The organism is Labrys sp. Lb11 (assembly GCF_057554225.1).
Genome location: NZ_BAAJOT010000002.1, coordinates 347,501 through 402,493, shown reverse-complemented (window position 1 = coordinate 402,493; position 54,993 = coordinate 347,501). Strand labels below are relative to the sequence as shown.

Below are 54,993 nucleotides of genomic sequence, written 5' to 3'. Positions count from 1 at the left end.
CGCTGCGGAGCCTGGCCGCTGCGAGCCCGAGGCCTGTGCGCGGCGTCGTGCTCGGCAGCGGCTTCGAGCGCCGGCCGCGGCTGATGGCCGCCATCGCCGAGCGCTTCGCACTGATCGGCGCCTCGCCGGACTGCGTGCGGCGGCTGAAGGACCCGCTCGACTTCGCCGCCACGCTGGCGCGGCTCGGCATCCCGCACCCCGCGGTCAGCCTCGAGCCGCCGCCGGCCGGGGCCGGAGCGTGGCTGCGCAAGCGCCGCGGCGGCGCCGGCGGCGGCCATATCCGGCCGGCGCGGCCGGGCATGCCGGGGCGCGGCGCCTATTTCCAGCAGCAGGTGACGGGCGAGGCCTGCGCCGTCGCCTTCCTCGCCGACGGCAGCCGGGCGCGGATCCTCGCCGCGACCCGGCAATGGACCGCTCCCGGCCGCCACGCCCCCTGGCGCTATGGCGGCGCGATCGAGCCGGGCAGCCTGCCCGACGGGCTGCAGGCCGAGGTCGAGGCGGCGATCCAGCGCCTCGTGCCGGCCTTCGGGCTGCGGGGCCTCGCAAGCGCCGACCTGCTGGCCGGGCCGCAGGGCTGGTGGCTCCTGGAGGTCAATCCGCGTCCCGGCGCCACGCTCGACTGCCTCGACCGGCGGCCGACGCCGCTGCTGCGCCAGCATATCGCGGCGTCGGCCGGACAGTTGGGGACGGCTGAGGAACAACCGCCGGGTGCGGCGGGCGCGATGATCCTCTATGCTCGACGGACCATCGCCTCGGTGCCTGCCGTCGACTGGCCCGATTTCATCTCCGATCGGCCGGAACCGGCGAGCCGCATCGCCGCCGGCGCGCCGATCTGTACCGTCATGGCGACGGCCGGGGACGCAGTTGCGGTGCGGTCGCTGCTGGAAGAGCGCGGCCGGGCCATTCGGGATCTGCTAGAAGACGGGAAACACGCCGGTGAGGGAAGCGCCCAAGCAGCCGAGCGTCAACGCGCTCGCCATGCCGCTCGTTGAGAGGTTCGTCGCCGACGCGGCGATGCTGCGCGTCGCAGTGTCGTCCGGTCCGGGCGGCGCGCGGTTCGTCGATGCCGGCTCGCGCGTGCCCGGCTCCATCGAGGCCGGGCGCCGGCTGGCGGAGATCTGCCTGGGCGGGCTCGGCACGGTGGCGCTGGCGGCGACCGGCCCGCTGGCGCGCTGGCCGTCCTCGCTGGTGGTGCATGCCGCCAACCCGGTGCTCGCCTGCCTCGCCAGCCAGTATGCCGGCTGGCGGCTGGCGACCGGCGAGGGCAAGGGCGCCTATTTCGCCCTGGGCTCGGGGCCGGGCCGGGCCGCGGCCAGGGTCGAGCCGCTGTTCGAGGAACTGGGCTACCACGACGAGGCCGAGGCCGCCGTGCTGGTGCTGGAGACCGGCGAGCCGCCCCCGAAGGCGGTGATCGACAAGGTGGCGAAGGCGACCGGGCTCCGCGCCGACCGCCTCACCTTCATCTATGCGCCGACCCAGAGCCTCGCCGGCTCGACCCAGGTGGTGGCGCGGGTGCTCGAGGTCGGGCTGCACAAGACGCACACGCTCGGCTTTCCGCTGGAGCGGGTGGTCGACGGCATCGGCAGCGCCCCGCTCGCTCCGCCGGCGCCGGACTTCGTCAAGGCGATGGGACGCACCAACGACGCCATCATCTATGGCGGGCGCATCCATCTGTTCGTGTCCGGCGCCGACGGCGAGGCCCGGGATCTGGCCGAGGCGCTGCCGAGTTCGACCTCGCGCGACCATGGCGCGCCCTTCGCCGAGGTGTTCGGCCGCTTCAAGGGCGATTTCTACGCCATCGACCCGCATCTGTTCAGCCCAGCCGAGGTGATCGTCACGGCGGTCGACAGCGGCCGCTCCTATCGGGCCGGGCGGTTGGCGCCGGATCTGGTGGACGCCTCCTTCGCATGATCTCGCATTCCGACGCCCGGCCGGGCCTCACCGTCGGCCTCGCCGCCGACAACGGCGAGTGGCATCGCGCCCGCCTGATCGACGCCTTCCGGGCCCGGGGCGTCGAGCCGCTGCTGTTCTCGCTCGCCGAGGTTTCGATCGTCACCGGCAACGGCGAGCCGCTGCGCATCCCCGGCCTGGACGGCGCGCTGCCCGACGGCGTGCTGCTGCGCACCATCTCCGGCGGCACCTTCGAGGCGACGACGCTGCGGCTCGGGGTGCTGCATGCGCTGGTCGCCGCCGGGGTGGTGGTCTGGAACAGCCCGGCGGCGATCGAGCGCAGCGTCGACAAGTCGATGACCAGCCTCCTGGTCCAGCGCGCCGGCCTGCCCACCCCGGACACGTTCGTCGTCTCCAGCCGCGAGGCGGCGGCGGCGATCGTCGAGCGCGAGGCCGGGCCGGAGGCGCCGCTGGTGCTCAAGCCCCTGTTCGGCTCGCAGGGGGAGGGTCTCCAGCTCATCCGCCGGGCCGGGGATCTGCCGGAGCCGGAGGCGGTCGCCCGCGTCTACTATCTCCAGCGCTTCATGCCGCGCCGGGACGGTCTGTGGCGCGACTATCGCGTCTTCGTCTGCGACGACCGGGTGGTCGCCGGCATGGTCCGCGAGGGCGACGGCTGGATCACCAATGTCCACCAGGGCGGGCGGCCGCATCCCTGGGTCGTGCCGGCCGCAGCCGCCGAACTGGCGCTGGCCGCGGCGCGGGCGGTGGGCGTCGCCTATACCGGCGTCGACCTGATCGACGACGGGCAAGGCGGCTATCTCCTGCTCGAGGTCAACAGCATGCCGGCCTGGAACGGTCTGCAGACGGTGACGGAGGCCGATATCGCCGGTGCCATCGTCGAGGGCTTCCTCGGGGCGGTGCGGGCGGCTTGTCCGCCGCGGCTGGCGGCGGCGTCGTGACCGGGGCCGAGGACATCGCAGAGGCCTATCGCGCCGCCTGCCGGCTGGAGCTCCAGGCCCTGAAGCCGGGAAACGTGCATGTCTTCGCCGCCGGGCACGGCTTCGAGGTCGGCGATTTCGAGGCGAGCGCCGAGGTCTCGGCCGGACCGCTGACGCGGCGCGGCGCCGGCGTCGGGACGCGCATCCTCGGGGCGATCGAGGCGACGATCGCCCGGGTGCATTGGAACACGAACCTCGGCATCGTCCTGCTCTGCGCGCCCCTGGCGGTGGCGGCCGAGCGGCCCGGCCCGTTGTGGCCGGCACTGGAGGCGGTGCTGGACGGCCTCACCGTGGCCGACACGGCCGCGGCCTATGCGGCCATCCGCCGTGCCGCGCCGAGCGGCCTCGGCCGGTCGCAGGAGCACGACGTCGCCGAGGCGCCGGCCGTCGACCTCGGCGCGGCCATGGCGGCGGCGGCCGGGCGGGACCGCATCGCCCGGGCCTATGGCGACGGCTTCGCCGATGTGCGCGACGTCGGCCTGCCGGCGCTCGCCGCGGCGCGCGGCAAGCGCCTGGCCGAGGACTGGTGCGTGACGGCGGTGCACCTCGCCTTCCTGTCGCGGTTTCCCGACACCCATATCGCCCGCAAGAACGGCGTCGCTCTGGCGGAGCGGGTGCGCGAGCAGGCGCAGGCGCTGGCCGGTTCGATCGAACTCGGCCCCGGTGCGCTGGCGCCGCTGCTGGATTTCGATGCCGCGCTGAAGCGCGAGGGCCTCAATCCCGGCACGTCGGCCGACTTCACCGTCGCCACCCTGTTCGCCGACGGACTTTCCCTGCCGGAGAACGGAAAATGATGCTCGCAATACTTGCTGGCACCCCGACGACCGGGTTAGGCTCCGAACGCTATCCGGCCAACCGGTTCGGCCAGGAGCCGAACGCTGACAACAAGGGTAGGCGGCCTGGCCGCCGTCCTGTGATGGCGGTCTTCATCGTCTTTGGATAGGGAGGACTTTCAGATGGCTAAGATCAACAAGGTGATGGTCGGAGAGTCGCTTGTCGGCGACGGCAACGAAGTGGCTCATATCGACCTGGTCCTCGGGCCGAGGGGCAGCGCCGCGGAAACGGCGTTCGTCAACGCCCTGGCCAACAACAAGGACGGGTTCACCACCCTCCTCGCCGTGATTGCGCCGAATCTGGCCTGCAAGCCCAACACCATCCTGTTCAACAAGGTGACCATCAAGGGCGCCAAGCAGGCGGTGCAGATGTTCGGCCCGGCCCAGCACGGCGTTGCCAAGGCGGTGCAGGATTCGGTGGCCGAGGGCATCATCCCGGCTGACGAAGCCGACGACCTCTACATCCTGGTCGGCGTTTTCATCCATTGGGAAGCCTCGGACGACGCCAAGATCCAAGAGTACAACTACCGCGCCACGAAGGAAGCGATCGAACGCGCCGTGAAGGGCCTGCCGACCGCCGCCGAAGCCACCGCCAAGCGCGACCAGGTCAAGCACCCCTTCGCCGCTTAGACACGAAGCCACCCTGGACAGAACGAACCTCCGCCGATGCCGAGAGGCCTGCTCCAGCGGTTGGCCACGATCTTTCTGGGCCGGTGATACCGGGCGGGGACGCCCGAGCAGTTTCTCGTGGTCTTCGCCACATGCGACTTTGCATCTCCGACGCAAAGTCGTTCCCGCCCGGGCTTGCAGGCGCAAGCAGGGGCGGGAGAACCTGCCTGGCTTTCCCGCTTGCTTCGAGGTGCGAAGCCTCCCTACGCCTTGCAAGCGCCATCCGCGATCCATCGCGGATGGCGTTTCGCGTCTGACAATCGCGTCAGCCGCCCGTCCCGGCGCGGCCGAGACGTCCGTCATGGATCGCCGAAGCCACCAGCACGCCGGTGACGCCGAGCGCCGCCAGCGGCGCGAGATCGTCCGGCCCGCGCAGCCCGCCGGCCGCAAAGAGGTTGGCCTGCGGCGCCTGCCGCCGGATCTCAGCCAGCCGGTCGAGGTCCGGCCCCGTGCCGGTGCCGACGCGCCCCAGTGTCATGACGATGATTTCGGGCGGCCAGAGCGTGGCGTCCTCCAGCAGGATGGGCGGACCGAGGAAGGCGTCGCCGCGGAAATCCAGGGACAGCACGGCCTCGGCGGCCAGGGTCTGCACGAGGGCGGCGTCGGCCTGGCTTTCCGAGCCGAGCACGATGCGCCCCAGCCGGGCCTGCCGCAGGGACTCGGCGCCGGAGCGTGTGGCGATTCCGGCGTCGATCCACAGCTCGACCCCCGGTGCCGCCGTGGCGATGCGGCGGATCGCGGCGATGTCGGGCGCCGCGCCGGCGATGGCGTCGAGATCGGCGATGTAGAGGCGCCGGGCGGGCAGGGCTGCGATGAGGCCGCGCGTCACGTCGACGGGATCGGCGGTCGGGCTCAGCGGCGTGACGATCGGCGCATAGCTCGCGCGGTCGCCGGCACGAGCCCGGACCACCAGGCCTTGCTTGAGGTCGATGACCGGAACGATCTCGACGATGGCATTCGAGGTCTGGCCCATGGTGGAGTCTCGATAATGCGGAACGGAGCGCCATTGTGAAGGAATATGCGCCCATGGCTACAGGCAAGGCTTCCGCCGACGAGGGCATGGCCGTCGTCGGCTGGGATCTCGGCGGGGTCCATGTCAAGGCTGCCCTGGTGACGGGCGGCCGGCTGGTCGCGGCGGCCCAGGCACCCTACCAGTTGCGGCAGGGCCTCGGCGTGCTGGACGGCGCGCTCGACAGGCTGCCGGACTGGGCGCGGCTGCCGGCCCGCCATGCCGTGACCATGACCGGCGAGCTCTGCGCCCTGTTCGACGATCGCGCCAGCGGTGTGGCGCAGCTGACGGACTGGGCGGTGCGCCATTGCCGCGGCCCCGTCAGCGTCTATGGCGGCCGCGCCGGCTTCCTGGCGCCGGAAGCGGCCCCGGCTCATGCCGGCGACATCGCCTCGGCCAACTGGCATGCCACGGCGGCTTTCGTCGGCGCCCGGCTGGCCGAGGCGCTGCTGGTCGACATCGGCTCGACCACGGCCGACCTGATCCCGGTCTCCGGCGGCAGGGTGGCGGCCGCGGGCTACACCGACGGCGAGCGCATGGCCACGGGCGAGCTGGTCTATACCGGCGCGGTGCGTACGCCGGCGATGGCGCTCGCCGAGCGCGTGCCTTTCGCCGGCCGCGAGGTGACGCTGATGGCCGAGCCTTTCGCCACCATCGCCGACGCCCATCGCCTGCTCGGCACCCTGCCGGCGCAGGCCGACCAGCATGCCAGCGCCGACGGGCGCGGCAAGGGGCTCGCCGAGACGCGCAGCCGCCTCGCCCACATGGTCGGGCTGGACGGCGCCGACGCGCCAGACCAGGCCTGGCAGGATCTCGCCGCCTACTTCGCCGAGATGCAGCTGCGGCGCCTGCACGACGCGGCAGCGAAGGTGGTCTCGCGCGGCGTCCTGCCGCCGGACGCGCCGGTGGTCGGTTGTGGCGTCGGCCGCTTCATTGCCGAGGCGCTGGCCGCGCGGCTCGGGCGGCCCTACCACGACCTGTCGGCGCTGGTGCCGGCGACGGCGGGCGAGGCGGATTACTGGATGGCCGCCTGCGCTCCCGCCGTGGCCGTGGCCTGCCTGGCGGCGGAGATCTGAGGCGTCGGCGTCGCGGTCGCGGCATTCGGAGCCGCGACGACGGCCGAGCCCGTTCGAAAGCGCGCTCACCCCTCCAGGTCGCTCTTCAGCCTGTCGAGGATGCCGAGGGCGTGGGTGGCGTACTCGCTGATCCAGCGGTCGGAGATTCGCTTGATCGGCAGGGCGTTGAGGTGGTTCCAGCGCTCGCGCCCCTCGCGGCGGACGATGACCAGGTCGGCCTCCTCCAGCACCTTCAGATGCTGCATCACGGTGCAGCGGTCCATGTCCGCAAACTGCTCGCACAGTTGGCCGGTGGTCTGCGGGCCCTGCTTCAAGCTGTCGAGCATGCTGCGCCGGCGGTGATGGGCGAGGGCCTTGAAGACGCCGTCATCGGTTGGTTCGCTTGACATGTTATAAATATATAACATATTTTGCCGCCGATCAACACGAGGAGGATACGGTGTCCCTGGGCTTCAGAGTGTCCGCGCGCATCGCCAGGCCGCCGGCCGAAGTGTTCGACGCGGTGGTCAATCCCAAGACGCTGAGCGGCTATTTCACCACCATCGGCGGTGCCAGCGCGCCGCTGGTGCCCGGCACCACCGTGACCTGGTGGGGCGAGGTGCCGGTCGAGGTCGACACGGTCGAGCCCGACAGGCGCATCGTGCTGCGCTGGGATGCGAGCACCGCCGCCGGGCAGGCGCCCTACAAGACCCGCATCGAGATGGGCTTTGCGCCGCTCGATGGCGGCGCCACCCTGGTCACGATCGCGGAGGCCGGATGGCGCGAGGGCGAGGACGGGTTGAAGAAGTCGTACCTGAACTGCGAGGGCTGGACGCAGATGCTGTGCTGCATGAAGGCCTTCCTCGAGCACGGCATCAACCTGCGTGCCGGCTACTACGAGAGCGAACTCAAGGGCGAGCCCGCCCGCGAGCCGAAGGACTGATCCGCGACATCGCGAACTCGAAGCCTGGTGAACGGACGGGCGCCTCCGGCCCGTCCCGCCGCCTACCGGATGAACTGGCCGAAGGCGCGCGGCCCGTCGCCGACCTCGACCGTCTTCACCACCTCGAGCGTCGTCGTGTCGATCATGCTCAGCGTGTTGGCGAACCAACTGGCGACGAAGATGCGGGCGCCGTCGCGGCTGGCGGCGATGCCTTCGGGATAGTCGCCGACCTCGACGGTCTTCAGCACCTTCAGTGTGGCGGTGTCGAACACCGTGACGCTGTCGCCGTACTGGTTGGTGACGAAGGCCTTGCCGCGCGCCAGCGCCACCGCATAGGGGCGCAGGCCGACCTTGACGGTGCCGACGGTCCGGCGCCCGGCGAGGTCGATGACCGAGACGTTGTTCGAGCCGACATTGGCGGTGTAGGCCCGCCGCCCCTCCGCATCGACCGTGACGCCGAACGGGCGCGTGCCGACCGGGATCACCGCCAGGCGTCGCAGCGTCGCGGTGTCGATCACCGAGACCGTGTCGTCGTCGCGGTCGGCGGTGAGGACGAGGGCGCCGTCGGGCGTCACGGCGACGCCGGAGGGCGAGATGCCGACCTCGGCGGTCCGGGGCGGCGTCTCCGCCTCCGGGTCGATCGCCAGCAGGCGCCTGGAATACCAGTCGGCGACGTAGACCGGCCGGCCGGAGGGATGCACGGCGACGCCGAGCGGCCCGCCTTCGACCTTGATCCGGCGCAGGATCCGGCGCTCGGCCGTGTCGATCACGCTCAGCGCCTTGCCCTCCGGGCTGGTGACATAGGCGCGCGCGCCGTCGGCCGAGACGGCGATGCCGGCCGGATCGTCGCCGACCGGGATGGTCGCGAGCTTCTCCATATGCTCGAGGTCGACGACGGCGACCTCGCCGGCCGGCTGGTCGGTGACGAAGGCTTCGCCCGCCCGGGCGGGGACGGCGGCGAGGACGAGCAGGGCGAGGGCGACGCGCCACAGCGTCGCCGCACCCGGCGCGCCGGTCACTGCGAGGCTTCGAGCTTGGCCTTCAGCCCGTCGAGGCCGGCACGATAGAGCGCCGTCACCGCCTTGACGGCGGCCTCGTCGTTCAGCTCCGGCGGCGGGTCGTTGTTGGGATAGCCGCGATAGAAGGCGCCGCGCCATTCCACCTTCGACTTGCCGCCGTCGGCCGGCAGGACGGCGATGGTCGAGGAATAGTTGGTCACCGGCAGGACCTTCACGTCCACCGCGGTGATGCGGTAGGAATAGCTCATCTTGTCGGGCTGGTACTTGTAGAGGACCTCATCCACGGTCGCCCCGTCCTTCAGGGTCAGGCGGCGCGTCGGGTTCTTGGCGTCGTCGTCGGGATCGACCACCGTGGTGCCGCCCTTGGCCTCGGTCTTGGCCACCGGCGGCAGCCAGCTCATGTCGCCGAAATTGCCGACGACGGCCCAGACCTTGTCCGGGGGCAGGTTGATCTCGACGGATTCGGTGATCTTCTTGCGGGTCGGGCCGTGCGCCTCGGCGGCGAGCGGCGCCAGGGCGACCAGGCCGGCGAGGGCTGCGAACAGGACTGTCTTCATCAAGGCTTTTCCTCCACCTGCGGCCCCGGGGGCGAGGGGGGCCTGTCCTCCGTCGGCCGGTTCGGGGGCGCGGGGCCCAGTCCGGCAACGATCTTCTCCTCGATCCAGCGCCAGGCCTCCTGCTCGGCCGGGCCGGCCGTCTTGGCGATGGCAATGGCGAGATAGGCCATCTCGGCATCGATCTTCTCGCGCGGCAGCAGGTGCAGGCGTGTCGACAGGATCGCCGCCTCGATCACGGCATTGCGGGCCCGGACATAGCCGAGGAACGGGCGGTGCATGGCCTGGTGGACGACGCGGCAGCGAAAGCGCGGCCGCTGGGCATCGTCCGTCATCGCCTCAACCGCGAGCTCCATATGCGCGTGGGCGTCGGCGAGGCGCACGCCCTCGATCCGGTCGCACGGCACCGTCGGCCAGTCGCGCCGGCCGGTGACGCAGCCGGCGATGACGCGCACATCCGCGGGGCTCGCCGCGGCGAGGAAGGGATGGCGCTCCAGATTGGCGATGGTCGGCGAGGGACGGAACGGCGCCACGACATAGGCGTCGCCCTCGGCGATCAGACCGAACGGCACCAGGTGCGGCGTGCCATCCGGGTTGAGCGTGGTGACGACGGTCTCCAGGATCAGCGGCATCGCTCACTCCGCCCCGGACTGGCGCCGCCGGGCGCGCAGGGTGTGGCCCGCCTCCTTGAAGGCGGTGGCGTCCTCGGCCGGCCGGTCGGCGGCACAGCCGAAATCGAGCGGCTCGTCCTGGGCGTAGCGCTTGCGCAGCCGCCAGGCGACCTCGGCCTTGGCCAGCTCCGCGCCGAGGTAGAAGGCATGGGCCGCGTCGGCCTCGACGCCGAGCTCGGGGTAGAAGGCGAGCGCCTCGGTGCCGACGGCGTGCCGGTCGCGGTTGTAGACATGGATGCCGTCGGCCGCGACCTCGATGCGGAAATTGGCGTCGCGTACCGCCGCCGCCGCCGCCGCGACCTCCTCCGGCGTCGAGGCGAAGGGGCGTTTGTCGTGCAGGGCGAGCAGGGCATTGCCATAGCCCTTGGGCAGGGCCGTATCGGCCTTGGCCGCATGCATCACCCGCCGCGCGGCATCGTGTTCCTCGATGGTGCGCCAGGTGTGCGGGCTGACCTGGACCACCAGCACGTTGCGGATGGCAAGTTCCGAGCACATGCCCAGCAGCAGGGTGGTCAGGCCGAGGCTGTCGGTCTCGGTGAGCTCGGTGAGGTTGCCGGTGCCCATCAGCATCTCGGCCTCCGGCAGCAGCCGGCGGACCTCGGCATAGCGCTCCAGCGAGGCGACGAGGCCGAAATGGATCGGCTCCAGCACGGGATCGGCGAGGAAGGGCCGGCCCGCGGCCATGAGGCGGCCGGCGGCCCGCACCAGCGAGGCGACGTCGCCGGGCCTCGCCGGCACCAGCACCGGCACGGCGTCGGTCTCGAAGGCGAGGTCGAGCGTGTCCTCGCTGAGGCTGAGCAGGAAGTCGGCTCCGGCCGCGGCGCCGCGCCTGAGCTCGTCGACGGCAAAGCTGTCGACGCTGACCCTGAGGCCCGCCTGCTTGAGCAGGCGTACGCTATCCTCCAGGTGCGGGAACGGCGTGTCCGGCAGGCCGCCGAGGTCGATGACGTCGGCGCCCGAGGCCGCCAGGGCACGCGCACGGGTGAGGATCGCCTCGGGCTCGAGGTTCGGCGCGTCGACGATCTCGGCGAAGATCGCGAGGTCGTGGCGCGAGAGATCCGGCGGGCGGACGCCGCGGCCGAAGAAGCCGGGCAGGTCGACGATCTCGTCCGGCCCGCGCACCACCGGCACGCCGAAATGCCGGGTGAGCGCTTCGAGATCGGCGCGGCAGCGGCCGGGCAGCACGATGCGCGTCGTCCCCTCCGGCGGGACGACGCGGCGGCGGATGATCTCGCCGGTCATCAGCGCGGCGACCTTCACCCCGGCGTCGACGATCACCCAGTCGAAGGCATCGCTGCCGATCTGGCTCATGGCCCGCTCCAGGCGGGCGCGGGCGAGATGGCCGGTGACCAGGACGAGGCGCTCACGCATGCGGGAGGCCGTCCAGGGCCGCCACCGCCGCCAGCCTTTGCCGCAGCGCCGCCTCCAGCTCCGTCAGCGTCTCGACCACGGTCGTCGCCTCGAAGGCCTTGAGCTTCTCGGTGTTCTCCAGGTCGATCCGGCGCGGATAGACCTTGACCATGCCCGAGGGCGCCATGGTGTCCATCTCCGGCGCCGTGTCGCAGGCGAAGACGATGGAGGGCACCCGGCACTTGCCGGCCTGGGCGTAGACATTGGTCGCCAGCGTATCGGAGATGCCGTAGACGCATTTGGCGATGGTGTTGGAGGTGGCGGGGGCCACCACCAGCGTGTGGTAGACACCGTGGTAGAACCGGCCCACCGGGCCGGCGCTGGCGGTGGTATCGCGGAAGACGTGCACGCCCTTGTGCAGGCCGGCGAACTCCTTGCGGTACATGCGGACCACTTCCGCCGCCGCCTTGGTGACGAAGAGGTCGACGTCCGGCAGCTCGCGGATCAGCGCCAGGCATTCGGTGAAGTAGTGCCCGGAGCCGGTGAGGGCCCAGGCGAGGCGGCGCTTCGGCGGGACGGTCGTCATGCCGGGTGACCTTCCCGGACGCCCAGGCCGAGCAGGCTGCGGGCATCGCCTTGCAGCGCCGGTCCGGCGAGGCGGATGTCGCCGCCATAGCGCGCGGCGAAATCGGGAAAGGCGTCGTCGACGATGCCGGCCGCTGCCAGCGCCTCGGTTTCGGTCCGGCCGCGCACGGACTGTGCCGCATCGACGGATTTGCAGAGCACGAGACGGTCGGCCTCGATCTCCGCTGCCAGCCAGGCGGCGAGGCTGTCGGAGGTGACCGCCCAGCCCTCGGGGATGTCGGGACGGCCGGCGCGCAGGGCGGCCGGGTGCCAGACCGGCACGCGGCCGCGGCGATGGGCATCGGCGATCGCCGCATGGTCGTCGAGGAGAAGGAAGGCACCGGCGCGGGCAGCCAGGATCTCGCCGACATGGCTCATGGCGTCGAGCGCGAGCCGGTGCGCCAGGACGTCGTCGAAGGCGAGCAGGCGCTGGGCCTCGCGCACCGCGTCGGCGAAGAGGCCGCCGCCCGGCACGATGACGAGGCGCGCCTCCCGGGCGTCGGCGAGGTGGCGCAGCAGCGGGTCGAGGCCGGGCGAGGTCAGCAGGCTACCGCCGAGCTTGACGACGACGAGGGGCGGAACGGCGGTCATCACGCCGCCTCGCGGCCGGCGGCCGCCCGCAGACGCGCCGCCGCCTCGCGGATCGCCGTTGCGTCGAGTCCGCGCCGCCGGTCGCCGCCTGTGCACAAGCCGCCGCGAAAGCCGAGATAGTCGGCGCCGAGCGGGGCGAGCCTGTCTATGTCGTCCAGCCGCAGCGAGCCGGCCAGGCCGCACATCAGGTTTGCGGCGCGGCAGGCGGCCGCGAAGCCGGCCAGCTTCGGCAGGGGCAGGATGTCGGTGAGCCGGCCGCCGGTCTTGCCGCGCGTGTCGAGCATGGCCCCGGCGAAGCCGGCCTGCGCCAGCGCCGCGGTGAGGCCGAGGTCGGGAGCCTCGTCGGCGAAGAGGACGGCGACGAAGCGGTGCCCTCGGGGCAGCGCCGCGCTGATCCGGGCAATGGCGCCGGCCTGCGCCAGCCCGGCGGCAAGGCCGAGCTTGACGAAGGCGACGCCGCTGTCGGCGACCGCCCGGGCCGCGCGGGCGAGCGCCTCGATGTCGCCATGCTCGCCGGCGACGGCGCTGACCGGCGCGCGCCCGGCGACGGCATCGCGGATCGCGGCGATCGCCGCGGGCGCCAGAGCGCCGAGCGAGCCTTGCGCCGGGTCCTTGGCGTCGATCAGGTCCGCCCCGGCCGATGCCGCCAGATCGGCCTCGGCGGCATCGCGGACGCTGACGAGCAGGCGGCTCGCCGGGGAAACTGTGGAACCGGTCATGGCGTGCGCAAGGGTTTGCTCTCGATCTCGTCGATCAGGAAGGCGGTGGCCCGACGATAGGCCTCGTCGGTGTCGCCGCGGAAATTCAAGTCACGATAGAACACCCGCTTGCCGGTCGAAACGTCGAAAGCGCCGACCCACATACGGGTCATCATCGTGCTGACCTTCTGCACCGCCCCGGTCAGCACGATCTCGGCGCCGGATCGGCGGGCATGGTCGAGGATGCAGGCCGAGTCGCCGGCCGAACAGGCGTCGAGGCCGGTGACGTCGACGATGCGATAGGGGCCGCCGAGCCTGGCGCGCAGTTGCTCGCCGAGCGCGGCGAGGCGCGCGTCATGCTCGGCCCGCTGGTCGCGCGGCTCGCCCGTGGTGTCGAGGAAGCCGAATGGCAGCACCGCGAGCGCCTGTCGGGCCGGGGCCTGCGCCAGCGCGCCGAGAGGAGCGGCGAGGGCCGTGGCAATGATCGCCGTGGCGAAGAACTGTCCGATCCCGTGCATGGGTCACCTTGGCGAAGCGGGGGCGAGCGATCGGGAACCGGGGGCAGCCTTCGTCATGGCGCGGTCAGGGGCGGATCGGTCAGGCGGTTCTTGACCAGGAACCGCACGCCCCGCAGCCACATGTCGTCGGTGTTGCCGCGAATATCGACCTGGCCGCCGCGCAGCATCCGGCCCGAGGCCACGTCGGTGATTTCGACCTTGAAGGACAGGATGAGGTTCGAGGTCTTCTGAACCACTCCGTTCACCGCCACCTCCGCCCCGAGGGCGCGGGCGATGTCCTGGACGCAGCCGTTGCAGTTGAACAGGGGAGAGGCTTTCTCGATCACCGCCGCCTGGGACTTGAGGTCGACCTCCGCCACCTGGCCGGAGGCATCGAGCAGGCGCCGCAGCTCGGCGCTCGCCAGCCCGATGCGCTTGGTCTGGTCGTCCCGCGGGCCGGCGAGCTGGCCCTCCTCGCTGGTGTCGAGCAACTCAAAGCCGAAGATCGCGGCCTTCAGCGGCCGGGCCGTGGCGACGTCGCTCGAAACCAAGACCGCGGCCAGGGCGGCTGTGGTAGAAATCAGCGTCTTCATGGCAATTTTCTGCATGTCCGCATGGTGTCACAGGCAATGGTGCGGTCGCAAGTTTGCTTCAGCTTATTTTTCCCTTAGACATATTCGGTTGATTTGCGGCCGAAGCGATGCCTAGTTTACCTCACCGGGCTTTTTGTCGAGCAACGTTTTGATCTTGCTTCCCGCCATGCGCTTTCTTCGGACGTGGTCGCGGATCGCGATTGCGGCCGCCGTGGTGCTGACGGTCGGCGTGCCGGTCCGGGCCGCGCCGGCCAAGACGGAGGTGCGCATCGGCGTCCTCGGGCCGAAGTCGCCGCCTCCGCCGCTTTACGAGCTCGATCCGGTGCCGGAGGACGAGGCCTTTGCCGGGGCGCGGCTGGCCATCACCGACAACAACACCACCGGCTCCTTTCTCGGCCAGCACTATACGCTGGACGAGGCTGTTCTCGCCACAGGCCAGTCGGCCGCCGCCGCGGCGCAGAAGCTGGTCGACGGCGGCGCCAATTTTCTCGTGCTCAACCTGCCGGCGGATCAACTCCTTGAGGTGGCCGACGCGGTCAAGGGACGCGACGTCCTGGTGTTCAACGCCGGAGCGCCTGACGACCGGCTGCGGGCGGCCGACTGCCGGGCCAACGTGTTCCATGTCGCGCCCAACCGGGCGATGCTGACCGACGGGCTGGCGCAGTTCCTGGTCGTGCGCAAATGGCCGAAGCTGTTCCTGATCACCGGTCCCCAGCCCGGCGACAAGCTCTATGCCGAGGCGATGCGCCGCTCCGCCAAGAAGTTCGGTCTGAAGATCGTCGCCGATGCCGACTGGACCTTCGGTCCGCTCGCGCGGGCGCGTGGCGACAGCGTGGTGCAGTCGGACGCGCTGGTCTTCACCCGCGGCACCGATTACGACGTCATGGTGGTGGCGGACGAGGCTGGAGATTTCGGCGACTTCATCTCGTACAACACCTGGGATCCCAAGCTGGTCACGGGCACGCAGGGCCTGATCGCCGCCGCCTGGCACAGGGCGCAGGATGCCTGGGGCTCGGCCCAGCTGCAGAGCCGCTTCTACACCGCGGCCAAGCGCTTCATGCGCCCGGCCGACTATCAGGCCTGGGTGGCGACGCGGGCGGTCGGGGAAGCGGTGACCCGCGCCAAGTCGGCAGACCCCAAGGCGCTGGCCGATTTCATGTTGACGCCGAAGTTCCAGATCGCCGCCTTCAAGGGCGTGCCGGTCAGCTTCCGGCCCTGGGACCACCAGCTGCGCCAACCCGTGCTGCTGGCCCAGCCGATGCGGATCGTGTCGGTCTCGCCGCAGCAGGGCTTCCTGCACCAGCGGACGCCGCTCGACACCATGGGATTCGACGAGCCGGAAAAGGCTTGCGTGCTGAAATAGGCGGATCGGGGCGCCCGCCGTCGGGGAGGACACAATGATCGGGCGTGCATCCGCGCTGCTCTTCGCCGTTGCCGCCGCTGGCGCCGTGGCGATGCCGGCTTCGGCCAATATGGTCTATGTCTCCAACGAGAAGGGCAATTCCATCTCGGTGATCGATTCCACCACCCAGGAGGTGGTGAAGACAGTGCCGGCTGGCCGGCGCCCGCGCGGCATCACCATCAGCAACGACGGCAAGTTCCTGTATCTGTGCGCCAGCGACGACGACGGCATCCAGGTGATCGACACGGCGACCATGAAGGTGGTGCGCACCCTGCAGTCCGGGCCGGATCCGGAGCTGTTCATCCTGCATCCCAGCGGCAATCCGCTCTATATCGCCAACGAGAACGATGCGCAGGTCACGATCCTCGACGTCAACGAGAACAAGATCCTGGCGCAGGTGCCCGTCGGCGTCGAGCCGGAGGGCATGGGCATCAGCCCCGACGGCAAGGTGCTGGTGAACACCTCCGAGACCACCAACATGGCGCATTTCATCGACACCAAGACTCATGAGGTGATCGACAGCGTCCTGGTGGATTCGCGGCCGCGCTTCGCCGAGTTCAACAAGGACGGCAAGAAGCTGTGGGTCAGCGCCGAGGTGGGCGGCACGGTGACGGTGATCGACCCGGCAACGCGCGAGATCATCAAGACCATCAGCTTTGAAATCCCGGGCGTGACCGCCGACACCATCCAGCCGGTCGGCGTGCGCGTCACGGCGGACGGGAAGAAGGCCTTCGTGGCGCTCGGCCCGGCGAACCGGGTGGCGGTGATCAACGGCGAGACCCTGGAGGTCGAGAAGTATCTCCTGGTCGGCCAGCGGGTCTGGCAACTCGCCTTCACCCCCGACGAGAAGCTGCTCTATGCCACCAACGGCAATTCCAACGACGTTTCCGTGATCGACGTCGACGCCCTGAAGGTGTTGAAATCGATCAAGGTGGGCGAGGCCCCGTGGGGGGTGGTGGTCTCGCCGAAATGAGCCGGCCGGGGACCAGGCAGGCTCTCTCGAACCTGCTCACGCCTGCAGGTTCGAGCAGCATTGATTTGGCGTTGAAAATGCCAAATCAATCGTGGCGAAGCCACGGGAAGCTGCTTGAGGACGTCCCGGGAGGCGAGAGGCTGTCGACGTGTTGACGAGGACGGAGCCGCCCGCGCTGGAGATCGAGCATGTCAGCCATGCCTTCGGCAGGCGGACGGCGCTTGCCGACGTCTCGCTGACCGTGCCGCCCGCCAGCTTCTGCGCCCTGCTCGGCCCCAACGGAGCCGGCAAGACCACGCTGTTCTCGATCGCGACACGGCTCTACAACAACCGTTCGGGCCGGGTCGCCATTCGCGGCCATGACCTGCGGCGCAGCCCCTCGCGGGCGCTGGCCGATCTCGGCGTGGTGTTCCAGAGCCGCACCCTGGACGGCGACCTGTCCGTGCGCCAGAACCTGGCCTACCACGCCGCCCTGCACGGCCTTGCCGGCCGCGCCGTGCGGGCGCGGATCGAGGGGCTGCTGGAGCGCGTCGGCCTGCTCGAGCGCATCGACGAGAAGGTGCGTACCCTGTCGGGCGGCCAGGCCCGGCGCATCGAGATTGCGCGGGCGCTGGTGCATGCGCCGCGTCTCCTGCTGCTCGACGAGCCGACGGTCGGGCTCGATCTCGCCTCCCGCACGACGCTGCTCGGCCTCGTGCGCGGACTGGTGGGCAGCGAGGGCGTCTCGGTGCTGTGGGCCTCGCATATCTTCGAGGAGATCGAGCCTCAGGACCTCGTCACCGTGCTGCACCACGGCCGCGTCGTGGCGAGCGGCGCCGCGGCTGCGGTCGGCGCGGGCGAGGCCTCGCTGCAGGACGCGTTCCGCCGTCTGACCGCCGCGCCGGCACGGGAAGAGGCATGAGCATCGCCGCCGCCTCGCCGGCCGCCGCGCGCCTCGGCGCCTGGGGCTATCTGATCTGCCTCGGCGGCATCGTCCGGCGCGAATTGCTGCGCTTCGTGCACCAGAAGGAGCGCTTCCTCTCGGCCCTGGTCCGGCCGCTGATCTGGCTGTTCATCTTCGCCGCCGGGTTCCGCAACGTGCTCGGCGTCTCGATCATCCCGCCCTACGAGACCTACGTGCTCTACGAGGTCTATGTGACGCCGGGGCTGGCGGTGATGATCCAGCTGTTCTACGGCATGCAGTCCTCGCTCTCCATGGTCTATGACCGCGAGGTCGGCTCGATGCGGGTGCTGCTGACCAGCCCGTTCCCGCGCTGGCTGCTGCTCCTGGCGAAGCTGGTCGCGAGCGTCGTCGTCTCGATCGCCCAGGCCTATGTGTTCCTCGCCATCGCCCGGTTCTGGGAGGTCGAGGCCCCGCCGACCGGCTATCTCCTGGCGCTGCCGGCCCTGGTGCTGACCGGGCTGATGCTGGGCTCGATCGGACTGTTCATCTCCTCCCTCGTGCGCCAGCTGGAAAACTTCGCCAGCGTCATGAACTTCGTGATCTTCCCGATGTTCTTCGCCTCCTCGGCCCTCTATCCGCTGTGGCGGATCCGCGAGTCGAGCGAGGGGCTCTACTGGGTCTGCCAGGCCAATCCCTTCACCCATGCGGTCGAGCTCGTGCGCTTCGCCCTCTACGGCCAGTTCGAGCCCGTGGCCTTTGCCGTGGTGTCGGGCACGACCATCGCCTTCTTCCTGGCCGCCGCCATTGCCTATGATCCCGGCCGAGGGCTGATGGCACGGCGCGGCGGCCCAACCGCGGAGAGCTAGATGTTGAGAGCCTCGATCCTCATGGCCGCGGTGCTCCTCCTGCCGGCCTCGGCGGCGCCGGCCCAGCCGGCCGCGCCCGACTGGCCCTGCGTGCAGCGCAGGGTGGCGGTGATCAGCGCCGGCTCAGTGTGGAGCGGGCCGGATCTCGCCGCCGCCACCGCCGACTGGACCCGGGACTTCGAGGCGGCCGCCCTGGCGCAGAGGCTCGCCTCGCGGCGCACGGCGATCGAGGAGGCGGGCGGGCTGGTCGATGCCTTCGTCGAGAAGGCGGGAGCCGACAAGGAGAAGCGCCTGCTGCGGGTGTTCGCCGGCGTGCTCGACCTGATCAACACCGAGCGCAGCCGCATCCTCACCGGCATCAGCCGCTATGCCCGCGGCCAGGAGCGCCTGGCCGAGCGGGTGCGCGACGAGAGCGACAAGCTCAGCCTGGCCAAGGACTCGCCGGCCGTCGAGGAGACGCCGGAGATCAAGGACCTCGAGACCCAATTGAAATGGGACACGCGCATCTTCCAGGAGCGGCGCCAGTCGCTGACCTATGTGTGCGAGACGCCGGTGCTGCTGGAAAAGCGGGTGTTCGAGATCGGCCGGCTGATCCAGTCGAAACTGTGAGGAAGGCGATCTGTCCGGGCTGACATAGCCACCGGCCGAGAGCCGGCGAGGCGAGGGAGCCAGCGTCGGCGCCATGGCGCGACGATCGGCAACGTCTCCCGAAGGAGCCTTTCGGTCGTCTCCGCCGCTGAGAATCGGGGCAACTCCGCAGTCGCATCGGAGGGAGCCGCGCGGATAGCCGTGGACGATTTCCGGCGAAAGTATTGTCGCCGGATTACCGAGCGGAATCGGTTGCGCTGCGGTGTGTCTCGGTCTTACCTTACGGAGGCTTGCGCGCCGGGGGGCGTCGGCAGGTGCCGATGGAGGGGATCATGAAGATCGGGGCTGCGTGGGCGCTGGCGGGCGCCTTGCTGCTGACTGCCGCGTCGAGCGCGCCGGCCGAGGACAGCGTTGTCGAGCGCCTGGACCGGTTGAACTGGGTGGCTGCGCCCGGCAGCGGCACGATCGCCGGCGTGGCGTCGATCGAGCTGACCGGAGACGTGCGGTTTCTCGGGACGCTCGGCACGCGCAGCTTCCTGGAGCTGCAGGGCAATCCGCCCAGGGAAGAGGAATATACGGTCGCGCCGAAGGACATGCACTGGTTTGCGATCTTCGGCTATGACCGGTCCGGCCATGTGACCGACGACGAGAAGATCGATCCCGATGAGCTCTTGAGGGTGCTCAAGCAGCAGAACGAGGCCAGCATCGAGGAACGCCGCAGGCTCAAGCTTCCGGTGCTGTTCCTGGAAGGCTGGGCTGTGCCGCCGCATTATGACAGCCTGACCCGGCGCCTCGAATGGGGCACGCGCCTGCGGGGAGAGAACGGCGGCACGCTGGTCAACTACACCGTGCGCCTGCTCGGGCGCGAAGGCGTGATGCAGACGATCCTCGTCTCGGATCCAGATGCGCTGGACGCCGACATCCGTAGCTTCAAGTCGACGCTTGAAGGCTTCCGGTTCAATCCGGGGCAACGCTACGAGGAATTCCGCAATGGCGATTCGGTCGCGGGGTACGGGCTGGCGGCCCTGGTGGTCGGCGGCGCCGCCGCTGCGGCGGTGAAGTCCGGCGGCTTCGCCGCGCTCAAGGGCTTCGGCAAGCTGATCATCGTCGGTGCGATCGGCGCCGTCGCCGCCGCGATCGGTTTCCTCAAGCGTCTGTTCGGTTCCAGGGGCCCCAGCGCGTAGGCCATGTATCTCGGGTCGATCCACGTTCCCGACCAGGCCTTCTGGGTGCTGTGCTACGGCTTCTACCTGTTCGACAATATCCGCGCATCGGACGCCGGCACGCTGTTTCTCGCGGGTGCCGGCCGCGGCCGATGGCGGATCGTGTTCCCGTTTCACCAGTTCGAGGCCCGGAACAGGGCCTACGCCCTGCTGAACCTGGTGACGCCCTGGACGCCGGCCTACAGGCTGGCATGGTCCGGCCGGCGCGAGGCGGATGACACGGCGCGGACGCTGCGGGTGCTGGCCATGACGACGGCAGGCCTGCTGCCGCTGCGGGTGCTGGCAAACCTTTGCTTCTGCCTCTATTTCCTCTGGGCACCCGTGCTCACCGCCTTGTATGGGTTGTCCGCCACGCTCGTTCTCCTGTTGGGAGCGCACCTGGCCGGGACGGTCGCCGTCGCCATCGCATTGGCGTCGGCGCGCCGCCTCCGCGCTGGCAGGCTGCAGAAGGCCCGCTTGGTTTTCGAATGCCTGGTCTGCCCGGGCGTGCAGGCCAACGTCTTCCGCCGGGTCTGCCTGGACTTCGTCCCGATCAGGGGGGACGCGTTGTCGCTCGCCGTCGTGACCTGCCCGCCGAGCCGAGTGCAGGCACTGGAGCGAGAGCTGTCGGGCTATCTCGACTACCTGGCGGAGCGGGATGCCTTGTCCGAGGAGGCGTCCCGGCATGCGGCTCGGTGCCTGGAGGCCCTGCGGATCTGGCTGCCGGCCGATACACCGGGGGGCGAGGATGGCTTCACATCGCCGCGATCGCCTGGTCCTCGCGAGAGCGCCCGCGGGGCGCGGCGGACATGACCGAGGCGGCAAACCGGGGTGTCGGGGCCGCGATCACCTGGCCGGGTGAGGGACGCGTCGCCGGACCAGCGACCAGCCGAGGGTCATGCCGGCGGCCGAGACCAGGATCGCTGCGGCGCCGGCGACCTGCAGCGGCTGCAGGCGATGGCCGAAGGCGACGAGGTCGACCAGGATGGCGACGACGGGATAGATGAAGGACAGCGCGCCGGTCAGGTTGGTCGGCAGCTTCTGGATGGCGCCGTAGAGCAGGATGAACACCACTCCGGTGTGAACAACGCCGAGCGTCGCCAGGATGGCCCAGGTTCGCGGGCCCTGCGGAGGCGCGGCGAAGTTCGCCAACGGGGCCAGCATGGCCATGCCGACGAGGACCTGCACCAGCACGATCAACTGGGGCGGGACGCCCTTGAGCCGTTTGGTGATGATCGCCGCGAGGGCATAGAAGAAGGCGGCGCCGAGCGCCATGACGATGCCGGCGAGATAATCCGTGCCCGCGGCGCCGGCCTTGGCCTGGACGATCGCCAGCATGCCGGCAAAGGCGATGCCGAGCCAGGCATAGTCGTTCGCCGTCGGCCGCTCGGCCAGCGCCAGGGCGCCGAGACCGACCAGCATGAAGGGCTGGGTATTGTAGACCGCGGTGGCGATCGAGATCGAGGCGCGGGAGTAGGCGGCGAACAGCAGCAGCCAGTTGAGCACGACGGCGACGCCGCCGATCGCGGCCAGCGCCAACTGCCGGCGGGTCAGGGCCTCGCGCCGCAGCAGGCCCGTGGCGGCGCAGGCGGCAAGCAGCGTCGCGGCGCCGAAGACGCAGCGCCAGAACACCACGTCGAAGACCGGCTCGCCCGACAGCACGACGAACCAGCCGATCGTGCCGGAGATCACCATGGCGGCCGTCATCTCGGCCGTTCCGCGCATCCTGTCCGTCATCCCGAGCCTCATCGAACCTCGGACCGAACATACCCCGAGGCGTTGGGGCGACGACATGCGCATGATAAGGCGATTGGTCCGTTTCGCCTGACTATATAAGGTGAAGACCGCAAATTTCGTGGAGGCATGATGCTCGACGATCTCGATCGCCGCATCGTCGCGATCCTGGCCGACGAGGCGCGGATCTCGCTCAAGGACCTGGCGCAACGCGTGGCCTTGTCCTCACCCAGCGTGTCCGAGCGCCTGCGCCGCCTGGAGGAACGCGGGGTGATCCGCTGCTTCACGGTGGATGTCGATCCACGCGCCCTCGGCTACGCCTTGCAGGCAATCGTCCGCATTCGTCCGCTTCCCGGCATGCTGCATGCGGTGGCGCGGCTGATCGAGGAGATCCCGGAGTTCTCCGAATGCGACAAGGTCACGGGCGAGGACTGCTTCATCGGGCGGCTGCATCTGCGCTCGATCGACGAGCTCGACCGCATCCTGGAACGCATCGTCGAGAAGGCCGAGACCAACACTGCGATCGTCAAGTCACAGACGGTGCGCAGGCGGCTGCCGCCGCTGCAGAGCTAGAACGGCGTCAGTCGCAGCTTGAAACGGGGCGCCGCGCAGCCCCGATCGTCAGGGCGCAGCTTCCGCTCATTTTGCCAGCCCCGGCGGCGTGTTCTGCCAGGGGTAGCCGGCTCGGGCCTTTGCCCTGCCGTAGTCGAACAGCTTGTTCATGTAGTCGCGGTTGAACGGGCCTTCATAGGGCACGGTGAAGTCGTCGCCGATATAGGCGAGGTTGTAGCCGACGCCGTCGCGCTTCGTCGTCGTGTACATCCGGTACATGTCGCCCACGGCATTGCTGGCGATCAGGGTCGAGATCGCCCGGCCGGCGATGGTGATCGTCTGGCGCGCGATCTCCTCGGGCGGAGCCAGCAATTTGCCGTTGCGAATGATGTAGGCCGTCCTCTTGCGGTTGCGGACATCCGCCGGTGCGCGGTCCATGGCCACCGTCGGAGGATAGAGGAAGGCCTGGGCGACCGCCCCGCCATCGACATGCAGTTCCTGATGAACCTTGCCGTTCGTCTCGACGTCGAACATCACCGGCGGGAACGCCCCGGGGATCGAAGCGGAGGCGAGGAGGATGTGCCGGATCAGGTCGTGCGAGCGTGGATCGCCGCTCCTGGCGATCGCGCCGATGTTCCAGATCACCGGCCGGGCCGCGTCGAGGTTGGTCGTGGCAATGAGCAGCAGGCGCCCGCGGTCATATTCGCGCGCGATCTTGCCGATCAGATCGTTGTCGACATATCGGCTGATGAGCCGGTAGAGCGGTGTCGTGTCGGCGAGCGCATCCTCGGTGAGCGCCGCGAGCACGCTGCGCTTCTCGGCCACGTCCTTGAGGTCGATCTCGGTGTAGACGGCCTGCAACGCGCGGTCATATTCGGGGCCGAGGAAGGCGAAGGGGGCGATCAGCGCGCCGGTGCTGATGCCGGTCACGAGCTTGAAGCTCGGCCGGTTGCCGTGCTCGGTCCAGCCGACGAGCAGGCCGGCGCCGAAGGCTCCGTCGTCGCCGCCGCCCGACAGGCTGAGGAATTCGGCCGGCGGCAACGGCCGGTTGCCGTAGAAGGCGCGCTCCTTGCGGACGGAGGCCACCCCTTCGGCGATCATGGGGCCGGGCTCGTCGACGAAGAACCGGGCGTTCGGAATGCCGAGGATGCTGGCCCGCTTCATCTGCTCGATGGAGTCCGGGGCCATCCGGCTCGGATAGGCGCAGCCCGAGACGGCGGCGACGAGGCCGACGGCCACGATGGCGCGAAGCCTTGCAAGCATTCGCTGCGACATGACGATGCCCTCTCCTGCGAGCCGGGAACCGGGCGGCCCGCCCGAAGTCTTCGGCAGTCCCTCCGGCTCGAACCGTGCCCTAGTCAATCCTTCCCGGCCGGACCAGCGTGCTGGAGGTATGTTACCGTAGGATACGGCCTGCCGCCGCAGGCGGATGCGGGAAGCTCGAAATCATGAAGAAACGATGACGCCCGGCCCCGGGCAGCGTCTCATGGCTTTCATCACGAAGGCGTTTGCGCCCTTCGATACGGACGGGATGCCGTTCAGGCCCACGGTCCGGTCCTCTCGATGCGACGGCCTTCCCAACCGCCCGGGGCCGCCGGCCGGCCGGCTCGAGGGCGGCGAAGACCCGCGCCTGGCGATCCGGTCGATCCCTATCGATGCTGGGCGATCGGCCAGACTTCCTGGATGGCGGCGAACATGAACGCGGTGGTCAGGCCGAACAGCAGCATGCCGTTGACCGCCTCCAGCGCACCCAGCAGCTGCCAATGCCGGTCGAGGAAGAGGCTGGCGTGACCATAGCTGGTGAGCGCGCTGAGGGAGTAGAGCATCGCGGAGGTGACGTCGGACATGGCTCCCAGGGCCAGATACAGCGCGGCCCAGGCTGTTGCGTGAATGGCCAGCAGGACGGTCGCAAAGAGCGTCGTCGTCGCGATGACGATGCAGAACGAGAACAGGAAGTTCCGTCGATTGCCCGGCTTGGGGCGATAGACCGCGACCTTCTGCGCCGCATATCCGAGACCGAAGACGTGGATGACGACCGTCAAGACGATCAGGGGCAGGCTCCAGGCCCAATTGAGGTCCCAGGTCATGGGCGGATCCCCTGTCAGCGATGCGCCCGGCCAGGCTGGCTCAGGCCGCGGCCGGTCAATGGGAAAGCCCCCGCCATCGGGTCGATGGCGAGGGAGGATTGGCGGCTGCGAGCCGATGGCCTGGTTGTTCCAGGTCTCTATTGCATCTTGATGCCGAGCTTGGCGCGTTCGTCCTTGAACACGACAGCCAGCGCATCGATGATCTTGATGTCCCGATGGGCCTTGCAATAGACGATGACTTCGTGCTCGACTTCCTTACTCTTCTTCACGTCGTAATAGTGCTTCCTGGCCAAGCCGTTGTACCAGCCGCTATACCACGCGGTCAGGGCGTCGGCGTCCTGCTGATAGGTGTCGGCGAGCTGGGCGCAAGTCAGGGTCTGGACGTCGAGGAAGCCGTTGGCATCGACATAGGCCGTCAGCGGCGTCGCTTCCTGGGCGACGGCGCCGGCGATGCAGCCGAGGCTGGCGGCGGCTGCAAGAAGGATTGTCCTGAACATGGATGATCTCCGGTGGGGGGGGCGGGAAGGCGCTCAGTAGGGGCGGTAGTAGGGGGCCGGGTAGGGCGGATAATAGGGGTGGTAGTAGTAGGGATGGTCGTAGGCGTAGGCTCCGGCTCCGGCCGCAGCCCCGGCGTAGAAGGCGCCGCGAAGAGCGGTGCGCCGCGCCACGCCCGCAAAGGACAGCGGCGTGAACGGCAAGCCGATGATGTCGATGAACACCGAGGCGGGTCCATCGGCCTTGCCGAGATCGCCTTCGAGCACATCGACGTCGAAGGTGATCCGGCTGCCCTCGGCCTTCGGGTTCTTCAGCGTTACGACGGCGTCACGGACGGTCGCGCCGTCCTTGCTGAGCACGGAGACCGTGGCATTCGGCGGGTCCTTGGCGAAACTGTCGGAGCCGAGGGTCCATTCCTCCAGGAGATGGGCGGTCAGGGCATGCCCCGCAGCCCGGACCGGGCGATCGGCGAAGATGATCGAGTTGGGGGCTGCGCCGATCAGGGTGAGCTTGTTGCCGACCAGCGTCGCGCCCGCTGCATTCATGACGATGAGCGCCGGCTCGACCTTGGCGCCGCCCCCGCCGCCGATCGTCTTCTGCGCCTGGTTCTGAATGGCATCCTGCGCCACGGCCGGGGGAATCGACGATAGCGCGAGGGCAACTGAGACGGCGCATGCCATCGCCTGCCTGATCATGGGGAACTCCTCTTCAGTTCGACGCTCTGCGTCGGTGTTCATCGAGAGACCGTGGGCACCGTGCCGGAGGCCGGCGTCCACGGCCCGGGATGGCCGTGGCGGCGGATACGGGCCACCTCTCGCCGACGCGGTCGAGATCGCACGAGCCTGCTCCGGCAGTCGATCTCGTCCGCCGCGTCGCCCGAACGCCCTGGTCGTTGGCTCGCGCCCGTTCCGGATCACGGGACTTCAGCGCAGCGGGCGACCCTGCCGAGGGACGCCGGCGGCATCGAGGATCGCCTCGATCTCCCCGGCGAGCTCTTCGACGAGCTCGCCATATTCCTCCTGTCGCTGATGCCGCTCCGGCAACGCCGAATTCTCCCAACGCTGCCACACCGCCTCCGCCTCGCCGTAGTCGATGCAGAGCGACCGGAACCCCTCGTCGTGCGCCGCGAGCTGTTCGATCGCCGACTGCCTGGTCGGAAATCGACGGATCGCCGGCAGCATCCCAGGGTCCATCTCGACGACACCTTTCACGGCGGCGAAGACGCCGGCATGGCCGCGCAAGCCCGTCCCGGAACGGAGCGGCGTCGCTCATTCGTCGCGGATAGTGCTGGCTCTGTCACAAGGCCGCCAGTATCTTACCGTAGCGTACGCCGAATCTGCCTTGCGACTCGCTATCGGGCGCCAAGGCAGGCGGCGGCGATGGGACGATGATGCCGGTGGAAGATCGACCGTGAGGGAATTGGGTGAAGCGTCCGAAATGGGAACCGAAGAGGTTCTCGCTCAGCTCCACCGCATCGAGTCGAGTCCGGAGTTTCGTGCGCCGGAGCGCGCGCGCAAGTTCCTGCATTTCATCGTGGAGGAGACACTTGCCGGCCGCGCCGACCGGCTCAAGGCCTACAGCATCGCGGTCGAGGTGTTCGGCCGCGATGAGAAGTTCGATCCGCAGAGCGATCCCGTCGTCAGGATGGAGGCCGGACGCCTGCGCCGGGCAATCGAACGCTATTATCTCATCGCCGGCCGGGCCGACCCGATCCTCATCGAGATCCCGAAGGGCGGCTACGTCCCGACATTCGCACGACGGGAGATCGTGTCGGGGGAGCCGGCGGGCGAGAGCGCCCCGCCGGCTGCTGCCGAGGCTGCTCCGCCGACGCCGGAGGCGCCTCCCGTCGCACCACCGCCGCGCGCCGGCAGTAAGGCCGGCGTCTTACGCTGGCTCGGCGGCGTATTGGCGATGCTCGTGCTGGCCGGCGCGGCCTATGCGGCCTTCCGCAGCGAGGCGTGGGGGCCGCGCGGCATGTCCTCCGTAGCCGGGCTTGGAACGCCGACGCTCCTGATCATGCCGTTCGCCGCTCTCAGCGAGGGGCCGGATGCGAAGCTCTACGCGAGCGGATTGACGGAGGAGATCCTGACCCAGCTGGCGCGCTTCAAGGAGTTGACGGTGTTCGGCCGTGAAACCACGAGGGGGATCGAATCGCTGGCCGAGGCGACACGTCTTCGTCGCGACCTCGGCGTGCGCTATGTCCTCGAAGGCGGGGTCCGCACCTTCGGCAACCGTGTCCGCGTCACCGGCCGGCTCCTCGATGCCGATACCAACGCCGTCGTGTGGTCGCAGGCCTACGAGGACGACATCCAGCCGCGCGGCCTGGTCGCGGTGGAGGACGACATCGCCGAGAAGGTTGCGACAGTCGTGGCGCAGCCTTATGGCATCATTTTCCGCAACGACGAGCGCCGAGCCTCGCAGGTCCCTCCCGAGGACCTCAAGGCCTATGGCTGTGCGCTGCAGTACTATGCCTATCGCGCCGAGTTGAGTCCCGACCAGCATGCCACGGCCCGCGCCTGCCTCGAGCGGACGGTCGCGGCATATCCGAGCTACGCCTTGGCCTGGGCGATGCTGTCCGGTCTCTATCTCGACGAGGGCCGGTTCGGGTTCAACGCCAGGCCCGGTCCGCCCGATGCCTTCAACCGGGCGCTGGATGCCGCGCGCCGGGCGACCCAACTGGACCCGGACGGTGTCCGGGCGCTCCAGGCGATGATGATGGCCCTGTTCTTCACCGGCCAGCCGCAGGAGGCGCTGCGCGTCGGCGACCGGGCGCTGGCGCTCAATCCGAACGACACGGAACTGCTCGGCGAATTCGGGACGCGCGTGGCCATGGCCGGCGATTGGCGCCGGGGGGCGGACCTGCTGGAACAGGCACTCACCCGCAACCCGGGGCATTCCGGCTATTTCTTCGGCACCCTCGCCCTGGCCGCCTACATGCTGGGCGACAACACCCGCGCGGTCGAGCTGATCCGGCGGGTGAATCTGGAGAAATTCCCACTCTATTACGCCGTTGCGGCCATCATCTTCGCGGAGCAGGGCATGACGTCCGAAGCGGCGGCGGCCAGGGACACGTTCCTGAAGATGCGTCCCACCTTCTTCGACAATCTGGGAGCGGAACTGGCCCTGCGCAATTACCGGCCGGAGGATCAGTTGCGTCTGGTCGAGGGCGCGCGGAAGGCGGGTTTCCCGATCCCGGCGTCGTTCAAGGCGCCGACATCGACCGCCGGCGTCGCGGCACCGGTCCCGGGAGGGCCGTAGGCGATGGCTTTCGAGCTCGTGCAGGCCCCGATGGCCGTGCTCCGGCTGAATCGGAACCAACCCCGCACTGTAGGTTCCCGTAACATACTCCCGGGGCTTCCAAACGCCGTCCATAAGCCGCATTGTTCGGGCCGGTATGCCGACGCGGCGGGAGAGTGGCGGCAGCGCCACTTTGCCGGCCGTCCTGCGCTATGGCCCACCCCCTATCGTCCGTGACACCGATCGTCGCCCTTCCAGCAAGGTGCGGCGCCTTGAACGCCAGAGGAGGCGAACTATGAAACTGAACCGTCGTCAGGTTGGACTCGGCGGATTGGGCCTGCTTGCGGGGACGCTCGCGAGCACGCCCAGCAAAGCGGATTTCGGCTCCCTTCTCGGCCTCGACGAGGGGCTGGAGGATTTCTGGCTGGCCACGGATGCCTATATTTTCGGCTATCCCCTCGTCACCATGGAGATGACGCGGCGGGTCTTCACGAACGTCGCCAAGCCGGAGGGAACGCGCGCCCCGATGGGACAGATCATCAAGCTGCGGCAATACCCCACCGCGGCGTTCAAGGACGTCACCGCCCCCAACGCCGACACGCTCTACACCACGTCCTTCTTCGACGTCGGCAAGGAGCCCTGGGTCCTCAGCGTCCCCGACATGAAGGATCGCTACTTCCTCCTGCCGATGCTCGACGGCTGGACGAACGTGTTCCAGGTTCCCGGCAGTCGCACGACCGGGGCGGGCGCGCAGACCTACGCGATCACCGGGCCGGGCTGGACCGGGACGCTGCCCGAGGGCGTGAAGCAGTACAAGTCGCCCACCGACATGGTCTGGCTGCTCGGCCGCATCTATTGCACGGGCACGCCGGAGGATTACGCGGCGGTCCATGCGCTGCAGGACAAGTTCAAGCTGGTGCCGCTCAGCGCCTACGGCAAGGCCTACACGCCGCCGGCCGGCCATGTCGATCCGTCGATCGACATGAAGACGGCGGTTCGCGACCAGGTGAACCGGATGGATGCGGTCGAGTATTTCACCTTGCTGGCCGAGCTGATGAAGACCAATCCGCCGTCGGCCGCGGACGCCCCGGCGCTCGCCAAGTTCGCGAAGATCGGCCTCGTGCCCGGCAAGGATTTCGACGCGAGCAAGCTTCGGGCCGACTTCGCCAAGCGGATCCCGGAGATCGCCTTCGACCGCATCATGATCCAGTTCAAGATCAACAAGGACGTGCACGACATCGACGGCTGGGCCTTCACCACGAAGACCGGTCTCTACGGCACGGACTACCTGATGCGCGCGCTCGTCACCGCGATCGGCCTCGGCGCGAACCGGCCGCAGGATGCCGTCTATCCGACGTCGCAGAAGGACGCGGACGGCAGGAGCTATGACGGGGCCGACAACTACGTCATCCACTTCGACAAGGGGCAAGTCCCGCCGGTGGAGGGCTTCTGGTCGATCACCATGTACAACGACCAGTATTTCTTCGTCGAGAACCCGATCAACCGCTACTCGATCAGCCCGAGGCAGAACCTGAAGTACAATGCCGACGGGTCTCTCGACCTCTACGTGCAGAAGGCCTCGCCCGGCGCCGACCGGGAGAGCAACTGGCTGCCGGCGCCGGCGGGCAAGTTCTACCTGATGCTCCGCATGTATTGGCCGAGCGAGAGCAACCCGTCGCTCCTCGACGGCACCTGGACGATCCCGCCGGTCAAGAAGGTTGCCTGACGCGTCTTGCGATCCGGCGCAGTCGCGCCGGATCGCAAGGACTCGTCAAGACCAGAAGAGCAGACGGGCGTTCCCACCAAAGCGCACGCTGCTCCTGCGGCGGAGGGCGGCCGGTTTCCGGCAGCCCTCCGCCGCGACTTTTCCGGCGCCGATTCCGCCGGGACGGCGGCCTCGGCCGTGCACGCCGTCGGCTTCCACGGCTGCCGGTCAGGAGAGGCAGGCGGCCGGCCGATCCGCCGGAGCGCTGCCGCCGCAGGCCCGCGTCGCGGCCTCGCGCAGCCCCTGCCACAGCCGGTCGAGCGTCGGCCGCGGCCGGCCCGGAGGCGCTGCCGGCTCATCGGGCGCCGGCCAGAGCGGCAGGTCGGCAAGGTCGCGGCCGGTGAAGCCGGCCAGGGCCGGATCGGCGAGCAGGTCATATCCGGGCTCGGGCGGGGAGGGGCGGATAAAGCGGGAAAGCCAGGCGGCCATCGGCGTGCTCCAGCAGGGATGAGCCCTTATCCCAGCCGGAAAGGCACGCGAAAGAAATGGAGGATTGCACGCGGAGCCTATAGAAAACCTATATGGATCCATTGTCGCGCGTGCACCTGAAGGGATTGAGGGCCGTCGAGGCCGCCGGCCGGCTGGGCTCGCTGACCAAGGCCGCGGATTTCCTCAACGTGTCGGTCGGCGCGGTCAGCCAGCAGATCCTGAAGACTGAGAAGCAGCTCGGCCGCGGCATCTTCCGCCGCACGCCCCGCGGGCTCGAGCCGACGGAGTTCGGGGCCGCCCTGCTCGGCCACCTCTCGGTGGGCTTCCGGGCCCTGGCCCAGGGGATAGCCCTGGCCGAGCCGTCGCCGGAGCACTGCCTCACCGTCTCGATCGCACCGGTCCTGGCGGCGCGCTGGCTGGTGCCGCGCCTTTCCTCGTTCACGCGGGAACGGCCGGACCTTTCGATCCGGGTCGACGCCAACAAGGCGCTGGTCGAGCCCGGCGGGGCCGATGGCGACGTGGCCGTGCGGGTGGGGCGCGGCGGCTGGCCGGGCGTGCGGGCCGACAAGCTCCTGGACCAGCGCATCTTCCCGATCTGCAGCCCGTCCCTGGCGGCGCGATTGCGCCGCCCCGAGGATCTCGCCGAAGTCCCGGTGATCCGCGACCACGGCTCGGCCCTGCATTGGGCGACCTGGCTCGGCCCGCTCGGGCTCGACGAGAGCCTGCTGCGCTATGGCCCGGTCTATTCCGACGGCTCGCTGTGCCTCGATGCGGCGATCGCCGGCCAGGGGGTGATGCTGGCCTGGCAGACGCTTGCCTTCGACGCCATGGCGGCGGGGCGGGTCGTGGCGCCCTTCCCCTGGACCGCGACAACCGGCTTCGCCTACTGGTTCATCAGCGCCCGCGGCCGGCCGGTGCGGCCGGTCGAGGCGGCGTTCCACGGCTGGCTGGCGCGGGAGATGGCCTCGACCCTGGACGGGCCGATCTTTCAGGCCGTGCTCTGCGGCGGTGGCCGGCCCGCGCATGACAGGAGCGCGTCCGGCGCCCTTGCGGATGGCGGCGCCCGTCTCTAAACGATGCGGCATGACCGAGACGACATATGCGATCGGCGACATCCATGGTCGCCTGGACCTGCTGGATCAGTTGCTGGGCCTGATCGAGGCCGATGCGACGAAGCGCGCGAGCCGTGCGAAGATCGTGTTCACCGGCGACTATGTCGACCGCGGCGCCGACACCTTCGGCGTGGTGGAACGGCTCATTGCCGGGCCGCGTCGCCCCGGCGATCGCTTCGTCTGCCTGCGCGGCAACCATGACGACCTGTTCGTCCGTGCCGTGACCATCGGCGACGGCCTGCCGGACTGGGCCTGGACCATGTTCTGGCACACGATCGGCAGCTACGGCGCCAGCCGGAGCGGCGACTGGAAGACCTCGGCCGAGCTGCGCCGCCATGCCGAGCATCTCGCCGCCCTGCCGCTCACCCATGACGACGGCACCCACCTCTTCGTCCATGCCGGCATCCGCCCGGGCACGCCGATCGAGGAGCAGCTCGAAGAGGACCTGCTCTGGATCCGCGAGGAGTTCCTGCACCATGAGCAGCCGCTGCCGCGGCGTGTCGTCCACGGCCACACCATCATGGGCGACAATCCGGTGGTGACGCCGAACCGCATCTCGATCGACACCGGCGCCTACCGCTCCGGCATCCTCACCGCCGCGGTGCTGGACGGCGGCCCGGCCACTTTCCTGCAGGCGGTCGGCCCGATCGACCGCATCGCGCTGGTGCGCGAGGAACTGCTCAGCGCCCAGCTCGCCGGCCGCTCGGTGCCGCCGCATGTGCAGCGCGCCTACGACGCCTTCCTGGCCGGCGACATCGACCTCGCCGGGCTGAACGAGCGCAAGAGCCTGCAGCCGGCCTGAGCCGGGGGCCGCCTCAGCCGGCATCGATCAAGCGTGCCGCTGCAGCGACAGCGGCCTCGTACTGGGCGCGTTCGAAGGCGAACGGCCCGAAGTCGGAATAGTCGCGCTTGGGCCGGTGTGGCTGGCGGAAGCGCTCCCATGTCACCGAGCCGCCGGCGAGGCCGACATGGACGAACAGCGGCCAGCAGCCGGCGTCCCCGCATTCGCAGGAAAGGACGTGGATCTCGCCGGGCCGGTCGCGCGCGATCGCCCGGTCCTGTCCAAGGAAGTGGCTCGGCAGCCGCGTCAGGTGGTCCCGGGATAAGACCAATCCGCCATAGCCGCCTGCCGGATCATCATATCCCTTGGCGTGTTCGAAGGCGGCGACGCGGTCGGCCAGGCTCACCCCGTCCACGAGCGGCACGAGCGCCGCCTGTCCGCCATCCGCCTGTTCGCATCGAAAGCCGAGAATGTTCGCCATCCCGGGAGGATGGCGCGTTCGCCGCTCGCCGGTCAACGTCCCGCGGTGGCTCAGGCGTGGCGCAGCCTCCGGTCGAGGTGGGCCACGCCGTCGTCGGCGGAGGTGCCGGATCGCGGCTGCAGGTGCGGCCGCGACGGCGGCATGCGCGTTCCCACGGCGAACATGATCGCGCTCACGGCCGCGAAAGCGGCGAAAAGCAGGAACATGCCGGCGCCGCCGAACTTGCCGAGCATCAGGCCGCCGAAGGCCGGGCCGAGGAAATTGCCGATGGTCGAGAAGGAATGGGCGCCGAAATAGCTGCCCCGGTTGCCGGCATGCGATATGCCGTCCACCAGCAGGTATTCCGAGGGCACGACGAGGATCTCGCCGATGGTGAAGATCACCATCGACGCGGCGAACCCGAGGAAGCCGGCAGACGCCAGGAAGCCGATCTCGCCGGCGACGAACAGCAGGCAGCCCAGGACCAGGGCGGGCAGCGCGCCCACCCTTTCGATGAAGCGGCGGGCGATGGCGTTGCCCAGGAGGACCACGGCGCCGTTGATGGAGAGGAGATAGGCGAAGACCTCGACGCCGTCGTCCATCGCGCCGGTGAGATAGGGCGCCGCCGTCGCCGACCATTGGCCGTAGACCGCGATCATGAACGTCCCGCCGCCGACGAAGAAGGCGAGGCGCGGGTCGCGCATCGCCGCGCCGACGCTCTCGAAGATCGAGGGTTGGACGCTGGTGGTCCCGGCGCCGGCGGCCGAGGGCATGTCGAGGCGGTGGAGGGCCAGGGCGAACAGCAGGTAGAGGCAGCCGGCGGCGGTGAAGAGCGGCGCGAAGGCGGCGCCGGCCGCCACGCCGATCAGCGGGCCGACGGCCCAGCCGACATTGGTCGCCGTGTAGCGCCATGAAAAATATTTCAGGCGGTGCTCCGGCGGGCAGACGTCGCTCATCAGCGCGCGCGAGATCGGCTCGTAGATGGCGAGCGCCACCGCCGAGACGATCTGCGCGGCGCAGAACAGCGTGACCGTCCAGGCAAATCCCATGACGATCAGCGTGGCCGCGGTGGCGACCAGCGTCAGGACCAGCATGCGCCGGCGCCCGACCCGGTCCGACAGCGTGCCGGCGAACGGGGCGGCGATCGCGCCCAGCAGCGGACCGATGCCCATGAGCAGGCCGATGGCCGCCGGGCCGAGGCCGAAGCCCTGCTGCAGGCGTATCGCCAGGAACGACAGGCTCATCGCCCGGGCGATGTTGACGAGGCCGGCGCCGCCGACCAGGAAATAGATGAAGCGAAGGCTGCGGCCGTCGACGGTCACGACGCTGTCCCAAGGGAATGACGAGGCCTTCGTCATACGCTTCGGCGGTGATTCAAGCCATGCGGCTTTTCGAGGCCGCGCCGGAGGGGCCGGCCGCACGGCGCCGAGGCGAGCAAGAAACCCCTCTCCCGGCGGGAAAGGGGCCCGGTGCCTTCCCGTCAGGCGAAGTCGGCTGCCTCGAACACCGGGCGGATCTCGAGCTCGCTCGGGCCGGGCATCGGGTTGGGGCAGCGCTTGGCCCAGGCGACCGCTTCCGCCATGTCCTTGACCTGCCAGAGCCAGAAGCCGGCGACCAGTTCGCGCGTCTCGGGGAAGGGGCCGTCGATGACGGTCCGGCCCGGCCCGTCGAAGCCGATCCGCTTGCCCTTGGAGGACGGGTGCAGGCCCTCGCCCGCCAGCATGATGCCGGCCTTGATCAACTCGTCATTGTACTTGCCCATGGCCTCGAGCAGCTCGCGGGAGGGCATCATCCCGGTTTCGCTGTCGGCTGTCGCCTTCACCATGACCATCACGCGCATCGGCCGTTCTCCCTTGAAGATCGCGGCCCCATCGCCGCTTCGAACTCAAGACGAACGGAGCGGCGGCCGGCCGACAGGCCGGGGCGAAGTTTTTTGCGCGGCCTTCCGGAAACGCTGCGTCCCCGCCGCGGCCGGAGCCGCGGCGGGGACGAAGGCCGGCCAGACGGCCGGTGGCCTCAGTAGGTGGCGCGGCCGCCCGACACGTCGAAGACGGCGCCGGTGGAGAAGGAGCATTCCTCGCTGGTCAGCCAGGTGATGATGGCGGCGAGCTCGTCGACGGTGCCGAAGCGGGCCATCGGGATCTTGGAGCGCATGTAGTCGATATGCGCCTGGCTCACCTGCTTGAGGATCGGCGTGTCGACCGTGGCCGGGGTGATGGTGTTGACGGTGACGCCGGTCTGCGCCAGCTCCTTGCCGAGCGACTTGGTGAAGCCGACCACCGCCGCCTTCGAGGCCGAATAGGCCGAAGCCGTGGGGTTGCCTTCCTTGCCGGCGATCGAGGCGACGTTGACGATGCGGCCATAGCCGTTCTTCACCATGCGCGGCGCCACGAAGCGGTTGCAGTAGAACAGGCCGTGGACGTTGATGTCGAACACCCGCTTCCACTCGTCGACGGGATAGTCGACAACCATGGCGTTCTTGCCGGCGACGCCGGCGCTGCACACCAGCACGTCGATCTTGCCGAGATGGCCCTCGGCCTCGGCGGCGGCGCGCTCGACCTCCTCGGCCGAGGCGACGTCAAGGCGGATGCCGTGCGCCCTGGGGCCGAGCTCGGCCTTCACCGCCTCGATCTGCGCCGCGTCCATGTCCCAGATGCAGACGCTGCCGCCTTCGGCGACGATGCGCCGGGCGGTGGCGAGGCCGATGCCGGAGGCACCGCCGGTGATGATGGCGCCGCGGCCGGCATAGCGTTTGTCGAAGGTCATGGCTGCATCCTTGGGACTGGTCAGAACTGGGCGGCGTCGAAGCGCACGAGGCGCGCCTGCGGGTTGCGGTCGAGACCGAAGCCCGGCGCGTCCGAAACGTCAAGCCTCCCGTTCGCCGGCACGGGCTCGTTGGTGAACAGGTTGCCGAAGACCGGGGCGACGCTGCGTCCGTCCGGGCTGTTGGCGACATATTCGCAGAAGGGCGAGTTGGGCTGCGCCATGACGAAGTGATAGCTGTAGGGCCCGCTGCCATGCGGCACGACCGAGACGTCGTAGGCGGCGGCATGGGCGGCGATGCGCAGGAGCTCGGTGAGGCCGCCGGCCCACATCACGTCCGGCTGCAGGATGTCGACGGTGCGGTGCTCGATCAGCTTGCGGAAGCCGTAGCGCGAATATTCGTGCTCGCCGGTGGTCCATTTCACCGTCGGCAAGGCGCGCTTGAGATGGTCGAACCCGTCGAAATCGTCGGGATGCAGCACCTCCTCCCACCAATGGATGCCGAGATCGGCGCAGGCGGAGGCGACCTCGATGGCGTAGGGCACGGTCAGCGACATGTAGCAGTCGACCATCAGCGGGTAGTCCGGGCCGACCGCCTCGCGATGGGCGGCGAGGAAGGCGCGGTTGGCCTTGACGCCGGCCGGGCCGTCGGCCGGACCGTGCGGCAGCGGCACCTTGCCGCCCCAGAAGCCCATGCGCCGGGCCTCGGCGGGCAGCGGGCCGGTGCAGTAGAAGCCGATGTCCGGCTTGGTGCGGCCGCCGATCATCTTGTAGACCGGCTCCTGGCGGATCTTGCCGATCAGATCCCAGAGCGCCAGGTCGACCACGCTGATCGTGGCGAGCGGCAGGCCCTTGCGGCCGTAGAACATGCTGGCGCGAAACATCTGGTCCCACAGCATGTTGGTGTCGCGCGGATCGGCGCCGATCAGGAAGCGGCGAAAATGCTTCTCGACCAGCCAGCAGGCGACCGGGCCGCCGAAGCCGGTGGCAAAGCCGACATTGCCGCGGTCGTCCTCGATCTCGATCAGGATCGAGCCGAGCACGTCGATGCCCCAGCTCAGGCGCGAGGCCTTGTAGGGGGCATAGCCCGACATCGGGTTGGAGATCAGGCTGTCGATGATCCAGTGGCCGCCCTTCTGGCGGTGATAGTCGCCGCCGTCGCCGGCGCCTTCGACCAGATGGGTGCGGATGTCGACGATGCGGGGCGAAGCCATGGCAATGTCCTTGGTGAAAAAGAAGAGGCGGCGCGCCGCTATTGCAGGTTGACGAACATGCCGCCGTCGACCAGCAGCGCCGCGCCGGTGACGTAGCGCGCCATGTCGGAGGCGAGGAACACGACGCAGTCCGCCACGTCGTCGGGCTCGCCCAGGCGGCCGAGCGGGATGCGCTTGTTGAAATAGTCGAGCTTGTCGGGGGAGGAGAGGTCCTCCTTGTTGAGGTCGGTCAGGATCGCCCCGGGCAGCACCGAGTTGCAGCGGATGCCGTAGGGGCCGAGGGCGATGGCGCAGGACTGCATCAGCGAATGCACGCCCGCCTTGGTCGGGGTGTAGTGGGTCTGCAGGCCGCCGCCGACCAGGGCGCTGATCGAGGAGGTGGCGATGACGGCCCCGCCCTTGCCCTGCGCCTTCATCCGGTTGGCCGCGGCCTGCACCACGTAGAAGGCGCCATGCAGGTTGACCTCCATGGTGTGCCTGAGCATCTGCGGGGGCAGGTCGAGAAAGGCGTGGAAGGGGCAGATGCCGGCATTGGAGGCCAGCACGTCGACCGCGCCGAAGGCCTTCACGGCGGCGGCGACCAGCGCCTGGCCGGTCCCGGGATCGGCGACGTCGCCTTCCAGTGCGATCGCCCGCCGGCCGGCGGCGCGGATCTCCTCCGTGACATCGTCGACGGCGCTGCGACGGCCGTGGCCGGCGTCGTTCTCGGCCCAGTAGTTGATGACGACGTCGGCGCCGTGGCGCGCGGCCGCGACGGCGATGGCCGCGCCGATGCCGCGCGAGCCGCCTGTGACGATGACGCTCTTGCCCTGGAGAAGCATGGTCGGTTCCCTCTTCCGCCTCAGGCCCGCCGCGGCGTCGGCTCGGCCTTGCCCATCAGCTGCATGGCCTCGACCGTGGTCTGCCGGATGCTGCCGAGATGGACGCGCATGGCGGCGACGGCAGCATCGGTCTCGCCGCGTTTCAGCGCCTTGACAATGGCATCATGCTCGGCGGCGCTGCGGGCGACCACGCCGGGGATCTCGGAGGCGACGCGGCGATATTCCATGCCGAGCTCGTAGAGCGACTGGGCGGTGCGCTCGAGGAAGGGGTTGCCGGCGAGCGCCATCAGGGCGCGGTGGAACTCCAGGTCGACGATGCGGAAGCCGACGGGATCGCCGGCCATCTCGTAGCCGCTGGCGACCATGCGCTCGAGCTGGGCGAGCATGGCCGGATCGATCCGGCCGGCGCCGAGGCGCAGCAGTTCGCCTTCGACGGCGATACGCGCCTCGTAGAGGCTGTCGACCGTGGTCTCGTCGAGCGGGATCACCAACTGCAGCGGCGCGACCAGCCGGGACGGGGCGAGGTCGGTGACGTAGCAGCGCCCGCCCTGGCGGCTCTCGACCACGCCGAGGATCGACAGGCCGCGCAACGCCTCGCGGATGACCGGCCGGCTGACCTGCATGACCTCGGCGAGCTCGTGCTCGGTCGGCAGCTTGTCGCCGGGCCGCAGCGTGCCGGCGCCGATCTGGCGCAGGATGCGCTCGGCGACATGCTCGGCCGCAGGCTTCCGGTTGAGGGGCTCGATGGAGTCGAGAAGCGACATGGCGCCGTCCGCAATCTGGTGAGGGGATGCGTTCGCATCCCGACGCAGCCCGGTCCGAGTGGCCGCCGTCAAGGTGGAATCTGCAGGCTTATTTCTTGTCAGTCAACTTTCAAATTTTATTTCTAGAACGGAAAATTTTTAAAATTCATATATATCAATATGTTGCACTTTATCATGTATCGATTTCGGCGAGGTTTCGAAGGTTTCCACGTTGACAGGGCTTGAAAAAGCCGACCTATGATGCCCGCGTAAACGCGGCGCGGGCGCCGTGAAGAGACGGTATGGGGCGCCGGAACGGGCCCCGCGGGACGAACGCCAGACTGTGAGGAACCCCATGAGAGTCCTGAAAGCGGCCCTTCTCGGGCTGTCGGTGCTTGCCGTGATGCCAGCCGCCCAGGCGGCCGACGACCTCGTGGTCGGCGTGACCTATCTCGATGCGCAGGGCTTCTATGCCGGCGTGCGCAAGGGCGTGCAGGTCGGCGGCACCGAGCTCGGCAAGAGCCTGCAGATCATCGAGACCAACGTCGCCGCCGACGTCGGCAAGGAGGCCTCCTTCATCGACCGGCTGATCTCGGCCGGCTCGCAGGTCATCGTGGTCTCGGCGGTCTCGCCGGAAGGGTCGGTGAAGGCGATCAAGCGCGCCAACGAGGCCGGCATCCCGGTGGTGTGCTACAACACCTGCATCGGCGATGCCGACATGAAGAAATACGTCTACGCCTACGCCGTCGGCGACCCCTTCACCTTCGGCTACAAGATCGGCCAGGTCGCGGCGGCCGACTTCGAGAAGGCCGGCAAGAAGGAGCCGAAGATCGCCATTCTCAACTGCGAGTTCGTCGACGTCTGCGTCCAGCGCCGCAAGGGCTTCGAGAAGGCGCTGAGCGAGAAGGTTCCCGGCTACAAGGTCGTCGCCAACCAGGAGGCGACCATCCTCGACAAGGCGATCACCACCGGCGAGAAGATCATCACCGCCAACCCCGACATCGACGCCTTCTGGGGCGAGTCCGGCGGCGCGGCGCTCGGCGCGGCCAAGGCGATCCGCAACCAGGGCAAGGCCGGCTCCATGGTCGCCTACGGCTCGGACATGACCACCGAGATCGCCCAGGAGATCATCGCCGGCGACGTGCTGCGGGCCACGGTCGACGTCTCCGGCCAGGCGCTCGGCAAGCTCGCCCTGGCGCAGGCGATCAACGCTATCGAGAAGAAACCGCAGGGCGAGATGATCGTGCAGAACCCGATCGATCTCTACACCAGCGCCGACCAGGCCAAGGCCTGGCTCGCCGCCCACCCCGACGGCCTGCCGTGAGCTGAGCCGGGCGGAACGCCGGCTGCCCTTGCTCGCGCAGAGGGCGGCCGCTCGTCCGCGGCAGGCTTCCGGCGCCGCTCGCAAGACCGTGCGGCGGACCTCCTGCGCCGCCCGTCATTCCAGACGCGCTCTCCCGAGCCACCGTCCCCAGGGCCTTTCCGCCATGCCGACCAGCGCCGCCCAAGCACGCCCCGCCGAAGCGCCGATCGTCGCCAGCCTCTCCGGCGGCGTGAAGCGCTATGCGGGCGTGCTGGCGCTCGACAATGTCGACTTCACCATCCGCGCCGGCGAGGTCCGGGCCCTGCTCGGCAAGAACGGCGCCGGCAAGTCGACCCTGATCCGCCTGCTGACCGGGGCCGAGACGCCGGACGAGGGCGAGGTCGCGATCGCCGGGCAGGTGCTCGACCGGGCCGGCGAGAACCGCACCAGCCAGGCGGCGGCGCTCGGCGTGCGGCCGGTCTACCAGGAGCTCAGCCTGGTCGCCGGCATGAGCATCGCCGAGAACATGTTCCTCGGCGTCTGGCCGCGCCGCTTCGGCGTGCTCGACCATGCCGACATGGCGGCCCGGGCCCGCGAGGCGCTGGCCAATCTCGGCCTGGCGCTCGACCCCGGCCTTCTGGTCGCCAGCCTGAGCCCGGCCGAGCGGCAGCTGGTCGAGATCGCCCGGGCGATGATGGGCGAGCCGCGCCTCGTCATCCTCGACGAGCCGACCTCCTCGCTCGCCGCCGCCGAGGTCGAGCTGGTGTTCGCCGCCGTGCGGCGCATGCAGGCCCGCGGCGTGGCGGTGATCTATGTCAGCCACCGCATGAAGGAGATCCGCGAGATCGCCGACAACGCCACCGTCATGCGCGACGGCCGCTCGGTCTCGACCCTGGCGGTGAAGGACGCCGATACCCGCGACATCGTGCGCATGATGCTCGGCCACGACGAGAAGCGCGACGAGATGGTCGTGCCGCATCCGCAGGGCCCGGTGCTGCTGGCGGTGCGCGACATCGTCGCCCGCCCCAAGCTCGACGGCGTCGGCTTCGACCTGCACCGGGGCGAGGTGCTCGGCATCGCCGGCCTGCTCGGCTCCGGCCGCACCGAGCTCCTGCGCATCATCGCCGGGCTCGACCAGCCCCAGTCCGGCTCGATCGCGGTCGACGGCCGCGACATCGGCCGGCCGGCCTACCATGCCATGCTGGAGCGCGGCTTCGGCCTGACGCCGGAGAGCCGCAAGGACGACGGCATCGTGCCGCTGCTCGGCATCGACGAGAACACGGTGATGACCGCGCCGCAGCGCGTCTCCGCCTGGGGCGTGCTGTCCTGGCCGCGCATCGCCGCCGCGACGAACGACATCGTCCGGCGCATGAGCGTCAAGGCGCCGCACACGACCACGCCGATCGCCACGCTCTCCGGCGGCAACCAGCAGAAGATCGTCATCGGCCGCTGGGTCTATGCCCAGAGCCGGGTGCTGCTGCTCGACGAGCCGACCCGCGGCGTCGACGTCGAGGCCAAGAGCCAGATCTACGCCATCATCCGCCAGCTCGCCGCCGAGGGCAAAAGCATCATCTTCGTCTCCAGCGAGATCGAGGAACTGCCCAAGGTCTGCGACCGGGTGCTGGTGCTGCGCGAGGGACGCATCGGCGAAGCCTTCACGGCGCCGGGCATCGACGCCGACCGCCTGCTGACCGCCAGCATGGCTGGCCATTCCCACTGAGACGAGATCCGACGATGGCTTCACAGACCGCGGGCAAGGAGCAGGGGCGCTGGAACTTCCAGAAGATGAACGAGGTCGGCCTCATCGTCATCATCGCCCTGCTCTATCTCGTCTTCTGGTTCTATGCCCGCAACTTCCTGACCTTCCGCAACCAGGTGACCATCCTGCGCGACGCCGCCGCCTTCGGCATCGCCGCCTGGGGCGCGACGCTGATCATCATCGCCGGCGAGATCGACATCAGCGTCGGGCCGATGGTCGCCTTCGTCTCGGTGATCTTCGCCTATCTCCTTAAGCTGGAGACGCCGCTGGTGGTGGCGCTGGTGCTGGCCTTCGGGCTCGGCGCCGGCCTGGGCGCGGTGGCCGGCGTGCTGCGCGCCTATTTCGACGTGCCCTCCTTCATCGCCACCCTGGGACTGTGGAGCGCCCTCGGCGGGCTGGCGCTCTACATGACCCAGGCCATCCCGGTGACCTATCCGGGCAACGCCTTCCTCGACCTGCTGGAGGGCAACATCCTGGGCGTGCCGACGGCGGCGGTGATCATGCTGGCGCTGTTCGCTCTCTTCACCTTCATCAGCCGCAAGACGGCCTTCGGCCGCGCGGTCTTCGCCATCGGCGGCAATGCCGCGGCGGCGCACCTGGCCGGCATCAAGGTCAAGCGCATCCGCGTGCTGCTCTTCGCCATCTCCGGCCTGCTCGCCGCCGTCACCGCGATCCTGCTGACGGCGCGCAACGGCATCGGCGACCCCGGCGTGTCGCGCAGCGGCCTGGAGTTCGACGTGATCGCGGCCGTGGTGGTCGGCGGCACCGCGCTGTCGGGCGGGCGCGGCTCGATGCTGGGCACGCTGCTCGGCATCTACATCATCTCGCTGATCGGCAACGGCCTGGTGCTGCTCGGCTTCGACTCCTTCCTCCAGCCGGTGGTGCGCGGCGCCATCATCGTCGCCGCCGTGCTGCTCAACATCCTGGCGAGCCGCGCCAATGCGCGCCGCAGCCTGAAGGCGTGAGGGCGGACATGACCGCGATCGATTGCGACGTGCTGATCGTCGGCTCCGGCCCCTCCGGCGCCGTGTTCGCCCAGCGGGCGCGCGAGGCCGGCCTGTCCGTCGTCTGCCTGGAGCAGGGCGAGTGGGTCGACTACGACAAGGCCCGCTCCGACAAGCCCGAATTCGAGCTCACCGCCGGGCGCGACTGGCAATATGTGCCGACGAAGCGGGACAATCCCGGCGACTTCCCGATCGCGGTGGAAGATTCCGACATCGTGCCGCTCTACTGGAACGGTGTCGGCGGCTCCTCGATCTCCTGGGCCGCCAACTGGATGCGCAACCTGCCGTCCGACTTCCGGGTGCGCACCCTCGACGGCGTCGCCGACGACTGGCCGATTTCCTATGCCGACCTGATGCCGCACTACGCCCGCACCGAGCGCGAGTTCGGCGTCTCCGGCGTCGGCGGCGACCCGATGTATCCGGGCCAGGACGACCTGATGCCGCCGGTCGACCTGACCGAGGCGGGCCGCACCGTCGCCGCCGCCCACAACCGGCTGGGCTGGCACTGGTGGCCGGGCACCAATGCCATCGCCACCGTGCCGCGCGGCCCGTTCCAGCCCTGCCAGCAGCGCACCGCCTGCATGTGGGGCTGCATCGAACGCGCCAAGGCGTCCACCGACCGCAGCCACTGGCCGGCGCTGCTCCAGGGCGGCGCCCGGCTGGTCACCGGCGCGCGTGTCGTCCGCCTCGAGCTCGACGCCGCCGGCCTGGTGCGCGGCGCCGTCTATGTCGACCGCGCCACCGGCAGGGAGCATCTCGTCCGCGGCGGCGTGACCGTGCTGGCCGGCAACGCCATCGGCACGGCGCGCATCCTGCTCAACAGCCGCGGCGCCGGCCATGCCGACGGCGTCGCCAACGGCTCGGGCCTGGTCGGCAAGCGCCTGATGCTGCATCCGACGGCGGCCGTGGTCGGCCTGTTCGACCGGCCGCTGGAGAGCTTCCGCGGCGCCTGGGGGCAGGTGGCCTACACGCTGAACTTCTACGAGACCCACAAGGACCGCGACTTCGTCCGCGGCTCGAAATGGAGCCTGCAGCCGACCGGCAGCCCGGCGCAGATCGCGCGGCGCTGGCCCTGGGGCGACGAGAACCAGCTCTGGGGCGAGAACTTCCATGACGAGTTCGCCCGCCGCTTCGGCCGCTCGGTGTCCTGGGGCATCATCTGCGAGGACCTGCCGGACGAGGCCAACCGGGTCGAGCTCGACCCGGACGCTCCCGACGACACCGGCATGCCGGGCGTGACGATCCGCTACAAGACCGGCGAGAACTCCCGGCGCATGCTGCGCTTCATGGCGGCGCGCGCCCGCGAATCCCTGGTCGAGGCCGGCGCCTATCGCACCGTGGTGGCGCCGCAGAGCCGGGAGTCGGGCTGGCACATCCTCGGCACCGCCCGCATGGGCACCGATCCGGCGGCAAGCGTGGTCGACCGCCACGGGCGCTGCCACGAGGTGCCCAACCTGTTCATCGTCGACGGCAGCGTCTGGCCAACCTCGGCCGGGGTCAACCCGACCGCGACCATCGCCGCCTTCTCGTCCTGGAGCGCGGCGCATCTCGTCGCGAGCCGGTCCAGCCAGAGGTTGCCGTCATGAGCGCTGCGGACGCCGGAACTCTCGATGCCGCGGAGCGCAGCGTCTTCGCTGCCCTGGCCGACACGCTGATCCCGCCGGCGGCGGGCAAGCTCTCGGCCAGCGAGGCGGGCATCGCCGGCCCGCTGCTGCAGCGGATCGAGGAGCACGTGCCCGAGCGCCTGGCGCTGCTGCGCGCCGTCATCGGCCATGCCGCCTCCAGGGGCGTCGCGGATGCGCTGGCGACGCTCAAGGTCGAGGACGCGGCGAGCTACGACGCTTTCTGCGAGACGGTGGCGGCCGCCTATTTCATGGCGCCGGCGGTGCGCGAGGGCGTCGGCTTTCCCGGCCGCGTCGCCGTCCCCGCCCGCGCCGATGCCGCAGCCATGGAGGATCTGCTGCTGCCGGTGCTGGAAGCGGGCTTTGCCCCGCGCGGCTATCCCGGCTGAGCGGGGGGCGCGGCCGTGCCGATCCCCTCGCGCGCCTCGAAGCCGCCGGCGATTTCGAATAGGGTCCCCCCGATGCTGGGGGAACCGATGCCCATCGACCTGATCACGCCGATCGACCGCAAGCCCGCCGCCGAGCGGGTCGCGTCCCGCCTGATGGAACTGATCCAGAGCGGCAACCTCTCGGCCGGCGACAAGCTGCCCCATGAGGTCGAGCTCGCCAACGCCCTGCAGGTCAGCCGGCCGACGGTGCGCGAGGCCCTGCGCGGCCTGTCCATGCTCGGCGTCGTCGAGACCCGGCAGGGCGATGGCTGCTACGTCACCGATCTGAAGCCGGAGCGGCTGATCGCGCCGCTGTCCTTCGCCGTCTCGCTCGACAAATACACCAGCGAGACCCTGTTCCGGGCCCGGGCGGTGATCGACCCGGCCCTGGCCGCCGATGCCGCCACCCGGGCGAGCGAGGCGGACATGGACAAGCTCGAGCAGTTCGTCGCCGTCGGCTATGGCAGCGTCAAGGACCCGATCGCCTTCCGGGTGATGGACCTGGAGTTCCACGGCACGATCAACCGCATCGCCGACAATCCCTTCCTGATGCAGGTGGCGCGCTCGCTCTACGAGCTGGGCATCGACGTGCGCCGCATGGCCTCGGAGACGGCCGGCGTGCTGGAGCAGAGCGCCAGGGACCACGACGCCATCGCCCGTGCCGTGCGCGCTCGCGATCCGGCCGCGGCGGCGCAGGCCATGCGCGACCACGTCGCCCATATCGAGCGCACCACTTTCGAGGCCATGAAGCGCCGGGCGCGGCGCAAGCGGCCGGACAAGAGCTGACCCCGGCATCCCGCCGGCCCAAGGACCCGGACCCTCATGACGACAATGCTGGCCGCCTATCTGCCCGGAAACTCCACCGTGGCTCTGCGCGAGATCGCCCGGCCGGAGCCGGGCATCGGCCAGGTCCGCCTGAAGATGCGGGCCTCCGGCATCTGCGGCAGCGACATCAAGTACATCTACCACCAGCATGTCGGCTCCAAGCAGAGCGGCGCCGCCTATCTCGACGTGGTGGCCGGGCACGAGCCCTGCGGCGTGGTCGAGGCCCTCGGCCCGGGATGCCGGCATTTTCGCGAGGGCGACCGGGTGCTGGTCTACCACATCTCCGGCTGCGGCTTCTGCCCGAGCTGCCGGCGCGGCTACCAGATCAGCTGCACCGACCCCGAGCGCCGCGCCTATGGCTGGCAGCGCGACGGCGGCCATGCCGAGTACCTGATCGCCGACGAGCGCGACCTGGTGGCCTTGCCGGACTTCCTCAGCTTCGAGGACGGCTGCTTCATCTCGTGCGGCGTCGGCACCGCCTATGAGGGCATCCTGCGTGGCAACGTCTCGGGCAGCGATTCGGTGCTGGTGGTCGGGCTCGGCCCGGTCGGCATGGCGGCGCTGATGCTGGCCGGCGGGCGCGGGGCCAAGAAGCGGATCGGCGTCGACACCCAGCCCGAGCGCATCGAAACGGCCCGGCGTCTCGGCCTGCTCGACGAGGGCTTCGTCGCCGGTCCCGACGCGCTCGCCGCCATCAATGCGGCGACGAAGGGCGGGGCCGACGTGGCGGTCGACTGCTCCGGCGCGCCGCAGGGGCGGCTGCTGGCCCTGCAGGCGACCGCGACCTGGGGGCGCTGCGTCTTCCTCGGCGAGCAGGACACGGTGCAGTTCCGCGTCAGCGAGGATCTGATGCACCGCCAGCGCCAGATCATCGGCTCCTGGGTGACCAGCCTGCACAACATGGAGAAGTGCTGCCGCGACCTGGCCGACTGGGGCCGCCACCCCGACGCCATCGTCACCCATCGCTTCCCGCTTGCCGCCGCCAGCCAGGCCTATGCCGTGATGGCCGAGGGCAAGTGCGGCAAGGTCGTCATCACGATGGATTGAGCCATGCCCGATATCGTCCTCGACAATGGCCGTCTCGGCCTGGTGGTCACCACCGCGGGCGGCTGCATCTGGCGCTTCTTCGCCCGGCGCGGCGGCGAGGAGGTGGCGCTGCTGCGCGAGCCGCCGCCGGGGCCGGAGCGCACGCCGCTGCAGGCGGCCTGCTTCCCGCTGGTGCCCTTCGGCAACCGCGTCTCCGGCAACACCTTCGCCTTCGAGGGCCGGACCCATCGGCTCGAGCCCAACATGCCGTGGGACCCGCATTATCTCCACGGCGACGGCTGGACCAGCCCCTGGCAGGCCGAGGCCGTCTCGGCCGCCGCCCTGGACCTCACCATGTCCCATGGCGGCGGCTCGCCCTATGCCTATGCCGCCCGGCAGAGCTTCGCGCTCGCCGGCGACACCCTGTCGGTGCGTCTGGCCGTGACCAATACGGGCGAGGCGGCCCTGCCGTTCGGCCTCGGCTGGCATCCTTATTTCCCGCTGACGCCGGCGACCCGCCTCCAGGCCCCGGCCGGGGCGTTCTGGGAGGAGGGGGAGGGCTGGCTGCCGACCCGGAGCGCCGTTCCGCCGGCCGATCTCGACTTCAGCCATCCGAAGTCCCTGCCGCGGCACTGGGTCAACAACGGCTTCGAGGACTGGGGCGGCACGGCCGACATCGTCTGGCCGGACCGGGCCATGGCGCTGCGGCTCGAGGCCGACCCGCTGTTCGGACGCTACTTCCTGTTCGTCTCCGATCCCGCCTTCGACCCGGGCTATGCCCATGACTTCTTCTGCCTGGAGCCGATGAGCCACAGCGCCGACGCCCATAACGGCAAGGGTGGCGGGCTGGTGGTGCTCCGCCCCGGCGAGACGCTGGCCGGCAGCATGCGGTTGACCGCGCTCGACCGCTCGTGAATGGTTGGTCCGACAATTTGCGCCGGCCGGCTCTCGCCCCGGTGCCGGGACAACTGGCATGGACCATGACGACGTCGTTGCCGCGCTCCGGCGCATGGGACTGGTCGGCGCCGGCGAGGCGCCGCGGCTGACGCCGCTGACCGGCGGCGTCTCTTCCGACATCCACCTGGTCGAGACCGGCGGCCGCCGCTTCTGCGTCAAGCGGGCGCTCGCCCGGCTCAAGGTGGCGGCGGTCTGGGAAGCCCCGCTCGGCCGCAACGCCGCCGAAGCGGCCTGGATGCGGGCGGTGGCGGGCTGGCTGCCGCAGGCCGTGCCCGAAGTGCTGGGCGAGGATGCCGACGCGGGCCTGTTCGCCATGGCCTTCCTGCCGCCGGCCGAGAACCCGGTGTGGAAGGCCGAACTGATGGCCGGCCGCGTCGATCCCGCCTTCGCCGCGGCGGTCGGCCGGGCTCTGGCGACGATCCATGCCCGCAGCGCCGCCGAGCCGGACCTGCCGGCCCGCTTCGCCCATGACGAGACCTTCGAGGCGATCCGGATCGAGCCCTATCTCAGGGCGACCGGCCGGGCCCATCCGGCGCTGGCGGCGCGCCTGGAGGCGTTGGCCGCGACGACGCTGGCGACGAAACGTGCCCTGGTGCACGGCGACGTCAGCCCCAAGAACATCCTGTGCGGCCGGCGGGGCCCGGTGTTCCTCGACGCCGAATGCGCCTGGTTCGGCGATCCGGCCTTCGATCTCGCCTTCTGCCTCAACCATTTCCTGCTGAAAGGCGCACGCTCGGGCATTGATCGCCGCATCTATGGCGGCGCCTTCGAGGCCCTGGCCGAGGCCTATCGCGCCGGAGTCGCCTGGGAAGACCCGGCGACCCTGGAGGCGCGGGCGGCGGCACTGCTGCCGGCGTTGTTCCTGGCCCGGATCGACGGCAAGTCGCCGGTCGAATATCTCGCCACCGACGGGGAGAAGGAGGCCGTGCGCCGCTGCGCCGTGCCGCTCGTCGCCGCACCGCCCGCCCGCCTCGCCGATATCGCCGCCCTCTGGATGCAACAGCCATGACCGAGCCCGTCATCACCGCCGTCCACGCCCGCCGGATCTGGGATTCCCGCGGCCGGCCGACCGTCGAGGCCGAGGTTCGGCTCAGCGACGGCGCGCTCGGACGCGGCATCGCCCCGGCCGGCGCCTCGCGCGGCACGCGCGAGGCCGTCGACCGGCGCGACGGCGGCGAGCGCTTCGGCGGCCTCGATGTGCAGGGGGCGCTCGCCAGCCTGCGCGCGGAGATCGCGCCGGCCCTGGTCGGGCGCTCGCCCTTCGACCAGGCCGGCGTCGACGCGACGCTGGTCACGCTCGACGGCACGCCGACCAAGGCCCGGCTCGGCGGCAACGCCACGGTGGCGGCCTCGCTCGCGGTGCTGCACGCGGCTGCGGCGAGTCGGGGGCTGCCGCTCTGGCGCCATCTCGCCGGGGAGGAGGTGGTGATGCTGCCGCTGCCCGAGATCCAGATCTTCGGCGGCGGCGCCCATGCCGGGCGGCGCACCGACATCCAGGATTTCATGGTGATGGCACCGTGCGCCGGCAGCTTCGCCGAGGCGCTGGAGGTGACGGCCGAGGTCTATCGCGCCGCCGGCGCTGTGATGGCCGAACGCGGCCTGCTGCAGGGCGTCGCCGACGAGGGCGGCTGGTGGCCGGCCTTCGCCTCCAACGAGGAGGCGCTCGACACGCTGGTGCTGGCGATCGAGCGCGCCGGCTTCACCCCCGGAGAGGAAGCGGCGATCTCGCTCGACATCGCCGCCTCCGAATTCGGCCGCGGCGGCCGCTACCGGCTCGGCCTGGAAGGACGCGAGCTCGACCGCGACGGCATGGCCGAATACCTGCTCGGCTGGTGCGAGCGCTACCCCATCCTGTCGATCGAGGATCCCTTCGCCGAGGACGACGCGGACGGCCTTGCCCGCTTCACCGCCGCGGTCGGCGACCGCATCCAGGTCATCGGCGACGACTTCCTCGTCACCAATGCCGTGCTGGTGGCCGAGGCCGCGGCAGCCCGTACGGTCAATGCGGTGCTGGTCAAGGTCAACCAGGCCGGCACGGTCAGCGAGGCCCGCGCCGCCTGCGAGGCCGGCCGCGAAGCCGGCTTCGGCACCATCGTGTCGGCGCGCTCGGGCGAGACCGAGGACGTGGCCATCGTCCACCTCGCCATCGGCTGGCATGCCGGCCAGCTCAAGGTCGGCTCCTTCGCCCGCTCCGAGCGCATGGCGAAATGGAACGAGGCGCTGCGCATCGAGGAGGAGCTCGGCCCGAAGGCGCGCTTCGCCGGCCTCGACGCCATGCCGTTCCGGCGGCGGGCGCAGGCCGGCTGATGGGCCCGATGCCTACTCGACGAATTCGGCGAGGTTGCCGAGCGTCGACTTCAGGCCGACATCGTGGTCCTCGGGCCGGATGCCGGGCGGGACATCGTCGCAGACGATGCGCACCAGCGTTCCGTCGGGCTGGGAAGACAGGCTCCAGGCCATCGTCATCGCGCCCGCGAAGGCCGGATCGTCGGACTGGAAGGTGACGACCTGGACGACGCGCTCGTCCGGGACCAGCTCGACGAAGCGGCCCTCGACCACGTCCGTGTCCTCGGCGGTCTTGCCGCGCACCGACGGGTCGCTCTCGCCATAGGTCAGGACCATCCGGTAGGAGCCGCCGACGCGCGGATCGAAGGCCTCCAGGCGCGCGGTCATGCCCTTCGGCGGCAGCCATTTCACCAGGGCATCCGGATTGAGAAAGGCCCGGTAGATGGCCTGCGGCGACGCCCTGACGATGCGCGAGGCGGTGTCGGTCCTTCCCGGTGTCGGCGTGCTGGTCATGGCCCGGTCCCTCCTCGTGCCTCGAAGCGCCCGGTTCCGGCGGCGTGGAGCGGAACGCCGGCCCGTCCCAGCCGAAACGAACGGACGCCGACCCCAGTTCCGGCCGGGGCCGAGGGAACGAAGGTTCGATGCTCCCTAGAGCAAAGCGCGTTTTGGCGGAAACGCGCGTTGCTCTAACTCCTTGTTTCGACGCGTCTTTGCGACTTGACGCGATTCCGTCAAATCGCAAAACGCTTTAGTGCGACGGGGCCGAGGTGGCTGCTTCCTTGTCGTGCACGGCGAAGCGCTCGACCATGGTGGCGCTCGCCGCGTTCAGGCCGACGACCTCGACCTTGCGGCCGTGGCGGCGGGCCTTCAGCACCACGCGGTCCAGCGCGGCGACGGCGGAGATGTCCCAGAAGTGGGCGGCGCCGACGTCGATGACGATCGTCTCCACCGGCTCGGTGACGTCGATGGCGTCCGCGAAGGTCCCTGCGGAGGCGAAGAACACCTGCCCCTCCACCCGATAGGTCCGCACGCCCTCGTCCGGCGACAACGTCGAGGTGACCCGGCTGAGGCGCGACACCTTGCCGGCGAAGAACACGCCGGACAGCAGCACGCCGACGGCCACGCCGATCGCGAGGTCCGAGGTGGCGACCACGGTCGCCACCGTCGCCAGCATCACCACCGAGGACGGCACCGGGTTGGTGCGCAGGCGGGCCAGCGAGCGCCAGGAAAAAGTGTTGATCGAAACCATGATCATGACGGCGGTCAGCGCCGCGACCGGGACGATGGCCAGGAGATCCTGGAGCGCGACCAGCAGCACCAGGAGGAAGCCGCCGGCGACGAGGGTCGACAGCCGGCCCCGGGCGCCGGAGGAGACGTTGATCACCGACTGGCCGATCATGGCGCAGCCGCCCATGCCGCCGAACAGGGCCGAGGCGATGTTGGCGAGGCCCTGGCCGGTGCATTCCCGGTTCTTGTTGCTGGTGGTATCGGTCAGGTCGTCGACGATCTGGGCGGTCAGCAGCGATTCCAGGAGGCCGACCGCTGCGAGGGTGAGCGACACGGGCGCGAGGATGCGCAGCGTCTCCAGCGTCAGCGGCACCGAGGGCAGGCCGAACTCTGGCAGGGACGACGGCAGTTCGCCGAGATGCGCGACCGTGCGCACGTCGAGCCGGAGCACGAGGGTGATCACGGTCAGCACGGCGATCGCCACCAGCGGCGAGGGGACCGCCTTCGTAACCCTGGGGAACAGGTAGATGATGGCGAGGCCCAGCGCGATCAGCCCGTAGGTCGCCGGCGGCACGCCGACCAACTGCGGCAGCTGCGCCAGGAAGATCAGGATCGCGAGGGCGTTGACGAAGCCGGTCATCACCGATTGCGACACGAAGCGCATCAGGCGCCCGAGCTTGAGAAAGCCGGCGATGATCTGAAAGACACCCATCAGGACGGTGGCGGCGAACAGGTATTGGACGCCGTGATCGCGGACGAGGCCGGTCATCACGACAGCCGTCGCGGCCGTGGCCGCGGAGATCATGGCCGGCCGCCCGCCCGCGAAGGCGATGACGATGGCGATCACGACCGAGGCGAACAGACCGATCTTGGGATCGACCCCGGCGATCACGGAGAAGCCGATCGCTTCCGGGATCAGCGCCAGGGCGACGACGATGCCGGAGAGGACATCGCCGCGGATGTTGGCGAGCCAGTCGCGGCGGAAAGATGATTGCATGCTCATGGAGATTGATGTCCGCAATAGACGTGCGCTCGCCGCCGCGACGCCATGCGCGGTCGGCCGGAGGGGTCATTTGCGTTGTCCGGCGGATCAGCGGCCGGAAGAGCCACCCGGGGTCTCACCGGGTCCAGTCGAATGCTCCTCCATAACGCGCCGGAACATCGGATTGCAACACGGGAGCTGCGCGGTTCAGGGCGAGCGGGTGAATGAACGGGCGACGAACGGCTGGCGAACCGAATCTGTCGCAATCCTGTGATTCGCGGGAGGATGGTTGGGATGGCGATATCCTCGCCACCCTGGATGCCGCGCAACATGCCGCCGCCCCAGCGTCGGCGAAAGGCGCTGTTCACGGGATGGAGGGCTTCCGGCGGCCAGCTCCGATCCGGGGCGTCCTTCGCGCCGGCAGAGGGCGCTTGCTCGGCGGTTCGGGGATCGGAACGGCAAAAAGCCCGCGGTCCCTGGGGGACGGCGGGCTTTTTTGCGTTGGTTGCGGGGGCAGGATTTGAACCTGCGGCCTTCAGGTTATGAGCCTGACGAGCTACCGGGCTGCTCCACCCCGCGGCAGGGTCGTCGGTGTCGGTGCCCGACAACCGGAGACGGGAGCATGATGAAGAGGAATTGTCCTTGGCAGGCCTGGCGACGACCTACTCTCCCAGGTCTTGAGACATAGTACCATCGGCGCGGAGGAGTTTAACGGCCGAGTTCGGGATGGGATCGGGTTCAGGCTCCTCGCTCAGGCCACCAGGCCGGCGAAAGACAATTGAAGCAAGCGGTCCTGCGTGTGCGGCCGGCGAACCGTTCGGTTCGCGGCTGTTGCGACGAACTTCGTTCGCGCAGTCGACAAATCTTGCGATTTGCGACGTGAGCATTGGCAATGAGAGCGATCAAGCCGATCAAGCGATTAGTACCGGTTAGCTGCGCGCCTCGCGGCGCTTCCACACCCGGCCTATCAACGTGGTGGTCTACCACGGCTTTCAAGGGAGAACTCATCTTGAGGTGGGTTTCCCGCTTAGATGCCTTCAGCGGTTATCCCGACCGTACATAGCTACCCTGCACTGCGGCTGGCGCCACAACAGGTCCACCAGAGGTACGTCCATCCCGGTCCTCTCGTACTAAGGACAGATCCTCTCAATTCTCCTACGCCCACACCAGATAGGGACCAAACTGTCTCACGACGTTTTGAACCCAACTCACGTACCACTTTAATCGGCGAACAGCCGAACCCTTGGGACCTTCTCCAGCCCCAGGATGTGATGAGTCGACATCGAGGTGCCAAACGATTCCGTCGATATGGACTCTTGGGAATCATCAGCCTGTTATCCCCGGCGTACCTTTTATTCGTTGAGCGATGGCCGTTCCACAACGGACCACCGGATCACTATGGCCGACTTTCGTCTCTGCTCGACGTGTCAGTCTCGCAGTCAGGCGGGCTTATGCCATTGCACTCGACGACCGATTTCCGACCGGTCTGAGCCCACCTTCGCACGCCTCCGTTACTCTTTGGGAGGCGACCGCCCCAGTCAAACTACCCACCATACACTGTCCCGGAACCGGATGACGGTCCGCGGTTAGACATCCATGTTCATAAGGGTGGTATTTCAAGGGTGGCTCCACGAGAGCTGGCGCCCTCGCTTCAAAGCCTACCACCTATCCTACACATGCAAACACGAATGCCAGTGTAAAGTTATAGTAAAGGTGCACGGGGTCTTTCCGTCTAAGTGCAGGTACCCCGCATCTTCACGGGGAATTCAATTTCACTGAGTTGATGCTGGAGACAGCGGGGAGATCGTTACGCCATTCGTGCAGGTCGGAACTTACCCGACAAGGAATTTCGCTACCTTAGGACCGTTATAGTTACGGCCGCCGTTTACCGGGGCTTCGATTCAAAGCTTGCACCTCTCCTCTTAACCTTCCGGCACCGGGCAGGCGTCAGACCCTATACGTCGCCTTGCGGCTTAGCAGAGCCCTGTGTTTTTGTTAAACAGTCGCCACCCCCTAGTTTGTGCCCCTCGCCAATGGTTGCCCACCAACGAGGCCTCCTTATCCCGAAGTTACGGAGGTAAATTGCCGAGTTCCTTCAGCATCATTCTCTCAAGCGCCTTGGTATACTCTACCAGTCCACCTGTGTCGGTTTCGGGTACGGTCTCACGTGGAGGCTGTTTCCTGGAACCCCGAGGCCGCCTGATCAATCCGATAAGACCGGACGACGGTTGGGATTCGTCACCTTCCACTGGTTGCGGAATATTCACCGCATTCCCATCGACTACGCTTTTCAGCCTCGCCTTAGGGGCCGACTAACCCTGCGCAGATTAGCTTTACGCAGGAACCCTTGGACTTTCGGCGACAGTGTCTCTCACACTGTTTGTCGTTACTCATGCCAGCATTCGCACTTCCAATACCTCCAGCAGCCCTCACGGGTCCGCCTTCACAGGCCTATGGAACGCTCCGCTACCGCGTGCTTGCGCACACCCACAGCTTCGGCTCGTGGCTTGAGCCCCGGTACATTGTCGGCGCAAAGACCCTTGTTTAGACCAGTGAGCTGTTACGCTTTCTTTAAAGGATGGCTGCTTCTAAGCCAACCTCCTGGTTGTTATGGGATCCTCACATCCTTTCCCACTTAGCCACGAATTGGGGGCCTTAGCTGGTGGTCAGGGTTTTTTCCCTCTCGACGACGGACGTTAGCACCCGCCGTCTGTCTGCCGCACATTGCTTCCAGGTATTCGGAGTTTGGTTAGGTTTGGTAGACCGGTAAGATCCCCTAGCCCATCCAGTGCTCTACCCCCTGGAGCATTCATGCGACGCTCTACCTAAATAGATTTCGCGGAGAACCAGCTATTTCCGAGTTTGATTGGCCTTTCACCCCTAGCCACAAGTCATCCGAGGCTTTTTCAACAGACACCGGTTCGGTCCTCCAGTGGGTGTTACCCCACCTTCAACCTGCTCATGGCTAGATCACATCGGTTTCGGGTCTAATAAGACGGACTGAACGCCCTGTTCAGACTCGCTTTCGCTGCGCCTACACCTATCGGCTTAAGCTCGCCCGTCTCACTAAGTCGCTGGCCCATTATACAAAAGGTACGGTGTCACCCAGGCTCTCGCGAACCTCGGGCTCCACCTGTTTGTAGGCATCCGGTTTCAGGATCTCTTTCACTCCCCTCGTCGGGGATCTTTTCACCTTTCCCTCACGGTACTGGTTCGCTATCGGTCACTGAGGAGTACTTAGGCTTGGAGGGTGGTCCCCCCATGTTCAGACAGGATTTCACGTGTCCCGCCCTACTCAAGTCCCTGCCTCTTCCTGCTCCATACGGGGCTATCACCCGCTAAGGCCCACCTTTCCATGTGGTTCTGATCAGAATCGGCAGGGCACTGGCCTGGTCCGCGTTCGCTCGCCACTACTAGCGGAGTCTCGGTTGATGTCCTTTCCTCCAGGTACTTAGATGTTTCAGTTCCCTGGG

At 69.1% G+C, this 54,993-nt stretch carries 55 protein-coding genes, 1 tRNA gene, 2 rRNA genes and 1 other annotated feature (2 of these 59 only partly in view); of the genes, 29 read left to right on the top strand and 29 right to left on the bottom strand.

Going from position 1 to position 54,993, the window contains the following annotated elements; all coding sequences use genetic code 11:
- The 5 genes from AC27L4_RS07020 to fae form a co-directional block, all read left to right on the top strand.
- Positions 1–992, top strand: partial view of an ATP-grasp domain-containing protein gene (locus tag AC27L4_RS07020; RefSeq protein WP_487141366.1) — the 3' portion only. The gene continues 220 nt to the left of window position 1, outside the view; the window shows 992 of its 1,212 coding nt (coding positions 221–1,212); the start codon falls outside the window, past its left edge; it ends in the stop codon at positions 990–992.
- Positions 937–1,911 carry a methenyltetrahydromethanopterin cyclohydrolase gene (gene mch / locus AC27L4_RS07015; protein WP_487141365.1) on the top strand — a complete coding sequence of 325 codons (975 nt, stop codon included), beginning with the start codon at positions 937–939 and terminating at the stop codon, positions 1,909–1,911. The genes AC27L4_RS07020 and mch overlap by 56 nt, the downstream gene beginning before the upstream one ends.
- Positions 1,908–2,849 carry an ATP-grasp domain-containing protein gene (locus AC27L4_RS07010; protein ID WP_487141364.1) on the top strand — a complete coding sequence of 314 codons (942 nt, stop codon included), beginning with the start codon at positions 1,908–1,910 and terminating at the stop codon, positions 2,847–2,849. Before mch ends, AC27L4_RS07010 begins: the two co-directional genes overlap by 4 nt.
- The gene (locus AC27L4_RS07005) at positions 2,819–3,682 is read left to right on the top strand and encodes a triphosphoribosyl-dephospho-CoA synthase (RefSeq protein ID WP_487141363.1); all 864 of its coding nucleotides are present in this window, start codon (positions 2,819–2,821) and stop codon (positions 3,680–3,682) included. Before AC27L4_RS07010 ends, AC27L4_RS07005 begins: the two co-directional genes overlap by 31 nt.
- Positions 3,683–3,844: 162 nt before the next feature.
- Positions 3,845–4,351 (top strand): formaldehyde-activating enzyme, encoded by a 507-nt coding sequence (gene fae, locus AC27L4_RS07000; RefSeq protein ID WP_487141361.1) that lies wholly within the window; start codon positions 3,845–3,847, stop codon positions 4,349–4,351.
- Positions 4,352–4,655: 304 nt separating this feature from the next.
- On the opposite strand, the gene AC27L4_RS06995 is transcribed toward fae, so the two are convergent.
- The gene (locus tag AC27L4_RS06995; RefSeq protein WP_487141360.1) at positions 4,656–5,363 is read right to left on the bottom strand and encodes a HisA/HisF-related TIM barrel protein; all 708 of its coding nucleotides are present in this window, start codon (positions 5,361–5,363) and stop codon (positions 4,656–4,658) included.
- A gap of 53 nt (positions 5,364–5,416) precedes the next feature.
- On the opposite strand from AC27L4_RS06995, the gene AC27L4_RS06990 reads away from it, so the two are divergent.
- The gene (locus tag AC27L4_RS06990; protein ID WP_487141358.1) at positions 5,417–6,475 is read left to right on the top strand and encodes a hydantoinase/oxoprolinase family protein; all 1,059 of its coding nucleotides are present in this window, start codon (positions 5,417–5,419) and stop codon (positions 6,473–6,475) included.
- A gap of 65 nt (positions 6,476–6,540) precedes the next feature.
- Here the strand turns inward: AC27L4_RS06990 and AC27L4_RS06985 are convergent, their stop codons facing one another.
- Positions 6,541–6,864: an ArsR/SmtB family transcription factor gene (locus tag AC27L4_RS06985; RefSeq protein WP_487141357.1), complete on the bottom strand. Its 324-nt coding sequence runs from the start codon at positions 6,862–6,864 to the stop codon at positions 6,541–6,543.
- Between the two features lie 50 nt (positions 6,865–6,914).
- On the opposite strand from AC27L4_RS06985, the gene AC27L4_RS06980 reads away from it, so the two are divergent.
- Entirely contained in the window at positions 6,915–7,397 is a 483-nt protein-coding gene (locus AC27L4_RS06980) for an SRPBCC domain-containing protein (protein WP_487141355.1), read from the top strand.
- A gap of 62 nt (positions 7,398–7,459) precedes the next feature.
- Here AC27L4_RS06980 and AC27L4_RS06975 read toward each other — a convergent pair whose 3' ends face one another.
- Genes AC27L4_RS06975 through AC27L4_RS06935 form a run of 9 tightly spaced genes read right to left on the bottom strand, consistent with a single transcriptional unit; the run spans position 7,460 to position 13,994 of the window.
- Complete coding sequence (locus tag AC27L4_RS06975) at positions 7,460–8,416, bottom strand: YVTN family beta-propeller repeat protein (RefSeq protein ID WP_487141354.1); 957 nt, start codon at positions 8,414–8,416, stop codon at positions 7,460–7,462.
- Positions 8,413–8,973 carry an SRPBCC family protein gene (locus AC27L4_RS06970; protein ID WP_487141353.1) on the bottom strand — a complete coding sequence of 187 codons (561 nt, stop codon included), beginning with the start codon at positions 8,971–8,973 and terminating at the stop codon, positions 8,413–8,415. The genes AC27L4_RS06975 and AC27L4_RS06970 overlap by 4 nt, the downstream gene beginning before the upstream one ends.
- A complete protein-coding gene (locus tag AC27L4_RS06965) occupies positions 8,973–9,602 on the bottom strand; it encodes a DUF447 domain-containing protein (protein WP_487141352.1) in 630 nt (209 codons plus the stop codon). Before AC27L4_RS06965 ends, AC27L4_RS06970 begins: the two co-directional genes overlap by 1 nt.
- 3 nt (positions 9,603–9,605) lie before the next feature.
- Positions 9,606–11,012 (bottom strand): DUF6513 domain-containing protein, encoded by a 1,407-nt coding sequence (locus tag AC27L4_RS06960; protein WP_487141351.1) that lies wholly within the window; start codon positions 11,010–11,012, stop codon positions 9,606–9,608.
- Complete coding sequence (locus AC27L4_RS06955) at positions 11,005–11,577, bottom strand: flavoprotein (RefSeq protein ID WP_487141350.1); 573 nt, start codon at positions 11,575–11,577, stop codon at positions 11,005–11,007. Before AC27L4_RS06955 ends, AC27L4_RS06960 begins: the two co-directional genes overlap by 8 nt.
- Positions 11,574–12,206 carry an amino acid kinase family protein gene (locus tag AC27L4_RS06950; RefSeq protein WP_487141348.1) on the bottom strand — a complete coding sequence of 211 codons (633 nt, stop codon included), beginning with the start codon at positions 12,204–12,206 and terminating at the stop codon, positions 11,574–11,576. Before AC27L4_RS06950 ends, AC27L4_RS06955 begins: the two co-directional genes overlap by 4 nt.
- Positions 12,206–12,925 carry a (5-formylfuran-3-yl)methyl phosphate synthase gene (locus AC27L4_RS06945; protein ID WP_487141347.1) on the bottom strand — a complete coding sequence of 240 codons (720 nt, stop codon included), beginning with the start codon at positions 12,923–12,925 and terminating at the stop codon, positions 12,206–12,208. Before AC27L4_RS06945 ends, AC27L4_RS06950 begins: the two co-directional genes overlap by 1 nt.
- A complete protein-coding gene (locus tag AC27L4_RS06940; protein WP_487141346.1) occupies positions 12,922–13,422 on the bottom strand; it encodes a DUF3280 domain-containing protein in 501 nt (166 codons plus the stop codon). The genes AC27L4_RS06945 and AC27L4_RS06940 overlap by 4 nt, the downstream gene beginning before the upstream one ends.
- Positions 13,423–13,475: 53 nt before the next feature.
- Positions 13,476–13,994: a DUF3280 domain-containing protein gene (locus tag AC27L4_RS06935; protein ID WP_487141345.1), complete on the bottom strand. Its 519-nt coding sequence runs from the start codon at positions 13,992–13,994 to the stop codon at positions 13,476–13,478.
- Positions 13,995–14,142: 148 nt separating this feature from the next.
- Here AC27L4_RS06935 and AC27L4_RS06930 point away from each other — a divergent pair, with 148 nt between their 5' ends.
- The 7 genes from AC27L4_RS06930 (at position 14,143) to AC27L4_RS06900 (ending at position 20,721) form a co-directional block, all read left to right on the top strand.
- Positions 14,143–15,357 (top strand): ABC transporter substrate-binding protein, encoded by a 1,215-nt coding sequence (locus AC27L4_RS06930; RefSeq protein ID WP_487141344.1) that lies wholly within the window; start codon positions 14,143–14,145, stop codon positions 15,355–15,357.
- A gap of 34 nt (positions 15,358–15,391) precedes the next feature.
- On the top strand, positions 15,392–16,369 hold the full coding sequence (locus tag AC27L4_RS06925; RefSeq protein ID WP_487141342.1) for a YVTN family beta-propeller repeat protein: 978 nt from the start codon (positions 15,392–15,394) through the stop codon (positions 16,367–16,369).
- 151 nt (positions 16,370–16,520) lie between these two features.
- A complete protein-coding gene (locus tag AC27L4_RS06920) occupies positions 16,521–17,270 on the top strand; it encodes an ATP-binding cassette domain-containing protein (RefSeq protein ID WP_487141919.1) in 750 nt (249 codons plus the stop codon).
- Positions 17,267–18,118, top strand: a complete 852-nt coding sequence (locus tag AC27L4_RS06915) for an ABC transporter permease (RefSeq protein WP_487141341.1) — start codon at positions 17,267–17,269, stop codon at positions 18,116–18,118. The genes AC27L4_RS06920 and AC27L4_RS06915 overlap by 4 nt, the downstream gene beginning before the upstream one ends.
- A complete protein-coding gene (locus AC27L4_RS06910) occupies positions 18,119–18,727 on the top strand; it encodes a hypothetical protein (RefSeq protein ID WP_487141339.1) in 609 nt (202 codons plus the stop codon).
- Positions 18,728–19,038: 311 nt separating this feature from the next.
- Positions 19,039–19,890: a DUF2167 domain-containing protein gene (locus AC27L4_RS06905; RefSeq protein ID WP_487141337.1), complete on the top strand. Its 852-nt coding sequence runs from the start codon at positions 19,039–19,041 to the stop codon at positions 19,888–19,890.
- Between the two features lie 3 nt (positions 19,891–19,893).
- Positions 19,894–20,721: a hypothetical protein gene (locus AC27L4_RS06900; protein WP_487141336.1), complete on the top strand. Its 828-nt coding sequence runs from the start codon at positions 19,894–19,896 to the stop codon at positions 20,719–20,721.
- Positions 20,722–20,754: 33 nt separating this feature from the next.
- On the opposite strand, the gene AC27L4_RS06895 is transcribed toward AC27L4_RS06900, so the two are convergent.
- Positions 20,755–21,645, bottom strand: a complete 891-nt coding sequence (locus AC27L4_RS06895; protein ID WP_487141335.1) for a DMT family transporter — start codon at positions 21,643–21,645, stop codon at positions 20,755–20,757.
- 129 nt (positions 21,646–21,774) lie between these two features.
- Here AC27L4_RS06895 and AC27L4_RS06890 point away from each other — a divergent pair, with 129 nt between their 5' ends.
- Entirely contained in the window at positions 21,775–22,215 is a 441-nt protein-coding gene (locus tag AC27L4_RS06890; protein ID WP_487141333.1) for an Lrp/AsnC family transcriptional regulator, read from the top strand.
- Between the two features lie 66 nt (positions 22,216–22,281).
- On the opposite strand, the gene AC27L4_RS06885 is transcribed toward AC27L4_RS06890, so the two are convergent.
- The 4 genes from AC27L4_RS06885 to AC27L4_RS06870 form a co-directional block, all read right to left on the bottom strand.
- Positions 22,282–23,469, bottom strand: a complete 1,188-nt coding sequence (locus tag AC27L4_RS06885; protein WP_487141331.1) for a patatin-like phospholipase family protein — start codon at positions 23,467–23,469, stop codon at positions 22,282–22,284.
- 374 nt (positions 23,470–23,843) lie between these two features.
- Complete coding sequence (locus tag AC27L4_RS06880; protein WP_487141329.1) at positions 23,844–24,281, bottom strand: hypothetical protein; 438 nt, start codon at positions 24,279–24,281, stop codon at positions 23,844–23,846.
- A 137-nt stretch (positions 24,282–24,418) separates the two neighbouring features.
- Positions 24,419–24,778: an HdeA/HdeB family chaperone gene (locus AC27L4_RS06875; protein ID WP_487141328.1), complete on the bottom strand. Its 360-nt coding sequence runs from the start codon at positions 24,776–24,778 to the stop codon at positions 24,419–24,421.
- A 33-nt stretch (positions 24,779–24,811) separates the two neighbouring features.
- Positions 24,812–25,471, bottom strand: coding sequence for a hypothetical protein (locus AC27L4_RS06870; RefSeq protein ID WP_487141327.1), 660 nt, complete (start codon positions 25,469–25,471; stop codon positions 24,812–24,814).
- A 397-nt stretch (positions 25,472–25,868) separates the two neighbouring features.
- Between AC27L4_RS06870 and AC27L4_RS06865 the strand changes: the two genes are divergently transcribed.
- Positions 25,869–28,034, top strand: coding sequence for an adenylate cyclase (locus tag AC27L4_RS06865; RefSeq protein WP_487141326.1), 2,166 nt, complete (start codon positions 25,869–25,871; stop codon positions 28,032–28,034).
- A 274-nt stretch (positions 28,035–28,308) separates the two neighbouring features.
- The gene (locus tag AC27L4_RS06860; protein ID WP_487141325.1) at positions 28,309–29,739 is read left to right on the top strand and encodes a DUF1254 domain-containing protein; all 1,431 of its coding nucleotides are present in this window, start codon (positions 28,309–28,311) and stop codon (positions 29,737–29,739) included.
- Positions 29,740–29,946: 207 nt separating this feature from the next.
- Here AC27L4_RS06860 and AC27L4_RS06855 read toward each other — a convergent pair whose 3' ends face one another.
- The gene (locus tag AC27L4_RS06855; protein WP_487141324.1) at positions 29,947–30,207 is read right to left on the bottom strand and encodes a hypothetical protein; all 261 of its coding nucleotides are present in this window, start codon (positions 30,205–30,207) and stop codon (positions 29,947–29,949) included.
- A 92-nt stretch (positions 30,208–30,299) separates the two neighbouring features.
- On the opposite strand from AC27L4_RS06855, the gene AC27L4_RS06850 reads away from it, so the two are divergent.
- A complete protein-coding gene (locus AC27L4_RS06850; RefSeq protein ID WP_487141322.1) occupies positions 30,300–31,280 on the top strand; it encodes a LysR substrate-binding domain-containing protein in 981 nt (326 codons plus the stop codon).
- Between the two features lie 10 nt (positions 31,281–31,290).
- Entirely contained in the window at positions 31,291–32,121 is an 831-nt protein-coding gene (locus tag AC27L4_RS06845; RefSeq protein WP_487141321.1) for a metallophosphoesterase family protein, read from the top strand.
- A 13-nt stretch (positions 32,122–32,134) separates the two neighbouring features.
- Here AC27L4_RS06845 and AC27L4_RS06840 read toward each other — a convergent pair whose 3' ends face one another.
- The 7 genes from AC27L4_RS06840 to AC27L4_RS06810 all read right to left on the bottom strand — a co-directional run bounded on the left by AC27L4_RS06840 (position 32,135) and on the right by AC27L4_RS06810 (position 38,122).
- Positions 32,135–32,617 carry a hypothetical protein gene (locus AC27L4_RS06840; RefSeq protein ID WP_487141320.1) on the bottom strand — a complete coding sequence of 161 codons (483 nt, stop codon included), beginning with the start codon at positions 32,615–32,617 and terminating at the stop codon, positions 32,135–32,137.
- Between the two features lie 14 nt (positions 32,618–32,631).
- Complete coding sequence (locus tag AC27L4_RS06835) at positions 32,632–33,882, bottom strand: MFS transporter (RefSeq protein ID WP_487141319.1); 1,251 nt, start codon at positions 33,880–33,882, stop codon at positions 32,632–32,634.
- Positions 33,883–34,040: 158 nt separating this feature from the next.
- Positions 34,041–34,400 carry a YciI family protein gene (locus tag AC27L4_RS06830; RefSeq protein ID WP_487141316.1) on the bottom strand — a complete coding sequence of 120 codons (360 nt, stop codon included), beginning with the start codon at positions 34,398–34,400 and terminating at the stop codon, positions 34,041–34,043.
- Between the two features lie 176 nt (positions 34,401–34,576).
- On the bottom strand, positions 34,577–35,326 hold the full coding sequence (locus AC27L4_RS06825) for an SDR family NAD(P)-dependent oxidoreductase (RefSeq protein ID WP_487141315.1): 750 nt from the start codon (positions 35,324–35,326) through the stop codon (positions 34,577–34,579).
- A gap of 20 nt (positions 35,327–35,346) precedes the next feature.
- Positions 35,347–36,537, bottom strand: coding sequence for an L-rhamnonate dehydratase (gene rhmD / locus AC27L4_RS06820; RefSeq protein ID WP_487141314.1), 1,191 nt, complete (start codon positions 36,535–36,537; stop codon positions 35,347–35,349).
- A 38-nt stretch (positions 36,538–36,575) separates the two neighbouring features.
- On the bottom strand, positions 36,576–37,358 hold the full coding sequence (gene lra1, locus AC27L4_RS06815; protein ID WP_487141313.1) for an L-rhamnose 1-dehydrogenase Lra1: 783 nt from the start codon (positions 37,356–37,358) through the stop codon (positions 36,576–36,578).
- A 20-nt stretch (positions 37,359–37,378) separates the two neighbouring features.
- Positions 37,379–38,122 (bottom strand): FadR/GntR family transcriptional regulator, encoded by a 744-nt coding sequence (locus AC27L4_RS06810; protein ID WP_487141311.1) that lies wholly within the window; start codon positions 38,120–38,122, stop codon positions 37,379–37,381.
- A 334-nt stretch (positions 38,123–38,456) separates the two neighbouring features.
- On the opposite strand from AC27L4_RS06810, the gene AC27L4_RS06805 reads away from it, so the two are divergent.
- The 10 genes from AC27L4_RS06805 (at position 38,457) to eno (ending at position 49,332) form a co-directional block, all read left to right on the top strand.
- Entirely contained in the window at positions 38,457–39,425 is a 969-nt protein-coding gene (locus tag AC27L4_RS06805; protein ID WP_487141309.1) for a substrate-binding domain-containing protein, read from the top strand.
- A 163-nt stretch (positions 39,426–39,588) separates the two neighbouring features.
- Positions 39,589–41,124, top strand: coding sequence for a sugar ABC transporter ATP-binding protein (locus AC27L4_RS06800; RefSeq protein ID WP_487141308.1), 1,536 nt, complete (start codon positions 39,589–39,591; stop codon positions 41,122–41,124).
- A 14-nt stretch (positions 41,125–41,138) separates the two neighbouring features.
- Positions 41,139–42,128, top strand: a complete 990-nt coding sequence (locus tag AC27L4_RS06795) for an ABC transporter permease (protein ID WP_487141307.1) — start codon at positions 41,139–41,141, stop codon at positions 42,126–42,128.
- Positions 42,129–42,136: 8 nt separating this feature from the next.
- A complete protein-coding gene (locus AC27L4_RS06790; protein ID WP_487141306.1) occupies positions 42,137–43,753 on the top strand; it encodes a GMC family oxidoreductase in 1,617 nt (538 codons plus the stop codon).
- Positions 43,750–44,178 carry a hypothetical protein gene (locus tag AC27L4_RS06785; protein ID WP_487141305.1) on the top strand — a complete coding sequence of 143 codons (429 nt, stop codon included), beginning with the start codon at positions 43,750–43,752 and terminating at the stop codon, positions 44,176–44,178. The genes AC27L4_RS06790 and AC27L4_RS06785 overlap by 4 nt, the downstream gene beginning before the upstream one ends.
- Positions 44,179–44,265: 87 nt before the next feature.
- Positions 44,266–45,003 (top strand): FadR/GntR family transcriptional regulator, encoded by a 738-nt coding sequence (locus AC27L4_RS06780; protein WP_487141304.1) that lies wholly within the window; start codon positions 44,266–44,268, stop codon positions 45,001–45,003.
- Positions 45,004–45,039: 36 nt separating this feature from the next.
- A complete protein-coding gene (locus AC27L4_RS06775; RefSeq protein ID WP_487141303.1) occupies positions 45,040–46,089 on the top strand; it encodes a zinc-dependent alcohol dehydrogenase family protein in 1,050 nt (349 codons plus the stop codon).
- 3 nt (positions 46,090–46,092) lie between these two features.
- Positions 46,093–46,983 carry an aldose 1-epimerase gene (locus tag AC27L4_RS06770; RefSeq protein WP_487141302.1) on the top strand — a complete coding sequence of 297 codons (891 nt, stop codon included), beginning with the start codon at positions 46,093–46,095 and terminating at the stop codon, positions 46,981–46,983.
- Positions 46,984–47,041: 58 nt separating this feature from the next.
- Complete coding sequence (locus AC27L4_RS06765; protein WP_487141301.1) at positions 47,042–48,034, top strand: phosphotransferase family protein; 993 nt, start codon at positions 47,042–47,044, stop codon at positions 48,032–48,034.
- The gene (gene eno, locus AC27L4_RS06760; protein WP_487141300.1) at positions 48,031–49,332 is read left to right on the top strand and encodes a phosphopyruvate hydratase; all 1,302 of its coding nucleotides are present in this window, start codon (positions 48,031–48,033) and stop codon (positions 49,330–49,332) included. The genes AC27L4_RS06765 and eno overlap by 4 nt, the downstream gene beginning before the upstream one ends.
- Before the next feature lie 12 nt (positions 49,333–49,344).
- Here eno and AC27L4_RS06755 read toward each other — a convergent pair whose 3' ends face one another.
- The 5 genes from AC27L4_RS06755 to AC27L4_RS06735 all read right to left on the bottom strand — a co-directional run.
- Complete coding sequence (locus tag AC27L4_RS06755; RefSeq protein ID WP_487141299.1) at positions 49,345–49,824, bottom strand: SRPBCC family protein; 480 nt, start codon at positions 49,822–49,824, stop codon at positions 49,345–49,347.
- Between the two features lie 235 nt (positions 49,825–50,059).
- On the bottom strand, positions 50,060–51,541 hold the full coding sequence (locus AC27L4_RS06750; protein WP_487141298.1) for a SulP family inorganic anion transporter: 1,482 nt from the start codon (positions 51,539–51,541) through the stop codon (positions 50,060–50,062).
- A 73-nt stretch (positions 51,542–51,614) separates the two neighbouring features.
- Positions 51,615–51,670 (bottom strand) — a sequence feature (sul1 is cis-regulatory element that is thought to sense ions involved in sulfur or methionine metabolism; They are found in Alphaproteobacteria).
- Positions 51,671–52,022: 352 nt separating this feature from the next.
- Positions 52,023–52,099, bottom strand: a tRNA-Met gene (locus AC27L4_RS06745).
- A gap of 70 nt (positions 52,100–52,169) precedes the next feature.
- Positions 52,170–52,284: ribosomal RNA gene (gene rrf, locus AC27L4_RS06740) — 5S ribosomal RNA — on the bottom strand.
- A gap of 134 nt (positions 52,285–52,418) precedes the next feature.
- Positions 52,419–54,993 (bottom strand): 23S ribosomal RNA (locus AC27L4_RS06735) (it continues 253 nt past the right edge of the window).

Excerpts from the sequence above, each read along its gene's own strand:
- AC27L4_RS07010 (WP_487141364.1), top strand. The coding sequence starts at position 1,908 with ATGATCTCGCATTCCGACGCCCGGCCGGGCCTCACCGTCGGCCTCGCC.
- fae (WP_487141361.1), top strand. The coding sequence starts at position 3,845 with ATGGCTAAGATCAACAAGGTGATGGTCGGAGAGTCGCTTGTCGGCGAC.
- AC27L4_RS06995 (WP_487141360.1), bottom strand. The coding sequence starts at position 5,363 with ATGGGCCAGACCTCGAATGCCATCGTCGAGATCGTTCCGGTCATCGAC.
- AC27L4_RS06990 (WP_487141358.1), top strand. The coding sequence starts at position 5,417 with ATGGCTACAGGCAAGGCTTCCGCCGACGAGGGCATGGCCGTCGTCGGC.
- AC27L4_RS06985 (WP_487141357.1), bottom strand. The coding sequence starts at position 6,864 with ATGTCAAGCGAACCAACCGATGACGGCGTCTTCAAGGCCCTCGCCCAT.
- AC27L4_RS06970 (WP_487141353.1), bottom strand. The coding sequence starts at position 8,973 with ATGAAGACAGTCCTGTTCGCAGCCCTCGCCGGCCTGGTCGCCCTGGCG.
- AC27L4_RS06965 (WP_487141352.1), bottom strand. The coding sequence starts at position 9,602 with ATGCCGCTGATCCTGGAGACCGTCGTCACCACGCTCAACCCGGATGGC.
- AC27L4_RS06960 (WP_487141351.1), bottom strand. The coding sequence starts at position 11,012 with ATGCGTGAGCGCCTCGTCCTGGTCACCGGCCATCTCGCCCGCGCCCGC.
- AC27L4_RS06955 (WP_487141350.1), bottom strand. The coding sequence starts at position 11,577 with ATGACGACCGTCCCGCCGAAGCGCCGCCTCGCCTGGGCCCTCACCGGC.
- AC27L4_RS06950 (WP_487141348.1), bottom strand. The coding sequence starts at position 12,206 with ATGACCGCCGTTCCGCCCCTCGTCGTCGTCAAGCTCGGCGGTAGCCTG.
- AC27L4_RS06945 (WP_487141347.1), bottom strand. The coding sequence starts at position 12,925 with ATGACCGGTTCCACAGTTTCCCCGGCGAGCCGCCTGCTCGTCAGCGTC.
- AC27L4_RS06940 (WP_487141346.1), bottom strand. The coding sequence starts at position 13,422 with ATGCACGGGATCGGACAGTTCTTCGCCACGGCGATCATTGCCACGGCC.
- AC27L4_RS06935 (WP_487141345.1), bottom strand. The coding sequence starts at position 13,994 with ATGAAGACGCTGATTTCTACCACAGCCGCCCTGGCCGCGGTCTTGGTT.
- AC27L4_RS06925 (WP_487141342.1), top strand. The coding sequence starts at position 15,392 with ATGATCGGGCGTGCATCCGCGCTGCTCTTCGCCGTTGCCGCCGCTGGC.
- AC27L4_RS06915 (WP_487141341.1), top strand. The coding sequence starts at position 17,267 with ATGAGCATCGCCGCCGCCTCGCCGGCCGCCGCGCGCCTCGGCGCCTGG.
- AC27L4_RS06910 (WP_487141339.1), top strand. The coding sequence starts at position 18,119 with ATGTTGAGAGCCTCGATCCTCATGGCCGCGGTGCTCCTCCTGCCGGCC.
- AC27L4_RS06905 (WP_487141337.1), top strand. The coding sequence starts at position 19,039 with ATGAAGATCGGGGCTGCGTGGGCGCTGGCGGGCGCCTTGCTGCTGACT.
- AC27L4_RS06900 (WP_487141336.1), top strand. The coding sequence starts at position 19,894 with ATGTATCTCGGGTCGATCCACGTTCCCGACCAGGCCTTCTGGGTGCTG.
- AC27L4_RS06895 (WP_487141335.1), bottom strand. The coding sequence starts at position 21,645 with ATGACGGACAGGATGCGCGGAACGGCCGAGATGACGGCCGCCATGGTG.
- AC27L4_RS06890 (WP_487141333.1), top strand. The coding sequence starts at position 21,775 with ATGCTCGACGATCTCGATCGCCGCATCGTCGCGATCCTGGCCGACGAG.
- AC27L4_RS06885 (WP_487141331.1), bottom strand. The coding sequence starts at position 23,469 with ATGTCGCAGCGAATGCTTGCAAGGCTTCGCGCCATCGTGGCCGTCGGC.
- AC27L4_RS06880 (WP_487141329.1), bottom strand. The coding sequence starts at position 24,281 with ATGACCTGGGACCTCAATTGGGCCTGGAGCCTGCCCCTGATCGTCTTG.
- AC27L4_RS06875 (WP_487141328.1), bottom strand. The coding sequence starts at position 24,778 with ATGTTCAGGACAATCCTTCTTGCAGCCGCCGCCAGCCTCGGCTGCATC.
- AC27L4_RS06870 (WP_487141327.1), bottom strand. The coding sequence starts at position 25,471 with ATGATCAGGCAGGCGATGGCATGCGCCGTCTCAGTTGCCCTCGCGCTA.
- AC27L4_RS06865 (WP_487141326.1), top strand. The coding sequence starts at position 25,869 with ATGCAGAGCGACCGGAACCCCTCGTCGTGCGCCGCGAGCTGTTCGATC.
- AC27L4_RS06860 (WP_487141325.1), top strand. The coding sequence starts at position 28,309 with ATGAAACTGAACCGTCGTCAGGTTGGACTCGGCGGATTGGGCCTGCTT.
- AC27L4_RS06855 (WP_487141324.1), bottom strand. The coding sequence starts at position 30,207 with ATGGCCGCCTGGCTTTCCCGCTTTATCCGCCCCTCCCCGCCCGAGCCC.
- AC27L4_RS06850 (WP_487141322.1), top strand. The coding sequence starts at position 30,300 with ATGGATCCATTGTCGCGCGTGCACCTGAAGGGATTGAGGGCCGTCGAG.
- AC27L4_RS06845 (WP_487141321.1), top strand. The coding sequence starts at position 31,291 with ATGACCGAGACGACATATGCGATCGGCGACATCCATGGTCGCCTGGAC.
- AC27L4_RS06830 (WP_487141316.1), bottom strand. The coding sequence starts at position 34,400 with ATGCGCGTGATGGTCATGGTGAAGGCGACAGCCGACAGCGAAACCGGG.
- AC27L4_RS06825 (WP_487141315.1), bottom strand. The coding sequence starts at position 35,326 with ATGACCTTCGACAAACGCTATGCCGGCCGCGGCGCCATCATCACCGGC.
- rhmD (WP_487141314.1), bottom strand. The coding sequence starts at position 36,537 with ATGGCTTCGCCCCGCATCGTCGACATCCGCACCCATCTGGTCGAAGGC.
- lra1 (WP_487141313.1), bottom strand. The coding sequence starts at position 37,358 with ATGCTTCTCCAGGGCAAGAGCGTCATCGTCACAGGCGGCTCGCGCGGC.
- AC27L4_RS06810 (WP_487141311.1), bottom strand. The coding sequence starts at position 38,122 with ATGTCGCTTCTCGACTCCATCGAGCCCCTCAACCGGAAGCCTGCGGCC.
- AC27L4_RS06805 (WP_487141309.1), top strand. The coding sequence starts at position 38,457 with ATGAGAGTCCTGAAAGCGGCCCTTCTCGGGCTGTCGGTGCTTGCCGTG.
- AC27L4_RS06800 (WP_487141308.1), top strand. The coding sequence starts at position 39,589 with ATGCCGACCAGCGCCGCCCAAGCACGCCCCGCCGAAGCGCCGATCGTC.
- AC27L4_RS06795 (WP_487141307.1), top strand. The coding sequence starts at position 41,139 with ATGGCTTCACAGACCGCGGGCAAGGAGCAGGGGCGCTGGAACTTCCAG.
- AC27L4_RS06790 (WP_487141306.1), top strand. The coding sequence starts at position 42,137 with ATGACCGCGATCGATTGCGACGTGCTGATCGTCGGCTCCGGCCCCTCC.
- AC27L4_RS06785 (WP_487141305.1), top strand. The coding sequence starts at position 43,750 with ATGAGCGCTGCGGACGCCGGAACTCTCGATGCCGCGGAGCGCAGCGTC.
- AC27L4_RS06780 (WP_487141304.1), top strand. The coding sequence starts at position 44,266 with ATGCCCATCGACCTGATCACGCCGATCGACCGCAAGCCCGCCGCCGAG.
- AC27L4_RS06775 (WP_487141303.1), top strand. The coding sequence starts at position 45,040 with ATGACGACAATGCTGGCCGCCTATCTGCCCGGAAACTCCACCGTGGCT.
- AC27L4_RS06770 (WP_487141302.1), top strand. The coding sequence starts at position 46,093 with ATGCCCGATATCGTCCTCGACAATGGCCGTCTCGGCCTGGTGGTCACC.
- AC27L4_RS06765 (WP_487141301.1), top strand. The coding sequence starts at position 47,042 with ATGGACCATGACGACGTCGTTGCCGCGCTCCGGCGCATGGGACTGGTC.
- eno (WP_487141300.1), top strand. The coding sequence starts at position 48,031 with ATGACCGAGCCCGTCATCACCGCCGTCCACGCCCGCCGGATCTGGGAT.
- AC27L4_RS06755 (WP_487141299.1), bottom strand. The coding sequence starts at position 49,824 with ATGACCAGCACGCCGACACCGGGAAGGACCGACACCGCCTCGCGCATC.
- AC27L4_RS06750 (WP_487141298.1), bottom strand. The coding sequence starts at position 51,541 with ATGAGCATGCAATCATCTTTCCGCCGCGACTGGCTCGCCAACATCCGC.